Source organism: Tatumella ptyseos ATCC 33301, assembly GCF_000735525.1.
In the GTDB taxonomy this organism is placed as follows: Bacteria; Pseudomonadota; Gammaproteobacteria; order Enterobacterales; family Enterobacteriaceae; genus Tatumella; species Tatumella ptyseos.
The window spans coordinates 1-57671 of sequence record NZ_JMPR01000037.1 but is presented as its reverse complement, the minus strand read 5'-3'; the positions used below and the strand labels follow the sequence as shown (position 1 = coordinate 57671).

The following is a 57671-nucleotide window of genomic DNA, read 5'->3' as shown; positions in this document are numbered from 1 at the left end:
TGTCTGATGCCCTGTGGCTGGATAATGTGTTAAAAACCCGTCAGGGAACGGCGGTTTCTCTCGGTGCTTTATTACTGTTCATTGCCGGAGAACTTTCATTACCCCTGTTACCGGTTATTTTCCCGACCCAGCTGATTGCGCGGGCCGACTGGGTCGACGGAGAGATGTGGCTGATCAATCCCTTTAACGGCGAGACGCTGGACGAACATACGCTCGACGTCTGGGTTAAGGGCACTCTGGGGCCGACCTCCGGGTTATACGATGAAGACCTGGAGGAGGCAGATAATGCCACGGTGGTCCGCAAGATGCTGGATACGCTGAAAGCCTCTCTGATGGCAGAGCAGCAGCTGGAACTGGCCTTACAGGTCAGTGAAGTGCTGTTAAACATGGACCCGGAAGATCCCTACGAAATCCGTGACCGGGGCCTGATTTACGCACAACTGGAATGTGAACATATTGCGTTAAATGATTTAACGTATTTTATAGAGCAGTGTCCTGAAGATCCGGTCAGTGAGATGATTAAAGTTCAAATCCACGCGATTGAGAATAAACAAGTGACGTTGCACTGAGCAGCGCATCAGTAACTATAGGAACAACAGTATGACAGAGAAAGTCGTCGCCATCGGTGACATCAAGGTAGCTAATGATCTGCCGTTTGTGCTGTTCGGCGGTATGAACGTGCTGGAGTCCCGCGACCTGGCCATGCGTATCTGCGAACACTACGTCAAAGTGACAGATAAGCTGGGGATCCCTTATGTGTTTAAGGCCTCGTTTGATAAGGCAAACCGTTCTTCAATCCATTCTTACCGTGGCCCGGGCCTGGAAGAAGGGATGAAGATTTTTGCTGAACTGAAAGCCGCTTTTGGCGTAAAAATTATTACTGATGTGCATGAAGCAGCACAGGCGCAGCCGGTTGCCGAAGTGGTTGATGTGATCCAGTTACCGGCCTTTTTAGCCCGCCAGACTGATCTGGTTGAAGCGATGGCAAAAACCGGTGCGGTTATCAACGTTAAAAAACCGCAGTTTATCAGCCCGGGTCAGATGGGCAATATCGTCGATAAGTTTGCTGAAGGTGGTAACGATAAAGTTATCCTGTGTGATCGTGGCAGTAACTTTGGCTATGACAATCTGGTCGTGGATATGCTGGGCTTTAATGTAATGAAAAAAGTCTCCAGCAATTCCCCGGTGATTTTTGACGTGACTCACGCGCTGCAAACCCGTGACCCCTTCGGTGCGGCATCCGGCGGGCGTCGTGCACAGGTTGCTGAACTGGCTCGCGCCGGAATGGCGGTGGGGATTGCCGGTCTGTTTATTGAAGCGCATCCGGACCCGGTGAACGCGAAATGTGACGGTCCTTCGGCATTACCGCTGGATAAACTGGAGCCTCTCCTGGTCCAGATGAAAGCTATTGATGATGTGGTGAAATCTTTCCCGGCGCTGGATACCAGCAAATAAGCGGGTCAGAGGCCATAAAAAACGCTGTCAGATGACAGCGTTTTTTTTGCGTTATTCCGGAGGAGTACCGGACGCGATAGCGGACTACAGCATGACGGTAATCAGATAACCGACAAACAGAGCCAGGTGGGCAGCACCGTTAAGAACATTGGTCCGGCCGGTAGAAAAGGAAATCTGACTCAGTAGCAACACACTGCACATGATAATCATCTGCGGGGCTTCCAGCCCGAAAATCAGCGACTGACCGGTGATCACCGATATCAGCGTCACAACCGGCACGGTCAGCGAGATGGTGGCCAGTACCGACCCGAAGAAAAGGTTCATCGCCCGCTGAACCTGGTTGGCCAGGACGGCTTTTATCGCGCCTAACCCTTCAGGAGAGAGGATCAGCAAGGCAATCAGGAACCCGGTAAACTGCTGCGGTGCGTGTAAATCGCCCAGCAGTTGTTCAAGGACCGGCGCATTCATTTTAGTCACGCTGATCACCGCCAGCAGGTGGATGACCAGCCACAGACCATGCCATCCGCTGCTATGGGCAGAGGGCTTGCCGTGATGCGGGTCACCGTCGTCGCTGTCATCTTCATGCTCATAGATAAACAGGCTCTGATGCGTTTTCGTCTGGATCAGCAGGAAAACGCCATACATCGCAGCAGAGACCAGCGCAATAAGCAGTGCCTGTCCGGTGCTGAAGTTACCGCCCGGTAAGGCATTCGGAAACACCAGCACCAGAATGGCCAGCGGGAAAATCGCAATCAGGTACTGCTTTACGCCCGCGAGGTTGACATATTGGGTGGCAAACTTACGGCCACCGAGCAGCAGAGCAAAACCGACCAGCCCGCCGGTCACAATCATAATGATTGAATACAGCGTATCGCGCATCAGGCCCGGAGTCGCGCCACCGGTCGCCATTAATGCCGAAATCAGACTCACTTCCAGGATAACCACCGACAGCGTCAGGATCAGCGAGCCGAAAGGCTCACCCAGCCGGTGTGCCAGTACGTCGGCATGACGTACCACGCTGAAAGCGCTGCACAGGATAGCGACAAGTGTCAGCAGGTTGATAGCGATCACAATAGGTAATGAAGTCTGATGACTAAAAAACCAAAGTACGATCAATGCCACTATCGGGAAAATAAGAGAATATTCCGTGTGTCGGGTTTTTTCATGCGCTGGCATTCTGTTTCCTCACGCGTTAAAAATGAACTATCTTCTTAGGGGGTAAGGCTGTCGGATAAAACGTATGCGGCATAGTAACTGTCAATAATAGTATCATTTATCTGTAGTATTGATAGGTTTTTTTACGGTATTTTACCTTATTACAGTGTTGTCTTCTTTTTCAGGAGATATTCTTCTGAGGTGACTGTTTATTCTTAATTTTTATAAATCATTAACCCATAATATTTTATGGTTTGTTTACCTTTCATTGGTGTTTTGCTGTGTTTTATAGGATTAACCTCTCTGTTCCGGGTTGAGGTTTTCATTTAAGGCTTCTTTTCGGGGAGAACCCGGGGAAAGACGTTCAATGAATCTGATTTGTTGTCAGGATAAAGAGTTATTATTTGTGAAGCACTTCACATAACTGGCTGTTTGCTGTAATGATAACACCGGGTTTCACTGAAAAAGCAGAACGAGAAGGGAGGGAATGTGCTGACCCGGGATTTTTTGATTAATGCTGATTGCCAGTCGTCGTTTGGCAGTATTGAGCCGCATCTGGTACTGAGTACGGAACAGCGGAAAGCCTCTCTGAGCCGTTTTCTGGCAGAACTCCCTCCCCGCGAGCCGATTTGGGTCTTCGGTTACGGTTCACTGATGTGGAATCCGGTACTTGACTACCGTGAAGTTCAACCGGCGCAGCTGGACGGCTGGCAGCGTGCCTTTTGTATTCGTTTGATTGCCGGGCGGGGTACCGGTTGTACCCCTGGCCGTATGCTGGCCTTAAAGGCCGGAGGACAAACCCGCGGGTTGGTGTTCCGCCTGAATGAGACGACCCGGGCCACAGAACTGGAATTACTCTGGAAGCGGGAGATGATCACCGGTTGTTACTGCCCGCGCTGGCAGAAAGTGACACTGGACAATGGCCGTGAGATCACGGCACTGGTATTTACCATTAATACTGAACATCCTTTGTATGAACCGGATGACTCGCCTGCCATTATCGCACCGCTGATCGCTGCAGCCCGGGGGCCACTCGGCACCAATGCCCGCTACCTTTATGAACTGGTCAACAGTCTGGCCGCGCTCGGTGCACCGGATGAGAAACTGAACATGCTTGCCTCGCAGGTCAGAGCCTGTTGTCCGGAACAGGACGCGTACTGACCTGCCGCCGATGGCCTCATTGTGCGGGAATTGCGCTGAACGTTATACCTTCCGGCAGGCTATGATATACTGTGCGTTCACACTGATCAGAGTATTCAGGTTGTTCATCGTCAGAGAATCTTTCTACCGGAAGCTGTTAATATTATTTATGCCCTTAAACAGATCCCGTCTCCTTTGCTGTTTCGTCACACTGCTTCTTTCAGCACAATTCACTGCCAGGGCTGACAGTGACCCGACCCTCTCAGAAACACCGTTTGATGATTCTGCAGCCCGCTTTGCCAAAGAAGCCGATCAGCTTCCTGATTTAGGCAGCAGTGCGGTAAGCAACGATTTTTCACGCCAGCTGGCTGAAATTGCTCAGGCTATTGCTGCCGCGAATAATAGTGATACTGATACCAGTCTCGGACATAGCGCCGGACTCTGGGCGTTTGATCATTTCCGCGACCAATTGGGGAAGCGGCTGAACCAGGAAAGCCAGTCTCTGCTCTCGCCTTACGGTCATGCCAGTGTGGATCTGAATGTGGATATCGACGGGAATTTTGACGGAACTTCAGCCTCACTGCTTAGCCCGCTGGCAGAAAATGATCGCTACCTGACATTCAGTGAAGTGGTACTCAGCGACAGCTCACCCGGGACGACAGGCAGTGTCGGACTGGGACAGCGCTGGGGAGCCGGTGACTGGCTGTTTGGTTATAATGCCTTCCTCGATCACCTGTTTAATAAGGCGCTGAACCGGGCCTCAGTCGGTTCGGAAGCCTGGGGAAGTTTTCTCCGTTTTTCTGCAAACTACTATCAGCCACTGTCCGGCTGGCGTGATGTCAATGCCACACAGATGGCCCGAATGGCACGCGGTTATGATATTAACAGTCAGGGATATCTGCCCTTTTACCGGCAACTCGGCGTCACGGTAAGCTGGCAGCAATATCTGGGGGATAATATCGATGCCTTCGATAGTGGTAACTATTACCATAATCCTTCCGCGCTTTCGCTGGGGGTCACCTATACGCCGGTACCGCTGGTAACGTTTTCGGCCAGCCATAAAACGGGAACCGGTGGCGAGAGCCAGGATCTGTTTGGTCTGAAGTTTAATTACCATTTTGGCGAGTCGCTACGTGAGCAACTGTCACCGGATGCGGTGGCGGCGGCCCGTTCACTTCGGGGCAGCCGGTTTGATGTTGTCAGTCGTAATAACAGCCCGGTACTGAGTTATCGTAAACGCAGTTCACTGAGTGTGTTCCTCGCAACCCCTCCCTGGCAGTTATCCGCAGGGGAGAGCCTGATGCTGAAATTGCAGGTGACACCGGATAAAAACATCACATCGATCCACTGGGAAGGCGATACCCGTGCGCTCAGCCTGACACCACCAGCGGATGCCACAGGGACCCGGGGCTGGAGCATTATTATGCCGGCCTGGAATAATGACCCGCAGGCGACGAATGAATATCACCTCGCTGTTACGGTAACGAATAATCATAATACGGTGACGTCTAATACCATTACGCTGAAGCTGACCCCGCCTATGCAACTGGATGATACGGTCAATCCTGAACAGTATGATCTGATGGCACCTTGAGCCGTAGTGAGCGGATCGCTACCGGCCGGTGGCCCGATCTCAATCCGCTATCTGTACTGCAAATCTGTCCGTTTTCGTTCCCGCTGCCAGCCAGCGGCGGGGGGCCTGTGTGTTTATAGTGTGGGCGGTCGCACTGTTTTGGTTCACTGTTTGCCGGGGAAGGCAGCCACCTGCACCTGAAAGGTGCGCTGTCCGGTATTTTTTATTCCTGAAAGTGATAAAAATCAGCAAATAAATAATTTTTCCTTTTTTTGCATAAATCTGCTCTTCTCCGCTCGGCCTGTCTTATCCCGTCATCGTACTATTCATTTTTTATTCATAAAAAGTGAATACAGTAATAACGTAACCCATTGATTTATTTTAATGTTGATAATTTTATGCATTTTATGACGCTCTGGCACGTTAACTGCAATCTGTACTGAATCCAGCCTGTCTGAGGCTGACATGTAAATAATCGTTTTTGATATTCAGTCCGGAGACGCTCATGAGACCACACCCTATCCGCAACGAAGAAACCTCCGCCAGATATCCGGACGGTGACGGTATTGCCTTGCCGGGCCAGGCCGGTAAGCGTCTGCCCGCAATCGACGGTTCCGTTCTGTCAGGGAGGAATGACTGATGATGGTGATCCGTCCGGTATGCCATGCAGACCTGGCTGGCCTGATGAGGCTTGCTAAGAAAACCGGTGGGGGGCTGACGTCCCTGCCTCAGGATGAGAAGACCCTGGCAGAGCGTATTGAGCGCTCAGTGGAGACATGGCAGGGAGAGCGATGCCGGGCGCAGCAGGGATACGTGTTTGTTCTGGAGGATACCGAAAACGGCGTGATTGCCGGGATCAGTGCGATAGAAGTCGCGGTCGGCCTGGAAGAGCCCTGGTACAACTACCGCGTAGGGTCGCTGGTTCATGCCTCACGCCAGCTGGATATTTATAATCCGCTGGCGACATTATCACTGAGTAATGACCACACCGGAGCGACCGAACTCTGTTCATTATTTCTGGACCCGGACTACCGGATCCGTAAGAACGGCCAATTGCTGTCGAAATCACGCTTTTTGTTTATGGCCTGCTTTCCGGAGGCGTTCTCTCCGCAGGTCGTCGCGGAGATGCGCGGGGTACTCGATGACGCCGGTAATTCACCGTTCTGGGACAGTGTCGGCAGCCATTTTTTTTCGATGGATTTCAGCCGGGCAGATTTTCTCAGCGGTACCGGGCATAAAGCGTTTATTGCAGAGCTGATGCCAAAACACCCGCTATATATCCACTACCTGAGCGCAGAGGCTCAGGCGGTCATAGGTAAGGTTCATGAGCAGACGGCACCGGCCAGGGCGTTACTGGAAGCTGAAGGGTTCCGCTATCAGAACTATGTGGATATTTTTGATGGCGGCCCGACGCTGGAATGTGAGTTACCGGCAATCCGTGCGGTTAATCAGAGCAGGGTGATGTCTGCCGTCACAGGGACACCCGGCGAACAGCATCCGCTTTGTCTGGTCGCCGGTATGGACTACCACCATTTCCGGGCCATGCTGCTGCCCGTCGACCCGCAGGCTGAAACGCTGTTGATCCCGCCTGCCTGCGCTGCCCGGTTACAGATAGCTGCCGGTGACCCGGTACGCGTAGTCTCTCTTAACCCGCAAGGAGCCCGTTTATGACATTACTGATCAATGGCCAATGGCTGACCGGCCGGGGTAGCACTCTGACAAAATATGACCCGGTCAGCGGTGAGGTTATCTGGCAGGGACACTGTGCGGCACAAGAAGACGTTGCCGCGGCCTGTCAGGCCGCCGCTGAGGTATTCGACGACTGGGCCGCACGGGAATTCAGTGAGCGGCTGGCGGTGGTTAACCGTTTCGGAAAAGAACTCGAAAAACATCAGGAATCGCTGGCCGCCTGCATAGGCAGGGAAACCGGAAAACCCCGCCGTGAGGCCGCCAGTGAAGTGACCTCCATGATCAACAAGATCGACATCTCGGTACGGTCATGGCATCAGCGGACCGGCGACATCGAAACGCAGGACAGCAGTTTGCATCACCGTCCCCATGGCGTGATGGCGGTGTTCGGCCCCTATAACTTTCCGGGCCATCTGCCGAACGGACATATTATTCCTGCCCTGCTGGCCGGGAATACCGTGGTATTCAAACCCAGTGAACTGACGCCTGCGACGGCTCAACTGACGCTGGAGTGCTGGCTGAAAGCCGGACTCCCCGCCGGGGTCATTAACCTGATCCAGGGAGGTAAAGAAACGGGGCAGGCACTACTGGCGCAGCCTTCGCTGGCCGGGGTACTTTTTACCGGCAGTGCCGCCACCGGCTATCAGATCCATCGCCAGTTTGCGGGACGACCGGAGGTGATTCTGGCGCTGGAGATGGGGGGGAATAATGCACTGATCGTCGAAGATCCTGCGGATATTGATGCCGCGGTCAACATTACCCTGCAATCTGCTTTTATCAGCGCCGGTCAGCGATGCACCTGTGCCCGCCGCCTGCTGGTCAGGCGGGGTCCGCAGGGGGACCGTTTTCTCGCCAGGCTCACAGAGGTCGCCGGAAAAATTGTCCCGGCCGCCTGGGATGCCCTGCCTGAACCCTTTATGGGCAGCGTGATCTCACCCGCCGCGGCCGCTCATATCTGGCAGCACTGGCAGCAGACCGAACAGGCCGGAGGGGAGGTCTTGCTCAGGATGCGCTGGCCGGACCCGGACTCTGCGTTGATTTATCCGGGGATCATCGATATCACGGGTCTGCCAGCGGCGGAGGATGAGGAAGTCTTCGGGCCGTTACTGAACGTTATCCGTTATGACGACTTTGAACAAGCGATCACCCTGGCTAACCGCAGCCGCTATGGCCTTTCCTGCGGGCTGATCTCAGCGGATCGCCGGCAGTTTTTATTGCTGCAAAAACGGGCGCGGGCAGGGATCGTTAACTGGAATAAACCGCTGACCGGGGCTGCAAGTAATGCACCTTTCGGCGGGGTAGGCGCGTCCGGTAATCACCGTCCCGGCGCTTTTTATGCGGCAGACTATTGCGCCTGGCCGATGGCCTCACTGGAAAGCCCGCAGTTAACATTACCGGAAACACTGCCGCCGGGTCTCGATTTTTCACGTTAAGGATACGCAATGAACAGAGATATGCAGGTGACAGAAGCCAATTTTGACGGCCTGGTGGGGCCGACACACCATTATGCCGGATTATCCTTCGGGAATGAGGCTTCTGCCCGTCATCAGTATCAGCCGTCCAATCCGCTGAAAGCCGTGCTGCAGGGGCTGGAGAAAATGAAAGCCCTCGCGGACCAGGGGTTTGTGCAGGGCGTGATCCCGCCAGTGGCTCGTCCGGATCTGCGCCTGCTGAGGCAGATAGGTTTTACCGGCAATGATGTACAGATACTGCAAAAAGCCCGTAAACAGGCCCCGGAGCTTTTATCCGCCGCCTGTTCTGCCTCCTCCATGTGGGTGGCAAATGCCGCCACCGTATCGCCTTCAGCAGATACTGCCGATAACCGAGTACATTTCACGGTCGCGAACCTGAATAATAAACTGCACCGGATGTCTGAAGCCCCGGGAACGACAGCAATACTGCGTGCGCTATTCGCCGATGAACGGCGGTTTATTGTTCATGACGCTTTACCCCAGACCCCGGCCTTCGGCGATGAAGGGGCGGCAAATCATAACCGTCTGTATCACCGCGCAGGCGATCCGGGGCTGGAGCTGTTTGTGTACGGTTATGATGCCGGAAAGCCATCCGACGGGCCGGTACGCTATCCTGCCCGACAGACCCGTCAGGCCAGTGAAGCGGTAGCGAGGCTGCACCAGTTGGATCCGCAAAGAACCCTTTATGCACAACAGAACCCCGCGGTGATCGATCAGGGAGTGTTTCATAATGATGTGATTGCCGTCAGTCACCGCGAAGTGCTTTTTTGTCATGAACATGCCTTTACCGGACAACAGGCACTTTTTGATACCCTCCGGGAACGCCTGCCTGAGTTTCATCCGCTGGTGGTGCCGGATGAGGCCGTGACGGTCAGTGATGCAGTAAAAACCTATCTCTTTAACAGCCAGTTACTGAGCCGGAAAGATGGCAGTATGTCGCTGGTGCTGCCGCAGGAAGCCCGTGAACATCCGGCAGTATGGCAATATCTGCAACAGCTGCTGGCCGATGACAATCCGGTCACCGATTTACAGGTCTTCGATCTGCGCGAAAGCATGCGTAATGGCGGCGGGCCTGCGTGTCTGCGTTTGCGGGTTACTCTGACAGAAGAAGAACGTCAGGCCGTCAACCCGGCTGTCATGATGAATGATGCACTCTATGCCCGGCTGACGGCCTGGGCACGGAAATTTTACCGTGACCGGCTGACGGCGGATGACCTGGCGGACCCGCAACTACTGACGGAAAATTATCAGGCTCTGGATGAACTGACGGGCATACTGAACCTCGGGGCGGTGTATGACTTCCGGCAATCACAGTAAGGATAAAAACGAATGACCGATTATCTTCAGGGCATGTTATCCGGGCAGCCGGCTCTGCCGGGAGAGGGAGAAAATGCCACACTTTACTGGCGTGAAACAGGGGAGGGGATACTGGAGTTTACCCCCCGCACACCCCGTGAGCCGGGATCGCTGATTATTTCTGCCGGGATCCACGGTAACGAAACCGCGCCAATAGAGATCCTGAATCAGCTGGTGACGGAATTACTGGCCGGCGAATGTCCGGTTGCGCAGCGATTGCTGGTGATCTTCGGGAATCCGCAGGCAATACGTCAGGGTGTGCGCTATATCGATTATGATCTGAATCGCCTGTTTTCAGGTTACCGGGACACATTACCCTCCTGCGATGAATCGCAGCGTGCAGCGCAGTTAGAGCAGGCGGTCTGTGACTTCCGTCGCGGGGATGAAGCACAGTCAGTCTGCTGGCATCTCGATTTGCATACGGCTATTCGCGGATCACTCTACCCGCAATTCGGATTGTTGCCGGCAAGCCCCCGACCACGGAATGCGCCCTTTATCGACTGGCTGGGCCGTGCCGGTCTGGAAGCGCTGGTTTTCCATCAGGCCCCGGGCGGGACCTTCAGCCACTATACCTGCCATATGACGGAAGCGGAGAGCTGTACCCTGGAGCTTGGGAAGGCACTGCCGTTTGGTTGTAATCAGCTGTCGGAATTTGATCGTGCCCGGAGGGCACTGCGGGCCAGGATCTGTGGTGATACCGGAACTCCGGAGGCGCCGGAAAGCCCGCCACGCTGTTTCCGGGTGATCAGGCAGTTAACCCGTACCGGCGAACATTTTCATCTGCATATGACAGACACGACGCCGAACTTTACATGGTTTCCTGCAGGGACGGTACTGACTGAAGACGGCGATCACACTGAGGTAGTGCAGCATCCGCAAGGCGAGCGGGTACTGTTTCCTAACCCCCGGGTGGCATTTGGCCTGCGGGCAGGGCTGATGCTGGAAGAAGAGCCATAAACCCGGAAAATCTCAGCCCGGAGGCGGTTTTGCCGGGCTGTTCCCCTTTCTGCCATACACTTTCTTATCACTCTGCTGCGGCTTCCTCATTTTTTCTCCACGATTGCGGATTTTTTCACATTTATGTTTTCAGTGTTTTACGCAGCCTCTGAATAATTGACGTTGGCAGGCGTAAAGTGGGTTCTGACGACGACAGTGTCAACAGACATCGTCAGACAACTAAAAACATTAAGGATATGACTCTATGCGTAAACTCACTTCACTGATCCTGGCAACATCACTGGCCTTTGGTGCTGCCAGTGTGGTACACGCGCAGGCCGAAAATCTGACGCCTCCTCCGGCTTCCCAGCACCGTCCGATGCATCCTCACGGACCTGACTTCTTCCATGGCATTAAGCTGACGGATGCCCAGAAACAGCAGGTGCGTGAGATCATGAAGCAGAGCCATCAGCAGATGAAACGTCCGTCAGTTGAGCAGCGCCGTGCGGCTCATCAGATAGTCGCATCAGACAGTTTCGATCAGGCAAAAGCAGAAGCTGAAGCGGCCAGCCAGGCCGCGGGTGCTAAAGATCGTGCATTCCAGCGGCTGCAGACAGAAAACAAACTGTACAACGTCCTGACTCCGGAACAGAAGAAACAGTACAACGAAGACTTTGAGCGTCATCTGACCGAAAAACATGACCATAAAGGACATGCGCCACAGAATTCCGCTGGCTAATTGCGGCACAACATAGATCCCCTGAGACCGCCCTGAGGGCTGACGGACAGGAAACGCCGTCAGCCATTATGGCGGTTTTATTATCATGAGGGGGCGTTGTTATCAGGCCACTCTGAGCGTACCGGCAGGAGACGGAATCAATACTATCAGGCCGATCCCGGTGGGCGACCGGAAAGTGACAGAGACCCCGCGCCGGAAGCATAAAAAAACCACCTTCTCAGAAGGTGGTTTTTGACGTTGTCCGCAAGGTGACTATTTTTTCCAGAAGTCGTCGAAGACCGTGATGGGTGGCTGACGTTTGTGTTCTGTTTTCAGGTACCAGCCTTCGATGATTTTCGCCGCTTCAGGCGCTATCGTTTTACCTTCCAGATAGGCATCGATCAGGGCATAAGTCACTCCCAGAGCTACCTCATCCTGCAGGCCCGGACGTCCGTCTTCCAGATCCGCTGTCGGATGTTTCAGGTAGAGGTGCTCAGGACAGCCAAGCTGCTTCAGCAGCTGTTTGCCCTGACCTTTGTTCAGGCGGAAGATAGGGTTGATATCGGTACCGCCGTCACCGTATTTGGTAAAAAAGCCGGTCACAGCTTCGGCGGCATGGTCGGTTCCCACAACCACACCGTGGGTCATCCCGGCAATACTGTATTGTGCTTTCATTCGTTCGCGGGCTTTTTCATTCCCCTTCACAAAATCAGATAACACAATTCCGGCCTCTTTCAGCGCGCGCTCGCTGGCCAGCACGGCTTCTTTAATGTTGACGGTCAGTGTTTTGTCCGGCTGGATAAAATGCAGCGCATCCTGACAATCCTGCTCGTCGGCCTGGTCGCCGTAAGGCAGACGCACAGCAATAAAACAGTAATCCTGATCACCGGTTTCAGCACGCAGTTCTGAAATTGCCGTCTGGCAAAGTTTACCGGTCAGGGTTGAATCCTGACCGCCGCTGATCCCTAATACCAGACTTTTTAGCCCGGGGTAGGTTTTCAGATAGGACTTGAGGAAATCCACACTGGTGCGTATTTCCTGTTGAACATCAATCACCGGTTTTACACCCAGTGCACGGATAATTTCTTGTTGTAATGTCATACAGGACTCCTCGGTTCAGGGGCGGTGCGGGACCGCCGTGTTACAACATTCCTTCTGTGCGGTCTGTTTATTTTACCGCGGCCACAGGTTTTTTTGCCACAAAGGTAAACATCAGTATCGCCAGCATAAAACAGCCAAAAATCGTCGATGTCATACTGATAACCGATGTTCCGCCCAGTCCTGTGACAGGAATACTCAGGGAACCCAGCGTGAACATCGTGACTCCGATCACCGCAGAGGCACTGCCGGCGCGTTTACCCTGACTCTGCATCGCCAGAGAAGATGCCGTGGTGGAAATGACGGCATTGCTGGCAATGCTGAAGAACAAGGTAAACAGTATCACCGGTAACGGCGCGTGCATAATGCCGGCAATCAACAGACTAAGAGACGCGACAAACGCCAGTGTCAGTCCGCCTTTCAGCACCCGGTATTCTCCCAGTCGCGGACTGAGACGGGCGCTGGTTTGTGAGGCAATCACCAGGCCCAGCCCGTTCAGTGCAAAGCAGTGGCTGAAGGTTTGCGGTGACATTCCGTAAATCTGTTGCAGGACAAACGGTGATGCGCCGATATAGGCAAACATACCCGCCATCATAAACCCCTGCGTCAGGCAAAAGCCCATAAACGGGCGGTGGGTGATCACCTTCCCCAGTGCACCCCAGGCAGAAAGCAGAGAACCCTGGCTACGTTTTTCCGGGTGCAGCGTTTCATGAATATGTAAACGACTGAGGGTCACCAGCAGAATGGCAATACCGGACAGAACCAGGAAAATTCCGCGCCAGTTCATAATGTTCATCAGTGCGCCGCCAATCACCGGAGCCGCAATCGGGGCCAGACCATTCACCAGCATCAGCATAGCAAAGAAGCGAGTCAGTTCATGACCACTGTACATATCCCGGGCGATGGCACGGGATAATACCGCCCCTCCGGCGCCACCCACCCCCTGGAACAGGCGGGCAATCAGTAGCTGATCCAGGCTATGAGCCATTGAACAGGCGATGGAGGCTAACAGCAGTAGCAGTAATGACAATGCCAGCGGCAACGTTCGCCCGTACTTATCACTCATCGGGCCAAAAAGCAGTTGCCCGAGCCCGAGGCCCAGCAGACCTGCGGTCAGGCTAAGCTGTGCGCTGGCCGTCGCAATATGCAGACTATCGGCCAGTTGTGGCAGCGCGGGGAGGTATAAATCAATACATAAAGGGCCGAGTCCGGCCATCAGGCCAAGGATCAGCACAAAAGAGAAACGGTGCGGGGGGGCTTTGTACATTTTTCCTCTGAATCTATGGTGTTTCCGTTGAGTAACATAAGTATGAAAATTAACAGATTATCTCTGTCAGAGGCCAGAGGCACGCTGGTTTCCCGCGATGGACTCTGCAAGAGAATATCGATTTAAGGCGCGTCAGTCCATGCTAACCATTTGTTTTATCGTTATTACCTATTACACTTTAAGGACGTCAGTTGAACAGCTCATCTGATCTCTTATTGTGTATTACGATTACAGTGAGGTAAATAATGCATAAATTCACCGGACTTATCGCAGCCGGCGCTGTCATGGCTATTCTTTCCGGCTGTACGACGTATCATCAGGCAGAAAGCTATGTCACCAAACCCGTGGTAAAAGACGTCAAAAAAGGAATGACACGTGACCAGGTTCGCCATATCGGCGGGCAACCGGCCTCCGTGATCACCATGATCCATGCCCGTGGAACCTGCGATACTTACATTATTGGTCAGAGCGAAGGTAAACCGCTGACCTATTTTGTCAGCTATAACGAGACCGGACATGTGATGAATTACGGCTTCCAGAGCTGCAGCGAATACGACACAGATCCCCAGGCACCGCAAGCGAACTGATCCTTCGCTAATACGACAAAAGGCCAGCATTATGACTGGCCTTTTGTCTGTTCAGGATGCTCTGTGGCTACAAACCATCAGGTCGCGGGACCTCGATATAATCACCGTCGATATTACGCTGATAATAATGGCCTGCCTGCACATAATAACGTTTACCGTTAAAGTCCAGCACCTGCAGATGTTGCGGTGTACTCTGTGGAGGCGGGTTGACCACGACATAGTCATTCCCCTGACGCTGATAATAAATACCGTTGAGAAGATAGTAGGTCAGGCCGCCTATCAGAACTCCGGTCGCTAAGTCAGGCAGAAAGCCGCCGCCAGGGCCGGGACCACCATGCCAGCCTGGCCCGCCACCGGGGCCAGGGCCGCCGAAACCAGGGCCGGGACCATGCGGGTAAGCCAGCGCTATACCTGGCATAGTCAGGGTTAACGCCAGCAGAGATGGGATAACTTTTTTCATATTCTATCTCCGACAATAATTGAGCAAATGATCGGCGCGCATACCCGAAAACTCAAGGGTTATAGCTCGGATTTTTCCTTCCATTACACTAATTAACGCTTTCTTAACGGGCTTCCCCGTTACGCCTGGCACTTCTTTACTCAACATTCACTATGCCGCCGTACAGCGGTTAATGCAGGGACTGCGTCAGCTGTTTTTGCCAATCGATAGCGGTTGAATAAATTTGTTTGCCGGTCGTGCTGACGACCTGTTTCGTCAGAGGACCTGGCAGTAATACCGCACAGGCAACCAAGGTGATACAGAACCATCGTTCCAGCAGATTACTTTTTTGCGGCTGTAACACCGGAAAACGAAACCGCCAGCGACAGGGCCATAGCAGAGGCACACCCGCGGGTGTCAGCATATCGGCGACAATATGGCTCAGATAACCCAGGACCATTCCCTGCATCACGTCAGCGGGCAGCCACAGAGCCTCCGGCAGTTTCAAATGCAACAACCACAATCCGGCGACGATGGCTATCAGGCTATGGGTAAATCCCCGGTGACCGAATGCACGGGAGACCGGGACAGAAATCCAGCGTAAACGTCTGCCGAGCAGGGACGAAGGGTGATCAATATCCGGCAGCAGACATGTCAGTAATGTTGCCGGGAGTAAATGCCACCAGTCTGCGTGGGCAATAACGGGGGTCAGATCGCTGCGTTTAGCAATAATGGCGCTGGCAACAGCGAAGAGAATATGGCCTTCGGCCGTCATGAGATATCCTGCAACTTCCTGATTAACTGTCAATGTATACAGTATAGGGATTTATACAGCGAAAAGGTATATGTGACGCTGTAACAAATAATAAATGACATTGACACAAGCAGAGAAAACTCCGCTCCTGCGGGGGCGATGAAGCGCAGGGAAAGGCCACGGAAATTTCTGCACAGGCGGCGCAGATAACAGAAAAGGATACCAACACTGCTGAGTCAGTGATGCTGGTTACGTCGGGAGCCGGGCGGAGAGTCGGAATTCCCCCCGGAAGTCATGATCCTCACGTGTGATCGTTCGTGCCCGGGAGAAGACCTTTAACGCGGCGTACAGAAGTCTGTCGTCTGACCGCAGGGAGCCTTGGCTCCCTGCACCGGCTCAGCGGATAGCCGGTAAGTAGCCCAACAGATCCGGTGTCAGATCATTAAGGGAGTCTACGCGGGCGTGTGCCAGACTCCAGACGGGCAAATGGGCTTCTGCAGCGGCAGGCACGACCAGCGTACGCATTCTTGCGGCTTTCGCCGCAACCATACCGTTAAGTGAGTCTTCCAGAGCCACGCAATGTAACGGGTCTGTCGCCAGTGCTGCTGCGGCATTCAGATACACCTGAGGATGAGGTTTGCTGTAAGGAAGTTCGCCTGCGGAAGCGACCGCGTCGAAATAAGGCTGCAGAGAAAATAGTTCGAGGACGCTCTGAATTAAACTCAGCGGAGAGGCGGAAGCGAGGCCGATTTTAAAACCACATTCGCGACACATCTCCAGAGCTTCACGGACACCCGGCATCAGCGGGCGCTGTTGGCGAATTTTCTCTGCCACCTCAGCGATAATCTGCTGTGTGATCTCTTCAGCATTCAGATGGCGGATATTGCCCGCATCAAACCAAAGTCTGACCACCTGGTCGATACGTAATCCTGTGGTTTCCGGTAAGGAGTCACGCAGGCTGATATCGATGCCAGCACGTGAGAATACGTCCAGTTCAGCCTGATGCCAGAACGGTTCCGAGTTGATCAGCAATCCGTCCATATCAAATATTGCTGCTTTGACCGGGCGATGATAGGCCATAAAACCCTCCGTGAATGGTTAAAACATTGCAAAAAACTAACAGGGTAACGAAAATTATGCGTCCGGTTGTATGAAATATCTCAGGAATTATTATTTTAGCGGTATAAAACAGGAAAAATAACCGGGGCGCAGGTAGACTTGTATCACAAAAACCGCTGCAGGAGAGAGCATGAATTATCAACAAACAGGCAGGATCGCCATCGGCAAAAAAGTTGCCGGCTGGTTGTTATTTATTCCTGCTGTGATATCGACCCTGATATCACTCATGAACTATTTGTACATCCACAGTGATAACCAACCCGGTATCGATGCGGTATTAACAGATTTCATTCATGTCATGATCAATATGGTGAAATTTAACACGCCGTTTCTGAGCTTTTTATGGCAGAACTCACCGGTCCCGGACTTCGGGACACAGGCCGATGTTTTGTTCTGGGTGATTTACTTCATGATTTTTGTCGGGCTGGCCTTACAGGCTTCGGGTGACCGCATGTGGCGCCAGTCCTGTTTTATTAAAGAAAGCATTGATGATCAGCTCATCCTTGAACAGGTTAAAGAAGGCGGTGGTCTGACCCGTAAGCAACTGACCGAAAAACTGCAGACACAAAATCACTCTATTTTCAGGCAGTATTTTCATTTGTACATTCTGCCGGTGATTGTGATTGTCATCGGGTACTTTGCCCTGCGACTCACCGGCTTCCTCTGAATTACCGCGATCAACGATAATCGCGCAACAGGTTATCAATCACCTGTTGCGCTTCTTCCTGCCAGGAGCCTCCGAAAGCACAGGCACGGTTCAGTAAATAGTATAACCGGTAGGCCGGTTGCCGGTCTGTATAGTCCTCAGGCAACGGGCTGATTTGCTGATAAGCATTGAGCAGCGGGGCAGTTAACACATTGTCCGTTTGCCACAAAGCGAGATCACACTCCCTGTCTCCCCAGTAACATGAGGGATTGAACAGCCAGGGCGCATTATGTGCTTCAGCGCAATGTCCCGGCCAGAGATCCCCATGCAATAAGGAGGGAGAGGGATGGTGATTTGCCAGACATCGCGACACACTGGCAATGATTTGTTCCGTATCGCCAAAGAATAACTTTTTCCCGGCAGCTATCTCCAGTTGCCAGCCGATGCGTTGTTGCGCGAAGAAAGAGGACCAGCGCTTCTGCCAGTGATTGGGCTGAGGTGACAGTGTCACTGAATTATCAAAATCAAGACCAAACTTGGGCTGTTCACCCCACTGATGGAGCCTGGCAAGTTGTTCACCGAGCAGGGACGCGGAAACTTTACTCAATGGCGCCGGAGGAAGATATTCCAGAATAAGAAAACTATGATGTCGCGAGGTACCGCTGCCGTAAACTTCGGGGACCCTGACGCACCCGGTCCGGGCCAGCAAAGCAAGCTGGTCTGCCTCTTCGATAAAGCGGGGAAGCATCTCGCGATGGTTGGATTTAATAAAATAGTGCGTATTGCCGCTTACCAGCTGCCAGGACTGGTTAACTTCACCTCCGTCGCATTGATGGTAATGAGATATTCCTGCAAAGTCGCGTTGTTGCTCTTCTAACAGTCGATGAATGGCTGACCACATAGTGTTGTCCTCACTTTTCGCTGTGTGGTCGAATTGTAACCTGCATTGAACCAGAGATTCCAGCAGCCGGATCTCACCGGTGTGAATTTTTTATTGCCGGCGGGGCGGATCGGTACATCAGCGGCTTAAGCATTAAATCTGTTTGCTAAAATTAATTTGTATTTAATTAACGTTATACTTAGCAACATTCCGGCCAGTATTTTCTATAAATATGCTTTCTATTTTTGTATTCGCGTCTATCATACCTGCTACTATTCAGATCACTCTGAATCACGCTAAGGCCTGTCACTTTTTTTTGACAAGTAAAGTGGATACATGCTTTTTTACAAACTCGGGTAAATAGCATGCCACGCTATTTAAAAGTGTTCAGACTTAGCTTTTAACAACGTCGTCAGTACAGGTTTTTCAATGAAAGCATTCAATAAAATCTCAGCAGCGCTGCTGCTTACCGCCGGAGTGTTCGCCCAGCAGGCATATGCTGATAACTCAGTATTTACGTCGATGGATGATCCTTCTACCGCAAAAACACCTTTTGATGGCTCAGCGTCTGCAGGCTATCTGGCCCAGAGCGGTAACACCAGAAGTTCCTCTCTGACGGCTCAGACCAATATGACCTGGTATCAGCAGGCGATGGCATACAGCCTGTGGGGTAATGCGTCGAATACCTCATCCAACGATCAACGTTCTTCTGAAACCTACTCTGTGGGTGGCCGTTCACGTTATAACCTGAACAGCAGCGATTACCTGTTCGGTCAGGCAACCTGGTTAAGTGATCGTTTTAACGGTTACGATAGCCGCGATACGCTGACTGCCGGTTACGGTCGTCAGATCCTTAACGGCCCTGTACATTCACTGCGTGCTGAATTGGGTCCGGGTGTACGTTATGATGACTATCATGATGGTGGTCACCAGACTAAAGCGCTGGCTTACGGTGCACTGAGCTACCAGTGGCAGCTGACAGATACGACCAAGTTTATTCAGGGTGTATCCGTACTGAGTACTCTGGGAAATGATACTACTCTGAACTCCGAAACCGGTTTACAGGTAGCGATTAACTCTCACTTCTCACTGAAAGTGGCCTATGATGTGACCTGGAACAACAATCCGCCATCTTCTGCGCCGGATCGTACCGACAGTAAAACGTCTGTCCTGCTGTCTTACGCGATGTAAGCCAACAGATGAGACAAAAAGGCCCGCATAGCGGGCCTTTTTACTTTCAGCGTTACCGGAGCCTGACCAGGGACAGGCCATCCCGGCGGATGCAGTGCGCTCAGTCTTTTCAGGGAATTCAGAGCAGTGCGCTGTCGATTTTTGCGACAATCTTCCGCAAGGCGGCCGGTGTGGTACAGGTACTCATCGGACGGTGAAGTTCCTGCGGGAAAATAATTGCCAGTTCACCGGCCTGTAGATGGATCAAAGTCTCTCCCGGGATGGCTGCACAGAACCCAAGGTCGTGTGCATCATTAAAAGGTTCACTCAGATCCAGTGGCAGTCCGCGAACGCCGGCACCAATCACTTCATTACCGTCCAGCACAATATGAATATCCAGATACTGGCGATGAAACTCAGGTTTCTGGTTTTCCAGTGGACGGGTTTCCCCTTCAGCGACATTAAAGAACATTTGTTTGCCCTGAACCTGATAATGGCCGGCAGGCAGGCTGTACGGGTCACTTTCGATAATGGTTGCCAGCATCTTACGAATGGCGGCAGGATAAAGCGGATTTCCAGCTGCGGCGGCTAAGGTATCAATGATCATAATATTCGTCTCTGAGTTCAGGCGGTGTGTTACCGCAAACAGGTCATATACTGGCTGACGATATTGTCCACCGGTGGCATGATACTTACTGCCATGACATCCGGCTCATCGTTCCCGGGGGCTTCCAGGTTGGAAAACTGGCTGCGAAGCAGCGTCTCCGGCATAAAATGACCTCTGCGCTGACGCATACGGGTCATTACCTGCTCGAAATCGCCTTGCAGCCATAAAAAACGCACATGCGGACTGCCCGCCCGTAGCTGATCCCGGTAAGACTTTTTAAGTGCAGAACAGACCAGCACGCCGGTTTCATTTTTCTGTTCCAGGCTGTAGATCACATCGGCCAGCCGGCAAAGCCAGGGCTGCCTGTCGGCATCATCCAGCGCCTGACCGGCCGCCATTTTGTCGATATTCTGTCGGGGATGAAGGTCATCCCCGTCAATAAATTTGGCGTTCAGGGCCCGCGAAAGCGCCTGGCCTACCGTAGATTTTCCGGTACCGGACACGCCCATCACGATAATGCACTGACCTGTCATAGTCATATTCCTCCAGGTTATCAACGGTATGCTGTTCTTCACTCAACGGCGGATTGTGGCTTTTGCCGGCCTGTCCAGGCCATGCTACAAGCGTCGTCACCGCAGTCTGGCTTCGGGAGAGTGTTCCGTCGCCGGCGCCTTGCTGAGGCTGAATGGGCCGCCCGGCCAGTGACTGACTTCTGTGCTGTGGGTTACAGAGCCTATCTCACGTTTTTCACGACGTTTAAACTGTGATGCTGATCACTAAAAAGTGATGTTACAAAACAACGTTACAAGTGCTGTGATCGATGACATAAAATCAGTGGGAGATCCCGACATTTACGGCCCGAAGCGAAGATTTTCATTTCGGATTCGGACAGGCATAATGACATTACCGCTTTCCGGTACTGACTGGCAGAATGAATGAAATTGCAACGCATCACACTGAATGATATTGCGACTCTCGCAGGCGTAACAAAAATGACCGTCAGCCGGTATTTACGTACGCCCGAAAAAGTGAAACCGGAAACGGCACGGCGTATTGCCAGCGTTATCGAAGAGGTGGGCTTTCAGACTGATCCTGATAATGCCGCCATGAACAGCAATGCGATTGCGCGCATTGGGGTGCTGGTACCTTCATTTCATAACCAGATTTTTGCTGATGTGCTGGCCGGGGTAGAAACCGCCGCGGCGGCCAGAGGCTACCAGACACTGGTGGTGAACTACGACTACAACAGCCAGAAAGAAGAAGAACAGATTGCGACTGTACTGGCGTTTAATGTTAAAGCTTTGTTGCTTACAGAAAGCGTGCACAGCATACGTGCAGAGAAGTATTTACGCTCGGCAAAAATCCCCGTGGCCGAAGTCATGGGGCTGACAGAAAACAGCGAACGGATTAATGTCGGTTTTGATAACCAGCGTGCCGGGCTGGACATGACACGTATGCTGCTGGCCAGTGGAAAAAAGCGAATTATCTATTTTGGTTCCATGGCTGATCTCCGGGATGAACAACGCTATGCCGGTTACTGTCAGGCGATGGCGGAGGCAGGTCTGCATCCCGGGCGTATTACCCCTGGCAAGGTCTCATCCGTCACCATCGGTGCGGGCATGATGACCCTCGCACGTCAGATGTATCCTGAGATGGACGGTATTTTGTGCACCAATGATGATCTCGCCGTAGGTGTACTGCGCGAATGCACCGCCTGCGGTATCCGTGTGCCGGAGCAGCTGGCCGTTGCCGGGTTCCACGGCCTGGAAATCGGTCAGGTGACGACCCCGAAACTTGCCAGCGTACTGACGCCGCGTTTTGAAATGGGCAAGGTTGCCACAGAGATCCTGATTAAAAAAATTCAGGGACTGCCCACCATCGAACGGGTCGATTTGCATTACCGGTTGTCGATGGGAGAAACCATTTAACCGACTGATTGACTCTTTTCTCTACTCTCCTGAGCCCATATCCCCCCGATACCCCTGTTACATGTCAGTAAAATGTCTGTCAGATCACGCCAGAAGTAACACAAATTTTTAACATTATCTGGCGTGACGGAGATCGCAACAATCAGCGGCAAAAACACGTTTGATACATAACACACGTTACAGGCTTATCAGACAGGACCGTTGCTATGCATACAAATACTCAACCCGTTATTTTGCTCATCGCACCGGTGATGGACGTCTTACAAACTTCTCTGGACGCCAGCTACCGGGTATTCCGTCTTTATGAGCAAACCGATACTACAGAATTTCTCAACCGTCACGGGGGAGAAGTTCAGGCCGTCGTCACCCGGGGCGATACAGGCGTCAGCCGTGACATCCTGGAGCAGTTGCCGCAGGCCGGTATGATCGCCGTGTTCGGCGTTGGCACCGATGCTATCGACCTCAGTTATACCCGGGAGCGGGGCATCCATGTCGGGATCACTGCCGGCGTACTGACCGATGATGTTGCTGACCTGGCGATGGGATTACTGCTGGCTGCCAGCCGCCGGCTGTGTCAGGGAGACCATTTCGTGCGTACCGGGCAGTGGGAAAAGACAGCACCGCCACTGGCGACCAAAGTCAGCACTAAGCGTCTCGGTATTCTGGGTATGGGGAACATTGGCCAGGCCATCGCCCGCCGGGCCAAAGGTTTTGATATGACCATTCTTTATCACAGCCGTCAGCGTAATGATGCGCTCGATGACCAGTGGTGTGAGGATTTGCACAGTCTGGCGAGTCAGAGTGATTTCCTGGTGATTGCCGCCTCGGGGAGCGCCGAAAACAGCGGCATCATTAATGCCGCTGTCTTTGAGGCGATGCCTGAACACGCCTGGCTGATTAATGTTGCCCGCGGCAGTCTGATTGATGAACCGGCACTGTTGCGGGCATTACAGGAAAAAGTGATTGCCGGGGCAGCGCTGGATGTGTTTGAGCACGAACCGCATGTGCCGGAGGCTTTCTTCGCACTCGATAATGTATTGCTGCAACCCCATGTGGCCAGTGCCACAGTGGAGACCCGCCAGGCAATGAGCCAGTCGGTGTCCGACAATCTGGCGGCTTACTTCTCAGGCCGGGCGATCCCGGGCTTAATTCAATAACAAAAGAGTACCGGTATTACGAGGGAACATGCCTTTTTCATTGATGATCAGCCTCTGCCAGACAGTCTCCGGGGGTGGCTGATGTAACCAGGACATTATTATGAACGATAAAATACCAGGAACCCGCTGGGTGCGGGTTATCGCACCGATCCTCATTGCCTGTATTATGTCATTTATGGACCGGGTCAATATCAGTTTTGCATTGCCTGGCGGAATGGAAAAAGATTTAGGGATCACCAGCCAGATGGCCGGTGTCGCCAGCGGAATATTTTTTATCGGTTATCTGTTTCTGCAAATTCCCGGTGGGCGTATTGCCGTGTACGGTAGTGGTAAACGCTTTATCGCCTGGTCTCTGTCGGCCTGGGCAATTGTCTCGATTGCAACCGGATTTGTCACCCATGAATATCAGTTACTGGCGCTGCGTTTTTTTCTCGGCGTCGCGGAAGGGGGGATGTTACCGGTCGTCCTGACCATGGTCAGCAACTGGTTTCCGGAAAAAGAACTGGGCCGGGCCAACGCATTTGTGATGATGTTTGCTCCCCTGGGAGGGATGCTTACCGCCCCGGTGTCCGGAGCTATTATCGCCGCGCTCGACTGGCGCTGGTTATTTTTTATCGAGGGCTTGCTGTCTGTGGTTGTTCTGGCGGTCTGGTGGCTTGTGATCAGTGACCGTCCGGAGGAAGCCCGCTGGCTGCCTGAAAAAGAACGGGAATATCTGCTGACCGTCCTGGGGCGCGAGCGTAAAGCACGTGAAGAACTGGCCCCGGTCGCTAAAGCGCCGTTAAAAGCGGTACTGAGGAATAAGGGGCTGATGCAGCTGGTGGCACTGAACTTCTTTTATCAGACCGGGGATTACGGTTATACCCTGTGGTTACCGAGCATTCTGAAAAACCTGACCGGCGGCAATATGGCCAGTGTCGGATTACTGGCGGTTCTGCCGTTCCTGGCGACTCTGGCGGGGATTTATGTGATTTCTATGCTCAGCGACCGCACAGGTAAACGCCGCTTATGGGTACGGGTTTCGCTTTACTGCTTTGCGGCAGCGCTGGTGGCATCAGTGATCCTGCGGGACCATGTGGTGGCAGCCTATATCGCGCTGGTTATCTGTGGTTTCTTCCTGAAAGCGGCGACCAGTCCTTTCTGGTCTATTCCCGGCCGTATTGCCTCTCCGGAAGTGGCTGGCAGCGCCCGTGGGGTGATCAACGGACTCGGTAATCTGGGCGGATTCTGCGGACCTTATCTGGTGGGGATCATGATTTATCTGTACGGACATAACGTCGCGGTATGTGCGCTGGCAGTATCGCTGTTAGTGGCCGGGACGATTACCTTCGTGTTGCCGAAAGAGTGTGACTTGTCCTCAGGAAAAAAGCCGGATGACCGCTCTGCGGACAAATCAGCGAAGGCACCGCTGCGCTCAGCTTCGCTGAAACGGGTCTGATCGCTTTGCATAAAGGGATATCACCTTACGGCCGGGAACATAGCAACTATGACTGTGTTCCCGGCAGAACATATTCGTTCTATGGTCAGACATTAGGGTCACAAGGCTGGCGACGGGATGAGCGCGACAGTATCGGCCCGTTTTACTGACCGACATGTAATGCCGACGAAATATAATTGTTTAGCGATAGAGAATACCTTTACGGAATTGACGGGTGCAGGCAGACGCGGAGGAATAAGATCCGTTGTGAATATCAGACACCGGTAAAGGTCACAATGAAGGGCAGAAAATCACGCAGGTGATACGGATGCCTGCAAGGAGTTTGCCGCAGAGGTGCAGGGGAACGCGAAGAACGGGCAATAAAAACAGCTCCCTGGATCCGGGAGCTGTAAACGCATGATTACTGATTGGCCTGCTGTGCTTCCTGCCGTTTTTCAGCAGCTGCGCGCTGGGCTGATTTTTTAGCCATGTGATGGCCCACAAAACAACCGGCCACTGCACCCGCAACCGCGTGATGATGAGCCAGATGACCCGCAACACCCCCGGCAACCGCGCCTTTGATGCAGCCTGCTGCCATCGCTGTCTGGGACAGCAGTAACGTACCGGCCAGTGCCAGTGCGGAAATACTTTTCTTCATAATAAAACTCTCCTGTTATTGCCGCATAAGAATAACATCCGCTGACAGAACCACGATGGACTAATTTATTAATTTAATTGTTAAATTGTTTCAGAACAGTAAGTTTGTAAAAGCAGACATAACGCTAAGCCGTGACGTGCCCGGTCAAGGCGACAGTGAAGCAGTACTTTTGCTGCTGAGCGATCCCTCCTGCAACGTCCTATAGCTTTGAAAAGAGCGTTGCACTAAAAAACGGAGTTTCCCCCGTGACAAAGTATCCTGCGGTTTTTTTGTACAGATCATGAGGCGGGTACTGATAAAATCCCTTTGATGTTAATCCCATTCTTTTCGTCAGGCGGATTAGCATGTACCATTACCAGACTGCAGCACATCAAAGAAAACATAGAGTTACTTTTGTGTACCTATGAGTGTACCAGACAGATAATTTTGTGTTGTGATGGTAGTGTAACTTACTGAATTTAAATAAAAATCAATATTTGCATGTAGCCTTTCGTGTGGGTTACCACTGCAATTAAGGATATGAAATGCCTGTTATTACTCTTCCTGATGGAAGTCAGCGTTCTTTTGACCATGCGGTCAGTGTCATGGATATTGCTCAGGATATCGGTCCGGGGCTTGCTAAAGCCTGTATCGCGGGTCGGGTAAACGGTGAGCTGGTGGATGCGGTTGATCCTATTACCGAAGATTCTGAGGTTGCGATCATTACCGCGAAAGATGAAGCCGGTCTGGAAATCCTTCGCCACTCCTGTGCTCACCTGTTGGGGCATGCTATCAAGCAACTGTGGCCGGATACCAAAATGGCTATCGGTCCGGTGATTGATAATGGTTTCTACTATGATGTGGATATGGATCACACCCTGACCCAGGAAGACATCGAGCGGCTCGAAAAACGTATGCACGAGCTGGCTGAAACTAATTATAACGTCATTAAAAAGAACGTTAGCTGGCAGGAAGCGCGGGATACCTTTGAGTCACGTGGCGAAAGCTACAAGATGGCGATTCTGGATGAGAACATCAGCCATGATGACCGTCCCGGCCTGTACCATCATGAAGAATATATCGATATGTGCCGCGGTCCGCACGTACCGAATATGCGTTTCTGTCATCACTTCAAATTACAGAAAATTTCCGGTGCTTATTGGCGCGGTGACAGCAATAACAAAATGCTGCAGCGTATCTACGGTACGGCCTGGGCCGATAAAAAACAGCTGGCTGCCTACCTGAAACGTCTGGAAGAAGCGGCGAAGCGTGACCACCGTAAAATCGGTAAACAGCTTGACCTGTATCATATGCAGGAAGAAGCGCCGGGTATGGTGTTCTGGCATAATGACGGCTGGACTATTTTCCGCGAACTGGAAGTCTTTGTCCGTACCAAGCTGAAAGAGTACCAGTATCAGGAAGTGAAAGGTCCGTTTATGATGGACCGGGTGTTATGGGAAAAAACAGGTCACTGGGAAAACTATAAAGAGGCGATGTTCACCACCTCTTCAGAGAACCGTGAATACTGTATTAAGCCAATGAACTGCCCGGGCCACGTGCAAATTTTCAATCAGGGTCTAAAATCTTACCGTGACCTGCCATTACGTATGGCGGAATTTGGTAGCTGCCACCGTAACGAACCGTCAGGGGCATTACATGGTCTGATGCGTGTCCGTGGGTTTACCCAGGACGATGCGCATATTTTCTGTACCGAAGACCAGATTCTGGATGAAGTGAATAGCTGTATCCGGATGATTTATGACATGTACGGCACCTTCGGCTTTGAAAAAATTGTCGTTAAGCTGTCTACCCGTCCTGAAAAACGTATCGGCAGCGACGAATTGTGGGACCGTGCGGAGCAGAATCTGGCCGAAGCACTGAAAGAAAACGACATTGAATTCGAGTACCAGCCGGGTGAAGGGGCGTTTTATGGCCCTAAAATTGAATTTACTTTGTATGATTGTCTGGATCGTGCGTGGCAGTGTGGTACAGTACAGCTCGATTTCTCATTACCGGGACGACTGGACGCTACCTATGTCGGCGAAAACAACGAACGCCAGACCCCGGTAATGATCCACCGTGCTATTCTTGGCTCTATGGAGCGCTTTATCGGTATTCTTACCGAAGAATATGCAGGTTTCTTCCCAAGCTGGCTGGCACCGTTACAGGTTGTCGTGATGAATATCACCGATAATCAGGCGGATTATGTCAACGAATTGACCCGTAAATTACAAAAAGCGGGTATTCGTGTAAAAGCAGACTTGAGAAACGAGAAGATTGGCTTTAAAATTCGTGAACACACATTACGTCGTGTCCCTTATATGCTTGTCTGCGGTGAAAAAGAAGTGGAGGCCGGTAAAGTTGCCGTGCGTACCCGCCGTGGAAAAGATTTAGGATCTATTGATGTCGACGTATTTATAGATAATCTGCAGCAGGAAATTCGCAGCAGAAATCTTAATCAATTGGAGGAGTAAGGTATTAAAGGCGGAAAAAGAGTACAACCAACACGTCCGAACCGTATCAATGGTGAAATCCGTGCAACAGAGGTACGTCTGACGGGTGTTGACGGTGAGCCGCTAGGCATTGTTAGCCTGCGCGAAGCTTTAGAAAAATCTGAAGAAGCAGGCGTGGATTTAGTTGAAATCAGCCCTAACGCCGAGCCGCCGGTTTGCCGAATTATGGATTACGGCAAATTCCTCTATGAAAAAAGCAAATCTTCTAAGGAACAGAAGAAAAAGCAAAAAATTGTCCAGGTTAAGGAAATTAAATTCCGTCCTGGTACAGATGAAGGCGACTATCAGGTCAAACTACGCAACCTGATTCGTTTTCTGGAAGAAGGCGATAAAGCCAAAATCACGCTGCGTTTCCGTGGTCGTGAGATGGCGCACCAGCAGATTGGTATGGAAGTGCTTAACCGCGTGAAAGAAGATCTGTCTGAACTGGCTGTTGTTGAATCCTTCCCATCAAGGATTGAAGGACGCCAGATGATTATGGTGCTCGCACCCAAGAAGAAGTAGCAGGCATTCAAGTAATACTGCCGCTCTGTCCGTTTACGGCTGAGCGGTTTTATTCGCCTGCTGGTTCATTTTATTAACAATGCGAAGTGGATATTTTTTAAAATGCCAAAGATTAAAACTGTACGTGGAGCGGCCAAGCGCTTCAAGAAGACCGCTTCTGGCGGCTTCAAGCGTAAACACGCTAACCTGCGCCATATTCTGACTAAAAAGTCTACTAAGCGTAAACGTCACCTGCGCCCTAAAGGCATGGTTTCTAAAGGCGATCTGGGTCTGGTTATTGCCTGCCTGCCATACGCATAAGTTAACTTTTTTTTTCACAGAATATAAAACAGGAGAGCTAATATGGCTCGTGTAAAACGTGGTGTAATTGCCCGCGCTCGTCACAAAAAAATCTTAAAACAAGCTAAAGGCTACTACGGTGCACGTTCACGTGTTTACCGCGTTGCCTTCCAGGCTGTCATCAAAGCTGGCCAGTACGCATACCGCGACCGTCGTCAACGTAAGCGTCAGTTCCGTCAGCTGTGGATTGCTCGTATCAACGCAGCAGCCCGTCAGAATGGCATGTCTTACAGCCGTTTCATTAATGGCCTGAAAAAAGCCTCTATTGAAATCGATCGTAAGATCCTGGCTGACATCGCAGTTTTCGACAAAGTAGCATTTACTGCTCTGGTCGAAAAAGCGAAATCAGTTCTGGCATAAGTCAGTTAGAAAAGGGAGCTTGCTCCCTTTTTTATTTCTGCTAAGAAAAGCTAACTCTCTGACTTTAATCTGTTATTATAGTAGTCCGTTTTCTTTCTCAGCAACTAAGGTAACGCAAGCATGAATGCTGCTATTTTCCGTTTCTTTTTTTACTTTAGCACCTGATGTCAGGGGCTTTTGCGCAGCAGAAAAGAAACGAAAAATCGCGCTAAAAGCCTCCCTGGTGGAGGCTTTTTTCGTTTTGGCGAAACAGCCCCGGGAGTCATCCCGGAGTGGAACAAATACCAGACTAACCGGAAGAAGAGGAAAACATGTCCCAACTCGCAGAATTAGTTGCCCGCGCCCGGGCTGCTATAGACGAGGCGACGGATATCGCCACCCTGGATGCAGTTCGCGTCGAATACCTGGGTAAAAAAGGCCATCTGACTCTGCAGATGATGACATTGCGCGAATTACCGGCCGAAGAACGTCCGGCAGCCGGTGCGGTGATCAATGAAGCTAAGCAGCAGGTTCAGGAACACTTAAATGAACGCAAACAGACGCTGGAGTCTGCTGCACTGAACGCGCGACTGGCGGAAGAGACCCTTGATGTTTCGCTGCCCGGACGTCGTATCGAAAACGGCGGTCTGCACCCGGTCACCCGGACCATCAACCGTATCGAAAGTTTCTTCGGTGAGCTGGGCTTCCGTGTGGCTAATGGCCCGGAAATTGAAGATGCATACTATAACTTTGATGCACTGAACATTCCGGGACACCATCCGGCTCGTGCGGATCACGATACTTTCTGGTTTGATGCAAAACGCTTACTGCGTACCCAGACCTCAGGGGTACAGATCCGTACCATGGAAAACAGCGCACCGCCTATCCGCGTTATCGTTCCGGGACGTGTGTATCGTAATGACTACGACCAGACTCACACACCGATGTTCCATCAGATGGAAGGCCTGATTGTTGATAAAGACATCAGCTTTACCAATCTGAAAGGGACGCTGCATGATTTCCTGAATAACTTCTTCGAAGAAGATCTGCAGGTACGCTTCCGCCCGTCTTATTTCCCGTTCACCGAGCCTTCTGCTGAAGTGGATGTGATGGGTAAAAACGGTAAGTGGCTGGAGGTTCTGGGCTGCGGTATGGTCCACCCGAACGTATTACGCAATGTCGGCATCGACCCGGAAGTTTACTCCGGTTTCGCCTTCGGCATGGGTATGGAGCGTCTGACCATGTTGCGTTATGGCGTGACCGACCTTCGTGCATTTTTTGAAAATGATCTTCGTTTCCTGAAACAGTTTAAATAAGGGCAGGTTATCCAATGAAATTCAGTGAACTCTGGTTACGTGAATGGGTAAATCCGGCCCTGAACAGTGAAGAACTTTCCGGACAAATCACCATGGCCGGTCTGGAAGTGGACGATGTTACCGCGGTTGCCGGGGCATTCCATGGCGTTGTGGTCGGTGAAGTGGTTGAATGCGGGCAGCACCCGAATGCCGATAAGTTACGTGTCACTAAAGTCAATGTCGGTGGTTCCCGTCTGCTGGATATCGTCTGTGGTGCGCCTAACTGCCGGCAGGGACTGAAAGTTGCTGTTGCGACCGTCGGTGCTGTATTGCCGGGTGATTTTAAAATTAAAGCCGCAAAACTGCGTGGTGAGCCGTCTGAAGGGATGTTGTGCTCGTACTCTGAACTGGGTATCAATGTAGAATCTGACGGTATTATGGAATTACCGGCAGATGCGGTGCCGGGCACTGACTTCCGTCAGTTTCTGAAACTGGATGACAACACCATTGAAATCAGCGTCACGCCTAACCGTGCTGACTGCCTGAGCATTATGGGGGTTGCCCGTGATGTTGCCGTTCTGAATGGTCTGCCACTGACGGAGCCGGAAATTGCGGCGGTCACACCTTCCACCGATAAAACATTCCCGGTTGAGGTTCAGGCTACCGATGCCTGTCCGCGCTACCTGGGTCGTGTTATTACCGGTATCGACGTCAGCGTGGAAAGTCCGCTGTGGATGAAAGAAAAATTACGTCGTTGCGGGATCCGTTCAGTCGATGCCGTGGTGGACATTACTAACTACGTCCTGATGGAACTGGGCCAGCCAATGCATGCCTTCGATCTCGACCGTGTGCAGGGCGGCATTGTTGTCCGTCAGGCCGTGGAAGGTGAAAAGCTGACACTGCTGGACGGTAACGAAGTCACGCTGACCTCAGATACTCTGGTGATCGCTGACCAGCAAAAAGCACTGGCGATGGCCGGTATCTTTGGCGGGGCAGACTCCGGGGTGAATGAAAGCACCACCAATATCCTGTTTGAAAGTGCGTACTTTGACCCGTTAGCGATCACCGGTCGTGCCCGTCGTTATGGTCTGCATACCGATGCTTCACACCGTTACGAGCGCGGTGTTGATTCTGCACTGCAGTACCGTGCTATCGAGCGTGCAACGGCGCTGTTGCTGGAAATCTGCGGCGGTGCAGCCGGTCCTGTGATTGACCGTAGCCATCAGGAAACACTGCCGGTACCGGCGACTATTACCCTGCGTCGTGAAAAACTGGACCGTCTGATCGGCCATCATATTGCAGATGAGCAGGTGACCGATATCCTGCAACGTCTGGGCTGCCATGTAGTCACCGCAGAAGGACAGTGGACGGCAACGGCACCGGCCTGGCGTTTCGATATGGCTATCGAAGAAGATCTGGTCGAAGAAGTCGCGCGTATTTACGGATATAACAATATCCCCGATGTCCCGGTCCGGGCTGATCTGGTGATGCCTCCGCACCGTGAAGCTAACCTGCCGCTGTCACGCGTGAAAGCCATGCTGGTTGATAAAGGTTACCAGGAAGCCATTACCTACAGTTTTGTGGATCCTAAACTGCAAAACCTGGTTCACCCGGGTGAAGAAGCCTTACTGCTGCCTAACCCGATCTCTGTCGATATGTCTGCGATGCGTCTGTCACTGCTGACCGGCTTACTGGGTGCGGTGGTGTATAACCAGAACCGCCAGCAGAGCCGTGTTCGTCTGTTCGAAAGCGGCTTACGTTTTGTTCCGGATACCGATGCTGAACTGGGGATCCGTCAGGAACTGATGCTGGCAGGGGTGATCACCGGGCCGCGTTTTGAAGAGCATTGGGATCAGGAACGTGCGACTGTCGATTATTTCGATCTGAAAGGTGACCTGGAGTCGGTACTGGACCTGACCGGAAAAGCTGCATCGATTGAGTTCCGTGCGGCACAGCATTCTGCGTTACATCCTGGCCAGAGCGCAGGGATTTATTTGCAGGATCAATACATTGGTTTTATTGGTGTTGTGCATCCGGAACTTGAACGTAAACTTGACCTGAACGGCCGGACAGTGGTATTTGAATTGCTGTGGGACAAGGTTGCAGACCGCTTGCTGCCTGCTGCGAAGGAGGTTTCCCGCTTCCCGGCAAACCGTCGTGATATTGCTGTGGTGGTTGCCGAAAACGTCCCTTCAGCGGATATCATCGCAGAGTGTAAGAAAGTTGGCGTAAATCAGATAGTTGGCGTAAACTTATTCGATGTGTACCGTGGTAAGGGTGTGAGTGAGGGTTATAAGAGCCTTGCGATCAGCCTGATTTTGCAGGATACCAGCCGGACACTCGAAGAAGAGGACATTGCCGCGACTGTAGCTAACTGTGTTGCGGCATTAAAAGAGCGATTCCAGGCAACCTTGAGGGATTGAACCTATGGCGCTTACAAAAGCTGAAATGTCAGAGTATCTGTTTGAAAAACTGGGTCTTAGCAAACGTGACGCGAAGGATCTTGTTGAACTGTTTTTTGAAGAAGTCCGTAGGGCGCTGGAAAATGGTGAGCAGGTAAAACTGTCAGGCTTTGGCAATTTTGACCTACGCGATAAGAATCAACGGCCGGGACGTAACCCGAAAACCGGGGAAGACATCCCGATTACAGCTCGCCGTGTTGTGACTTTCCGCCCGGGACAGAAATTGAAAAGTCGTGTCGAGAATGCTGCTCCGAAGCAAAGCTAAGCATTGTGACAGAGCATAGTGAAAAAGGTCGCGTTTGCGGCCTTTTTTTTATCCGCTGACCGGGGTGGGGAGCATGTCAGCGTCGTCTGTCGCCGGGGTAGTGAAGGGCCACACCCGGGGCTAATTAAAGTTACAGGTGGCCAGACTTGCTGATGTAGGGTAACCATTCTTTTCCTGATATTATCACCCTGAAGTTATCCTCCCCGACGCAGATAACCTCTGATGTCAGTTGCGCTGTAACCCTGAAAGTCATGACAGATAGCAGTTTACGGAGCTTGCTTATGGTACGGATAGTAATCGTCTTTCTGATAATGTTACTGGCGGGATGCAGCTCACATGCGCCTGCACCGAATGCAAATCTTTCTGATCCTGCTGTGGTCAGGGCCGTGCTTAATGAGCAGTTATCTCAGTGGCGGGGTACCCCGTACCGCTTTGGTGGTCTGAGCCGCCGGGGGGTTGATTGTTCCGGTTTCGTTTATCTGACATTCCGTGACCGTTTTGATATCCGTTTACCCCGAACGACCCGTGGCCAGAGTGACATCGGTACCCGGATCCGTAAAAGTGACCTGATGCCCGGTGACCTGGTGTTCTTTAAAACCGGCTGGGGAGGTGACGGCTTGCATGTGGGTATTTACGACAAAAATAATCAGTTCATTCATGCATCCACCAGCCGGGGGGTTATGCGCTCTTCACTGAATAATGTCTACTGGCGAAAAGTGTTCTGGCAGGCCCGACGCATTTAGCCGTTATCTGTTCGTGCGTTTCCGTTATTCTCCTTACGCATCCTGCCCGCAAGGCCGCGCGATGGCTGTTATCCTCGCTTCAGTCAGGTTACACTGCCGTCTTATCCTCTTATAAGATACTTGTCTGACACAGTACCCACCTGCGGAGTCCTTATGCAGTTTACGAATACCTGGTTCGACGAGCTACCTGATTTTTATCGTCGGGTGACTCCAACCCCGCTAAAACAGGGGCGTCTGCTCTACCACAACCAGCCTTTACGTCGGGAGTTACAGCTCGACGAACAACTCTTTGCCGGAACAGGGCACCCGGTGTTTTATGGGGGGGATGTGCTGTCCGGGATGTCACCGCTCGCTCAGGTCTACAGTGGTCATCAGTTTGGCGTATGGGCCGGTCAGTTGGGCGATGGGCGGGGTTTGTTACTGGGTGAGCAGCAACTGCCGGATGGCCGGAAATATGACTGGCATCTGAAAGGGGCCGGACTGACCCCTTATTCGCGTATGGGCGACGGGCGGGCGGTGGTGCGTTCGACGGTCAGAGAGTTTCTGGCCTCAGAGGCATTACATGGTCTGGGGATCCCGACAACCCGCGCACTGAGCCTGGCGGTGAGTGAAGAGCCGGTGCAGCGCGAGCAGACCGAGCAGGGCGCAATGCTGGTCCGTATTGCCGAAAGTCATCTGCGTTTTGGTCACTTTGAACACTTCTTTTACCGCAATCAACCGGATCAGGTCAGAGCGCTGGCCGATTATGCCATTCGCCATCACTGGCCTGAGCTGACAGATGCACCGGACCGTTATCTGCTGTGGTTCACCGATGTGGTGAAACGCACGGCCAGGCTGATAGCGCTCTGGCAGAGTGTTGGTTTTTCTCACGGAGTGATGAATACCGATAATATGTCGCTGCTGGGTCTGACCCTGGATTACGGTCCGTACGGGTTTATGGACGATTACAACCCCGGCTTTATCTGCAATCATAGTGACTATCAGGGGCGATACAGCTTCGAAAATCAGCCTTCCGCAGGGTTATGGAACCTTAACCGGCTGGCCCATGCGTTATCTCCCCTGTTATCTCTGCCGCAACTCAAGCAAGCACTCGGGGTTTATGAAGATGAGCTGATGAGTGTCTGGGGGCAACAGATGCGGCGAAAACTGGGGCTGTTTACGGCACAGCAGGATGACAATGACCTGCTCAGCGGGCTGCTGGCGCTGATGGCAGCCGAAGGCAGTGATTATACGCGCACATTCCGCTTGCTCAGTGAGACAGAACAACAACAGAGCCAGTCACCGCTCAGGGATGAATTCATTGATCGTGCGGCCTTCGATCACTGGTTCAGTCAGTACCGTAAGCGCCTGCTGGACGAACAGTACAGCGATGCGCAGCGCAGAGAGATGATGCAGGCAGCCAATCCGGCGCTGGTGCTAAGAAATTACCTGGCACAACAGGTGATAGACGAGACAGAAAAAGGCGGCACGGAGCAACTGGCGGGCCTGCATAACGCATTGCAAAACCCGTATCAGTTGTTGCCTGAACAACAGGCGCTGTTTAACCGGCCGCCGGAATGGGGGAAATCACTGGAGATCAGCTGTTCGAGCTGACCTCCGGTTACTGTCAGAGGGCGGAGACAGCTTCCGCCAGGTTTTCCAGGACTTTCTCAGTGTCCCCCCAACTGAGGCATGGGTCGGTGATGGACTGACCATAAACCAGAGGCTGCCCCGGGGTCATGTCCTGGCGGCCCTCTTCAAGGAAACTTTCAATCATCACCCCGGCGATAGCGGTTTCGCCATTACGCAGTTGCCGGGCCACATCCTGTGCCACCTGTAATTGCCGCTGATGCTGTTTCAGGCAGTTGCCATGACTGAAATCGATCACCAGCCGGGCGGGTAACCGGGATGCTTCCAGTAAGTTGCGGCTTTCGGCCACATGCTCAGCGGAATAATTCGGCGTCCGGCCACCCCGCAAAATGATGTGTCCGTCCGGATTACCCCGCGTCTGATAAATGGTCATTTGTCCCTGTTTATCGGGGGAGAGAAACCTGTGACTCGCCCGTGCGGCACGGATCGCATCGATAGCAATACGAATATTGCCGTCGGTGCCGTTCTTAAAGCCGACAGGACAGGAAAGCGCCGAAGCCATTTCCCGGTGGACCTGACTTTCTGTGGTTCGTGCGCCGATAGCCCCCCAGCTGATTAAATCGGCAATAAACTGCCCGGTCACTCTGTCCAGAAACTCTGTCGCCGTCGGCATCCCTAATGCGTTGATATCCAGCAGTAATTTACGGGCGATCGCCAGCCCTTCGTTAATATGATAACTGCCATCCAGCCAGGGGTCATTGATCAGGCCTTTCCAGCCGGTAACAGTACGGGGTTTTTCGAAATAGGTCCGCATAACAATTTCCAGCGGGCCCTGGTAGCGCTCACGGAGCAGATTCAGGCGCTGAGCATAGTCGAACGCAGATTGCGGGTCATGCAGCGAACAGGGGCCGATCACCACCAGTAAACGAGGGGTAGGGTGCTGCAGTATCTGGCTGATACGTTGCCGGGTGGCCAGAATATTGGCACTGATATCCTCTGAAACCGGATATTGTCGTGCCAGTTGTTCCGGAGTGACCAGGCGTGCCACCGGCGATGTTCGTAATTCATCGGTTTTATTCATGATAGTCTCGAAGTCATGCTGCTTACCGGAAAATGCCGGCAAGATATGGCCTCAACAATAGACGAATAGTGTGTGATTACAATCAACGGCAATGTAAAACAGGAGAGAAAGCGCGGAATTCAGAATAAAAAAATGCCCGTCCGGAGAAGGGCAAAGACTACACACAGCAATAGAGGGGTGGCATTCAGATGCCGCAACAAAATCCTAAGGGTTATCGTAAAGTTAAATTTGTATTGAATCTGTAAGAATCTTCCCATTCGGGATGGCGGGGCAGTAGGGAGGGAAAGCTCCCCTGACGTCGCCAGGGGAGAATGATCAGTGATGATTATTTTACAGGAGCCTGTGCCTGACGGGCATTACGCTCTTCTTCTGCCGTTTTACGGGCATCTTCCAGTAATTCTTCCACCACCAAATCCGGATTATCGTGCGGCTCCGGCGCTTCATGCATCCAGACCGACAACAGACGGTATGAGACCGCGAGTACTACCGGACCAATAAACAGGCCGATCATGCCGAAGGCTACCAGTCCGCCGATGACCCCGGAAAGGATGATCAGCATCGGTAAATCGGCTCCCAGCCGGATCAGCATCGGGCGAACAAAACTGTCCATGGTACCGACAACACAGCTCCAGACCAGCAGTACCGTCCCCCAGGTTGTGTCTCCGCTCCAGTACAGCCAGATAATCGCAGGGATCAGCACCAGCAATGGGCCGAGCTGGATCAGGCAACAGAGGATCATGACTACGGTCAGGATAGTCGCATAAGGAATACCGCAGAGTGCTAAGCCAATGCCCCCGATGACGCCCTGCAGTAATGCGGTCACGACGACGCCCAGAGCAACGGCACGAATAGCCTGACCTGCCAGTAATACCACTGCGTCACCCCGGCGTGAAGCCAGCCGGTAAGCGAAATGCCGTATTCCCTGGCCCACGCGCTCACCCCGCCAGTAGAGCAGAATACTGAACAGTAACATCAGCGTCAGATGCACCATCAGCCGGCCAAAATGGCCTGCCTGGGCAACAAAAAAGCTGGTGGTACGACCGATATAGGGCTGGACGCTGGTGATTAATGCGCTGCCACCGCCGGCGATCATTTTCTGATAGTACAGCGCCAGTTTGTTGCCGATATACGGAACATTGCTGAGCCACTCGAGTTTCGGTATCTGAATATGGCCGGAGGATAACCAGGCAATCACCGGCCCGCTGTTATCCAGCACACTGCTGATCAGCAGGGCGATCGGAATAATAAACACCAGTAATAAAATCAGTGTCATTGCCAGAACAGCCAGCGAACGGCGGCCCCAGAGAATTTTTTGTATACGCAGCATCAGTCCCCAGGTCGCGATAACGACCATGCCGGCCCAGGCAAAGCCAAGGATAAATGGCTGAACCACCCAGAAACAGGCGACCATCATTAATACAAAAAACATCAGTGTAAATAGCTTCTGAGGGAGATCCCTGTTTTCTGACCGTGCTTTCATAACACCTCTTTACCTCTTTGAATTCACCCAATGAGAGGGTTCCCGATAATGATGCGGTATTTCGGGCAATTACGACAGTAAATAAAAGCAAACTTTTTCATGCAGTAACAAAAGCGACATCTCATAAAATGTGGTAAAACAAAATATTCCTGAAAATTAAAATGACACGACATCCTGGTTTTTATCACATGATCCCAAAGATTCAGCAGGCCCCGGGACTCAGCCCGCAGGTGCTTTCCTATATTGAAACATTGACGATACAAGGTTTTACCGGTGATATCGCCACCGATTATGGCTCACGGCTCAGTATGTCGATAGATAACAGTATCTATCAGTGTCTGCCCGATGCCATCCTTTTTCCCCGTTCGGTTGCTGACGTTGCGCTGTTAAGTCGTATCGCTGATAGTGAGGCGTTCGCCGGCCTGACCTTTACTGCGCGAGGGGGCGGCACCGGTACCAATGGCCAGTCACTTAACCGCGGTGTGATTGTCGATATGTCCCGTTATATGAACCGGATCCTGGAAATCAATAGTGAGGAAGGCTGGGTCAGGGTAGAAGCGGGAGTGGTGAAAGATCAGCTGAACCAGTGGCTGAAACCTTATGGTTTTTTCTTTGCGCCGGAATTATCCACCAGTAACCGTGCCACACTGGGGGGAATGATTAATACCGATGCTTCCGGCCAGGGGTCGCTGGTGTATGGTAAAACGTCAGATCATGTGCTGGGATTGCGGGCGGTGCTGGTCAACGGGGACATTATTGATACCCGTGCGATGCCGATCAGTCTGGCAGAGCAGATTGCCGGCGAAAAGACGACGGAAGGGCATATCTATCAGCAGGTGCTCAGTAGCTGTCGGGATAACCGGCAGCTTGTGACAGATAATTTCCCGAAACTTAACCGTTTTCTGACCGGTTATGACATGCGTCATGTGCTCAGTGACGATCTGCAAACGTTCGACCTGACCCGTATCCTGTGCGGCTCTGAAGGAACACTGGCCTTTATTACTGAGGCCCGGCTGAATATTACGCCTATCCCGAAAGTCCGTCAGCTGGTCAACATTAAGTATGACAGCTTTGACTCGGCTCTGCGGAATGCCCCGTTTCTGGTTCAGGCCAGAGCACTGTCCGTGGAAACCGTAGACTCGACGGTACTGAACCTGGCCCGTGAAGATATTGTCTGGCATTCGGTCAGCGAACTGATCACCGACATCCCGGGCGAAGCGATGCTGGGGCTGAATCTGGTGGAATTTGCGGGGAACGACCGCGAACTGGCGGAAAAACAGGTGAGTGACCTGTGCCGCCGGCTGGATGAACTGATGGCCGCCAGAGAAGGCGGTATCATCGGCTATCAGCGATGCACGCAGCTTGATGAAGTTGAGCGGATCTATGCGATGCGTAAAAAAGCGGTAGGTTTGCTGGGAAATGCGAAAGGGCATGCTAAGCCGATCCCGTTTGTGGAAGATACCGCGGTTCCGCCGGAGCATCTGGCTGACTATATCGCTGATTTTCGCACCTTACTGGACAGTCATGGTCTGAAATACGGGATGTTCGGTCACGTGGATGCGGGGGTGTTACATGTGCGTCCGGCACTGGATATGTGTGACCCTCAGCAGGAAATGCTGATGAAGCAGATCTCCGACCAGGTCGTGGCGTTAACGGCCAGCTATGGCGGATTACTGTGGGGAGAACATGGAAAAGGCTATCGGGGCGCTTACACCGAAAACTTCTTCGGCCCGGCGTTATTCGGCGAATTGCGGCGCATTAAAGGGGCTTTCGACCCGGAGAACCGCCTTAACCCCGGTAAAATTTGTACCCCCGCGGGGAGCGATGCGCAACTTCTGCCGATAGAAAGCCCGACCCGGGGCAGTTTTGACCGTCAAATCCCGGTCTCGGTCAGAGAGGAATGGCGCGGCGCTATGGAGTGTAATGGCAACGGGTTATGCTTTAACTTTGATGTTAACAGCCCGATGTGCCCGTCGATGAAAATTACCCGTAACCGGCTGCACTCACCCAAAGGGCGGGCAACGCTGACCCGTGAATGGTTACGCTTACTGGCAGAGCAGGGGGTGGATCCACAACAACTGGAACGTGCGCTGCCACAGAACTCCCTCAGCCTGCGCGGTTTTATCAGTAAGCTGAAAAATACCCGCCAGGCCGCCCGGGGTGAATATGATTTTTCTCACGAAGTGAAAGAAGCCATGTCGGGGTGCCTGGCCTGTAAGGCCTGTTCGACACAGTGCCCGATTAAAATCGATGTCCCGTCGTTTCGTTCGCGTTTTCTGCAACTGTATCATAGCCGCTATCTGCGCCCGCTTAGCGATCATCTGGTTGCCTCTGTGGAAAGCTATACTCCCCTGATGGCAAAAGCCCCGCAGTTTTTTAACTTTTTTCTGACGCATCCCCGCATTCAGGCGTTAAGTAAAAAACATATCGGTATGGCTGACCTTCCGGCGCTGTCGTCGCCGGGCCTCAGACATCAGCTGGCCGGACACCGGGCACTGACGACGACGGTGGATGACCTACGCGGCATGACAGAAGCCGAACGCCGCGAGTATGTGCTGGTGGTGCAGGATCCTTTTACCAGCTATTACGAAGCCAGCCTGATCACTGACTTTATCCGGCTTATCGGTAAACTGGGTTATAAACCGGTATTGCTGCCATTCACACCCAACGGTAAGGCTCAGCATGTAAAAGGCTTCCTGCAACGGTTTGCCAGAACCGCACAGAAAAGCGCGGATATTCTGAATGATATAGCGACACTGGGTATTCCGATGGTCGGTACAGACCCCGCACTGGTGCTCTGCTACCGGGACGAATACCGTCAGATCCTCGGGGAGAAACGCGGTAACTTTAACGTGCTGCTTGCCCACGAATGGCTCGATAGTGTGACTTCTGACAGGGCAGAGCAGCAAACCCACGGAGAGGCCTGGTATCTGTTCCCGCACTGTACGGAAAGTACCGCATTGCCGCAGTCCCCGGCTCGCTGGAAAACCCTATTCGGTCGTTTCGGTGCTGAACTGCAGACAGTTAACGCCGGTTGTTGCGGTATGGCCGGGACTTATGGCCATGAAACCAAAAACCTGGATAACTCGCTGGGGATCTATGCACTGTCCTGGCAACCGCATCTGCAAAAACGGTCTCCTCAGCGTTGTCTGGCCACCGGTTATTCCTGCCGCAGCCAGGTGAAACGTGTCGAAGGGCAGGCGGTACGTCATCCGTTACAGGCATTGCTGGATATCATCAGCTGATAACGGCAACGGCAGAGGAACACTGGCTTCCTCTGCCTCCGGTCAGGGCAATTGTTCTGCATAACTGAAAAACTGCTCCTGAAGGCCACAAAACTGTTCCCATTCACCTTCCTGCATCAGGACATGACTCAGCCGGCCCAGAGACTCGCGTGCCAGTTGCAGCGCCTGTAAACGAAACATTGCCTCGCGTTGTTCATTGGCCATTTCGCTGATCAGCTGCTGGTGGAGTTCCAGTAACAAAGCAATATACCGTTCATCATCTCCCTGCTGATGACATCTGTCGGCCATACTCAGGCAGAGATCATTAAATTCCCGCAATTTTGTCAGTGAGCTGTCTGGATGTTTCAGTGCGGATTTACTGAGGTGAAACTCTGTGCACATGGCATTCAGTGCCTGGTAATATTCCTCAAGGTGCAATTCCAGCCATCCTGAAAATGAGATCATATCCGGCTCCTTTGTTAGTAATGATAATCATTATCATGCTTATAGCCGTGTAAAGGCAAGGGGGATCGTATTTATTAACGAAAATGATGAGAAGAAAGTGCCGTTTCCGGGATCGCTTAACCACGAATGTGAGCGGGTGAGAGTTTAGCGGGGGTATGAAATCCGGGCGTTATTATGAAGAGAAGTAAAAAGAGCCGTGCAGGACAGGGCTTGAGGAAAAGACAAAAAAAATGGTGCCCTTGGGGCACCATTTTCGTTACCAGAACGCTTACTTGCGGTATGCGTGAGCCTGGTTATCCAGACGCTGGTTAGCGCGAGCTGCGTCGTCTTTAGCAGCCTGAACGTCAGAACGCACTGCGTTCACGTCGTTGCTCAGCTGGTCAACTTTGGTGTTCAGAGTCTGAACATCGCTTGACAGTTGGTCGATTTTAGCGTTGCTAGAACAACCAGCCAGCAGAGTTGAACCCAGAATTACCGCGCCCAGTACCAGTTTAGTACGATTCATTATTTTACCCTCTAGATTGAGTTAATCTCCATGTAGCCCGGTAAGTATTACACAAAGTTTTTTGTGTTGAGAATATATTTTTTATGAGAAGATGCTTAAATTAACCTATTCGCTCAAAGAAACAGCGATTAATATTCGTTGATAAAGTTTTTAACAGAAATACAGGAATTTAATCGGATTTACCTTAATTTAAGATAGGGTCTTTAGTCGATTTTTATTTTTTTGGTTATCATTTAAAATAAAAAGGAATAAAAAAAGGCACCGGTGAAGGTGCCTTTTTAACGTTATTGATTAAATAACATGAACTGATGCAGTGTTTGTGGTTCCGCTCGGGACTAAAGCCCCGGAAACCATTACCACCACATCACCGGTTTGGGCATAACCGGCGCTTAATGCAAGCTCTTTACCGATACGATAGAAGTCATCCGTTGAACTAATTTTCTCAACCAGATGTGTTTCCACGCCTTTAGTTGCCAGCAACTGGCGTGCGGTCGTTTCATTGTTGGTTAATGCCAGAATGGTCGCGCCCGGGAAGTATTTACGGATAGATTTCGCTGATTTACCCCCCTGGGTTGCGACGATGATCACCGATGATTGCAGTTTTTCTGCCGTATCGACTGCGCCACGGCACACCGCTTCGGTAATACGTAATTTGTGACTTTCTTTCAGTTCATCAATACGGCTTCCCATGACGCGGTCAGTACGTTCGCAGATGGTGGCCATAATGGTGACGGCTTCCAGAGGATATTTCCCTTTCGCACTCTCACCTGACAGCATTACCGCATCGGTACCGTCAATGATGGCGTTGGCGACATCACCGGCTTCTGCACGGGTAGGGCGCGGGTTCTTGATCATTGAGTCCAGCATCTGGGTCGCGGTGATCACCAGTTTACGGGCCTTGTTACATTTTTTGATCATCATCTTCTGAGCGAAGATAACTTCTTCTACGGGGATTTCAACGCCGAGGTCACCACGGGCAACCATGATACCGTCGGATGCTTCCAGAATTTCGTCGAAATTATTCAGGCCTTCCTGATTTTCAATTTTGGAAATAATCTGGATGTTTTCGCCGCCGTGCTGTTTCAGGTGCTCGCGGATTTCAAGAACATCCGAACGCTTACGGATAAAAGAGGCTGCGACAAAATCGACGCCCTGTTCGCAACCAAAGATCAGGTCACGTTTATCTTTTTCCGCCAATGCCGGTAACTGGATGGAAACGCCTGGCAGGTTAACCCCTTTGTTCTCGCCAAGGTCGCCGTTGTTCAGAACTTTGCAGACAACGGTGTTTTCCGTCACTTCAACCACTTCCATTCCCAGAAGACCGTCATCAACCAGCACGGTATTACCGATAGCCAGATCAGCGGCAAACCCCTGGTAAGTCACAGCGACCTGCTGATTGTTACCGATAACTGACTGGTCAGTCGTAAAGGTGAACGTCTGTCCCGCCTGCAGTGAAACATCGTTTCCGCCTTCAAGCTTCATCGTACGGATTTCAGGGCCTTTGGTATCCAGCAGAATAGCGGCGTTATGACGGGTTTTACCCACCACTGAGCGCAGATTCGCAATACGCTGGCCATGCTCGGCATAATCACCATGAGAAAAATTGAGACGCATAACATTCATACCTGCATCAAGCAGGCTTTTCAGCATCTCTTCGGATTCAGTTTTTGGACCGATAGTACAGACGATTTTGGTTTTTTTCATGACGGGTTATCTACAAGTTGTAATGAATTTAGGAAACACGAACCACCGGAAGTATCTGCCGATGGCGGAAATTTGTGATTCAGATAATTTTGTAACTTAGATAATAATGCGTTACCGGAGCGATAACGAAGATAAGAAAGGCAAGGGCCATCTTGGACGTCGAAAGCCTGACGACGCGTATAAAGGCCGGATAGGTATGTTGCGCAAACTCTGTCAGTCAGGATTCTTATCACGTTATTCGCGGAAACCGTTCAAGTGGACAACAGGGTCAGTATAGTCACTAAGTGAACGGAAACCAAACATAATTCGGTTTACGGTCATGACGTACCGGCAAAATAATGATATTGCGCAACAGATAATCGTGTTTGCACAACTTCTGACCTGACTGCCTGCATTTTCCTGACAGGAGCCGAAAACGACAGTAAACCGCCGGATGACACCGGCTTTCAGCGGCGAAAGCCGGTCTCTTTTCTGCCGCCCGGCTCCTCACCGGGCAGAGGCTACCACCAGATTTCCATCTGTGCTCCGACACTGATTTCGTCGTTGCTGCCGCGACTGAATTTATGAGCATCGCTATCGCTGTAGGCGAGGCCGCTGACAAATCCGGGCAGGGTAGTGGATGCATATCCCCATTTTTCACGCCAGTTGGCATAGGTCGCATAAAACCGGAGTGCCGGGCGTGACCAGATGCTGCTTCCTGCCTGCCACTGCTGAGCCAGGGTAAGTTTCACCTGATGATTTTGCTGCCCGGTACGCTGGGATTTAACCTGATCATAGCCGGCCTCAAACAGGGTGCTCATTACCGGAGTCCACTGATACATCGGGCGAATACCGGCGGTAAACCAGCGTGATCCATTACCGTTATCCCGCCGGACATCCTGCAGCATAGCGACATACATCATGCGCCATGCCCCCTGCAGATCATAAGCCCCGTGGTCGATTATCCGTACCATCCGGCCATTATTCTCTGCCGAAGCACCTTCTCCACGGCCATTTCTTAATGACGTCATTGCATCGGTTGCGTATTGCAACACCAGCTTATTGTAGCCTTCCCCGGTTTCCAGAGTGTGTTCAACGGTCGCCATCCATCCCTGTTTACTGGCGGTCGGGGACAAGTGATACCCGTCACTGGCGCTGGCGCGCCCGTAATCCACACCCAGTTCCAGTGTGCCCGCCTTGCCAAGAGTGATACCGGCTAAACGAAGGTCAAAGGTATCCGTAATAGCCTCTTTGACCTTATGTTCATTATCGATATACCCCTGAGCACCACCGGCTTCACTGTTACGGGTGGCGGCGAGAGAGACTTTCCCCCAGTCTGTAGTAATATTTTCAAGCCCGGCACCGGGGCCTGAAATATCCCAATAGTAGAAATCGATCATATGCACATCATGGCGCTGATAAAATCGTTTCCCGGCCCAGAGTTTTGCCCCCGGTAATGCAGCGATAAGATTATCCCCCTGAATATTTACTTCGCGTAACGCCGGAGAAACCGCTTCAAAATCAGCCTGCTGAGAGACGGCATATGCCAGATTAGTATCAAAATAGAAGCCGGATGCTCCTTGTTGCCATACCTGCTGGCCCAGTTTCAGTTCGGCGTAGGTTTCACATTCATTGCCCAGACGGTATTTGCTTCCGCCGCCGGTCACAGCAGAGCACTGCTGCTCCCCGCCGCGGGTGCTCCAGCCAATACCGGAACGGGCATATCCGTGGAAGTCGAGTGCATAGGCGGAGGGTGCAGAGACGACAGCCAGCAACGTCAGTGTTGCTGCGACTCTTCCTTGAGTAGTCATAATGGATCTCCTGTTGATGTACAGCATCATGCCGTAGTATCGCGGGCCTGATCCCGCTCAGCCCGCGGGGGTGGTTATCCTCTCAGGGGGCGGGAGACGGGGCCGGGGTAAACAGCCACCAGGCCGCCTGGTAGGGGCTTAACTGACCGGGGCGGGGCACCCGGGGGGTATCCGGCATATTACTGATAATCAGAGTGTAAGTGCCTTCCTGTTCAACGCCGGGAGGCTGCCAGTCGCACGGATTGTCAGTGAGGTTCGCCACCACCAGCAGCATTTGCCCTTGCCAGCAACGGCGATAGCACCAGATGTCCGGACGATCCGGAGAAAGGTCATGGTAGTCCCCGTACTGCAGGAGGGTAAGTTGTTTACGTAAACGGATAAGTGAACGATAACAATACAGTACGGAGTGCGGGTCTCTCAGTGCAGACATAACATTGATCTGCCGGTGATTCACGTTACAGTCCAGCCATGGGGTACCCGTCGTAAAACCGGCATGTTTAGTGTCATCCCATTGCATTGGCGTGCGGCTATTATCGCGGGACTTCGCGCCAAGGATGGCGAGGATATCGGCCATGCTATGTCCCTGGCGATTGAGTATCCTGGCGATATTAAGGCTCTCCACATCCCGGTATTGCCCAAGATCGGTGAACCCGGCATTGGTCATGCCAATCTCTTCCCCCTGATAAAGGTAAGGGGTTCCCTGCATACCATAAAGCACCATCGCCAGCATTTTCGCAGAAATTTCACGATGTTTCCCCTCACATCCCAACCTTGACACCACGCGGGGTTGATCATGATTACACCAGAAAAGGGCCCCGTTGGCGCGCTGATGCATCCCCGATTGCCAAAGGGCGAAAATCTTTTTGAGCGCAATAACATCAGGAGCCATACGCGTCCATTTATCGCCGTCAGCATAATCGATTTTGAGGTGGTGGAAATTAAATACCATCGAAAGCTCAGTATTGTCACAGGAAGCATATTGCTGGCAGTGCTGCAGGCTGGTGGATGACATTTCACCGACAGTGATCAGGTTTAACGGGCGGAAAACATCACGGTTCATTTCCTGTAAAAATTCATGGACCCGCGGCCCGTCAGTATAAAAACGTCGTCCGTCACCGTCCGGGTCATCCCTGAACTGTTCCGGTTTGGAGATTAAGTTAACGACATCCAGCCGCAGGGCATCCACCCCTCTGGCTGCCCAGAACCGGCAGACATCTTTCAGGGCTTCACGGACCGGCGGGTGTTCCCAGTTAAGATCAGCCTGTTCCTTACTGAATAAATGCAGATAGTGTTGCCCGCATTCCGGTTGCCATTGCCAGGCCGGGCCGCCGAATTTCGACTGCCAGTTTGTCGGAGGAATATCCGGCGGGGAATCCCGCCAGATATAGTAAGGATGATAGGGGCTGTGCGGGTCACAGGCCTGGATAAACCACGGATGTTGTGTGGAAGTATGGTTAAACACCATATCCATCATTATCTTCAGGTTACGCTGATGTGCTTCAGCGACCAGTTGGTCAAAGTCATCCAGAGTGCCGTAGCGCGGATCAATGGCACAGTAATCAGCCACATCATAGCCATTGTCTACCTGCGGGGAAGGGTAAACTGGCGTCAGCCACAGGATATCTACGCCCAGAAAATGCAAATAATCCAGATGGGAAATAATGCCCTGCAGATCACCGGTACCTTTACCGGTGGTATCCTGAAAACTCTTCGGGTAAATCTGATAAACAACCTTGTCCTGCGTCCATGTCTTTTCCATTCTGGCAACCTTCGGTAGTCAATTTCATTCAGTCACTGATGTCGCGACAGCAGTGCGGGCAGCGAGTTCTTTACGGGCAAAATAGCGGGCCAGCATCAGGGTCAGTACCAGGGGTACGATGATGGCTATCAGGATGGCCACGGAATACACCGGCCAGAACTCAGGTTTTACAGAGAGGATGCCTGGCAGCCCGCCCACACCAATACCATTAGCCAGTACATGATTAAGGCCGCACAGCAGGCTGGCGAGGGCCGAGCCGATCATGGCGCAGAGCATCGGATAACGGTATTTGATATTTACCCCGTACATCGCCGGTTCAGTCACTCCGAGATAAGCGGCAACCGCGGCAGGGATGGCAATACCCCGTTCTTTCGGTGTCCGGCGGATCAGAATGATGGCCAGTACCGCAGAAGCCTGAGCAATGTTAGATAATGCGATCAGTGGCCAGACCGGGGTGCCGCCCAGTTTCTGGATCATCTGCATATCAATGGCCAGAGTGGTCTGATGGATCCCTGTGATCACCAGCGGGGCATACAGGAAGCCGAAAATGGCCGAGCCAATCGGCGCAAAGCTGCCGGTCATCACCAGGCTCACGATCCAGGCAACGCCATCTCCCAGCATACGGCCGAAGGGACCGATAAGACCGTGGGCCAGAGGAATGGCGATCAGCAGAGAAACGACCGGAATGATCACCATATTCAGGGCTGCCGGGACGATTTTCCGCAACTGACGCTCTATCAGTGCCAGCGCCATACCGGCAAGTACGGAGGGAATGACCTGCGCCTGATAACCGATTTTTTGTACTGAAAACCAGCCGAAATCCCAGATTTCAGGCAATTGTTGCCCCAGCTGATAAGCATTCATTAGTTGCGGTGACACCAGAGTAATTCCCAGTACGATACCGAGCACCGGTGTTCCGCCCATTTTGACGACGGCAGACCAGCAGACGGCGACCGGCAAGAACATAAAAATGGCCTCCCCGGGTAACCAAAGCAGGTCATACAGCGTCTGCCAGACAACAGAAGTCTGCGCCAGTGTTTTGCCGTCACCGAAAGGAATATCACCAATGACATTCCGAAACCCGAGGATCAGCCCGCCGCTTATCAGCGCGGGTAACAGCGGGAAAAAAATATCGGCGATATGAGAAAGGGCTTTTTCGCCGAAAGACATATTATTACGCGCGGCTTCACGCTGGCTTTCCCGGTCGTCACCCTGCCGTCCGAGGGTGGTAATCAATGCCTGGTAGTAATCGCCGACGTCCGGGCCAATAACGACCTGGAACTGTCCCGCATTGGTGAAGCAGCCTTTGACCATCGGCAGGTTTTCCAGGCCGGTAACACTGGCCAGCCCGGTATCACCCAACACCAGCCTCAGGCGGGTAATACAGTGCGTTACGCTAACGATATTCTCTCTGCCGCCGAGATATTTAATAAGATTATCAATAACCTGCTTATCTTTTTTTTTCATGGGAAGTCCTTGGGGTTGTCCCTGAAAGTCACACGTGAGGGGGTATAACTCATCCCGGAACAGAGCATAATCAATTTGCCAGTGACTGTGTCGGGAACGTTCCCGGAAATGGAGGTATGATCACAAAATAAATTGCCGTTAACCGGCAATCTCAGTATTCAGTTGACCGTTCAGCAGGTAAGTGCGGGCAGGGGCAGAATGTGCGAGGTGCGCAAGCAGTTGTCTGGCAGCCAGTTCACCGGCATTGGCATAGCCAAACTCCAGTGTGATCACCGCGGGAAAAAGGAACCCTAATAAGGGCGTATTACCGATAGCGGCGACGGTGATCTGTTGTGCCGGGTGTTCACCAAGATATTTATAAACCCCCAACGCCAGGGAGTCTGTTGCACAGATAACGGCGGTGATACCTTCGCCGCAGACCTCTCCGGCAAGGGTGTAACCACTGTGATATTCCAGTGTTCCCAGAGAGGCGTGCGGGGTTAACGAAAGTCTTTTACACGCCGTAAGATAAGCAAGATAGCGGTCTTCGCCGGTGGTTTTGTCGCTCTGATTAACCCCCAGATAACTTATCCGGCGATGGCCTTGCTGAAAAAGGTGATCAGCGAGCATCTGAACGGCCCCGGCATCGTCATAGCAGACAGATGAAAATCCGTCGCACGGATGCACCATCAGTACCATATGGGGTTCCCAGCCAGCGATCATTCCGGCTGTCAGTCCCGTAAAACTGAACAGGATGGCACCATCGACTTCACGCTGTTTCAGCACCGTTAAATGCTCAGTGACTTTATCGGTACTGAAGCGACTTTCCAGGATAAGAACATCATAGCCATGACGATAGAGCAGGGGCAACATGGCGCTGACCGCCTGATTCTCCGCGGCAGAGTCCAGCCTTGCCATAATGATCCCAATCACCCGGCTCTCTTTCACCCGCATGGAGCGTGCCGGGCGTGACGGAGTAAACTGGTATTCATTAATGACCGCTTCGATACGCTTGCGCGTTTCCGGGTGGACATCTCCCTGCTGGTTTAACACCCGGGAAACCGTGGATTTTCCGGTACCACTCAGGCGGGCGATATCTTTTATGGTCAGACGTTTCGGCATACAGAGGCTTCCATAAGCTTTCCGGGTAAACAGTAAGAGAATAATGCAGGAAAACGCAGAGTAAAAGAAACGTGAAGCCGTCGGGGAGAATATCGGGGGTATAGTGATGTAAATCAGAAACAGAAGAGATAATTCATGGTGCGTCCGAGTGGACTCGAACCACCGACCCCCACCATGTCAAGGTGGTGCTCTAACCAACTGAGCTACGGACGCAAATATGAATGCAGAATAAAGAATGGTGCGTCCGAGTGGACTCGAACCACCGACCCCCACCATGTCAAGGTGGTGCTCTAACCAACTGAGCTACGGACGCACTGGTGCGTTCTAGTGGACTCGAACCACCGACCCCCACCATGTCAAGGTGGTGCTCTAACCAACTGAGCTAAGAACGCTTTTGCTATCAATCTGCCTGACAGCGGGGACGAATATTAGCGGCACTCGTGGTCGCTGGCAAGAGGAAAAACTTATTTTTAATACTGACTGTGCAGCAACTGTGCTATACGGGCTATTTTTAAGCATCCGGGGCGTAAGAAATAGCCCCGGAGGTAATTATTTAGCCGAGCGATGCAGGATAACCGAGGCCGGTAAACGCTGTACCCGGATTATCCGCCAGATCATCATGATGGCCGCCGCGGTCAGACCGATAATAAAGCCACACCAGAAACCTGCCGGCCCCATCCGGGGGACGAACACATCCGTCAGTGCGAGCAGGTACCCGCCAGGCAAGCCCAGAACCCAGTAGGCCACCAGCGTAATAAAAAAGATGGAGCGGGTATCTTTGTAGCCCCGCAGGATACCGCTACCGATCACCTGTACACTGTCGGAAAACTGATAGATCCCTGCCAGTAACATCAGATGTGCGGCGAGCAACACCACCTGCGGGTCATCATTATATAACAGCGCAATTTTGTGGCGGAAAACGATGGTAAAAAACGCGGTGATACAGGCCAGACCTATTCCTACTCCCTGAGCCGTCCAGGCGGCAACCTTTGCTTGCGCCGCATCTCCCTGGCCCAGCCGGTAACCGACACGGATAGTCGCCGCGACGCCCATTGACATCGGCAAGACAAACATCAGTGAGCTGAAGTTGAGCGCTATCTGGTGACCCGCCACATCAACGATCCCCAGCGGGGAGACCAGTAAAGCCACCACGGCAAATAGTGTCACTTCAAAGAACAGTGCCAGCGCGACGGGTAATCCTAACCAGAACAGACGCATCAGAATTTTGCGGTCCGGAACGGAACGAACGTCAAGATGATTAACATCTTTCAGGGCAGGCATGCGTTTTACCCAGAATCGCATGACCAGAAACATTACCCAGTAGACTGACGCCGTCGCGACTCCGCATCCCACGCCTCCCAGTGCCGGCATACCGAAGTGACCGTAAATAAAGATATAGTTCAGCGGAATATTAAACAGCAGCCCGATGAAACCGAGCACCATACCGGGTTTAGTTCGGGAAAGTCCTTCACACTGATTGCGTAAGACCTGAAATAACAGATACCCCGGGGCTCCCCACATTAATGCATGCAGATAGCGGGCCGCTTTATCGGCCAGGAGTGGATCCATATCGGACATATGACGAAGCAGTAAACCGGCATTCCACAGAATAATCATGGTCAGTATTGACAGGAAAATGGCCAGCCAGATAGCCTGATGTACCTGAAAGATAATTTTATTGCGTCGTCCGGACCCGTTGAGATGAGCAACCGTCGGTGTCAGTGCCAGCAGTAATCCCTGTCCGAAGAGGATGACCGGTAGCCAGATGGAGGTACCGATGGCGACGGCTGCCATATCGGTGGCACTGACCGAACCGGCCATAATAGTATCCACAAACCCCATTGAGGTTTGTGCGACCTGAGCCAGGATCACGGGGATCGCGAGCCCCAGCAACTGGCGCGCTTCTGTAAAATACTTCTGCACGAATACACCTGTTTAAGAATTGAAGCAATGGAGGAGAACATCCTTTTCGTTGCTTAGTGTAACGGTGTCTGGAAACTTAGCAACCGGAGAAACAGAGACGCGGATAACGCTAACGCCGCATTTACGAATAAACAGCAGGAAACCTCTGTGGTACTCTGAACAAAATTGTAAGGGAGAGTTCATATGTTTACCGGTATTGTTCAGGGGATGGCAGAAGTCGTTGCCGTGGAAGAGAAACCTCTGTTCCGCACCCATACACTCAGATTTCCGCCGCAATGGTTAGAGGGTCTGGAAACGGGAGCGTCGGTGGCGCATAACGGATGCTGTCTGACAGTGACAGCGATTGACGGAGACCGGGTCAGTTTTGACCTGATCAAAGAGACGTTGCGTGTCACTAACCTTAATGACGTGACAGTCGGCAGCCTGGTCAATATTGAACGGGCCGCAAAGTTTTCAGATGAGATTGGCGGACATCTGATGTCCGGTCATATCATGACGACCGCAGAGATCGTTAAAATCATCAGTTCGGAAAACAATAAAGAAGTCTGGTTTAAACTGCAGGATCCTTCCCTCAGCAAATACGTTTTGCATAAAGGTTTTATCGGTATTGATGGTTGCAGTCTGACTATCGGGGATGTCCGCGCAAATAAGTTTTGTGTGCACCTGATCCCGGAGACACTGCAGCGCACCCTGCTGGGGGTTAAAAAAATCGGCAGTTGCGTAAACATTGAAATTGACCCGAATACCCAGGCCATTGTGGATACCGTCGAACGTGTTCTGGCAGCCAAAGCCTCACCATTAAGCTAAAAAAATGCAGCCACATGGGCTGCATTTTTCTTTGCCTCACACGCAGATCACCGTGCGACGCGTAAACCGCCATCAATACCGCGGCTGAACACTACCTGCCATAACTGAATATCACGTGAGCGGAAAGCCCCCGCACAGGCGTTCAGATAATAGGTGAACATCCGTTTGAAACGCTCGTCATAATTACTTTCCAGCTGTGGCCAGCTTTCCAGAAAACGCTCGTACCAGGCCATCAGAGTGGTGTCATAATCCACTCCGAAGTTATGCCAGTCTTCCATCACGAAATGAGGTTCGCTGGTCTGTGCAATATGCATCACCGAAGGCAGACAACCATTCGGGAAGATATATTTATCAATCCACGGGTCAACGTTCAGGTCAGTATGGTTTGAGCCAATGGTATGCAGTAAGAACAGTCCGTCCGGTTTCAGGTTACGGGCTACGACATCAAAATAGGTGGCATAGTTTTTCGGACCCACGTGCTCAAACATACCGACCGAAACAATACGATCAAAAGAAAGGTTCAGGTCGCGATAATCCTGAAGCAGGATAGTGACATCCAGGTCTTTACAGCGTTCCTGGGCCATTTTCTGCTGTTCTGCTGAAATAGTGACACCGTGGACACTGACGCCGTAATGACGGGCTGCAAACTCAGATAATCCTCCCCAGCCACACCCGATATCCAGCAAGGTCATTCCGGGTTTAAGTTCCAGTTTACGGCAGATCATATCCAGCTTCGCTTCCTGCGCAGCCTCCAGGGTGGTTGCGTCTTTCCAGTAACCACAGGAATATTGCATATACGGGTCGAGCATCAGACTGAATAAATCATTACCCAGATCGTAGTGTTCTTTACCGACGATCCAGGCACGTTTTTTAGACTGAAGGTTTTTAAGACGGGCAGTAGCGATGCGCAGGGTGTCTTTAAAATGATGGGGTAATTGTTTATCGAGTTTGTTTTTTAATACCCGGTAAAAGAACTGGTCCAGTCTTTCACACTCCCACCAGCCATCCATATAGCTTTCGCCTAACCCTAGCGAACCTTCCTGTAAAACCCGCTTAAAAAAGTCAGAGTTTTTTACCCGGATATCCCAGGGCCGGTCACCGTTGATACTGATATCTGCCATCGCCAGCATTTCAGTAGCGATACGATACCAATGACTTTCCTTGAGGCCCACTTCTGCTACACATGATGAACTCATACGCTTATTATCACCTGTTCTGTTTGAACCTGAAGAAAGAATAGACAACTTTCACTGGTCCGTGAGTAAACTCACAAAAACGTGTATTTATAATTAAAGACTAAGCAGAGGATAGTGTAACTATCGAAAAATGCGCATATGCCATTTAAGCACATTAAATTTTATTATAAATATAGTGACTTATTTTTATATTTTGTCACCCGGGTGATTATATGCCTTGCAAGCGCAATGTTCAATGATCGGCCATTAGTCTGCTAAGGATGAAATAAATTTTATCCTTAGCAGCGGGAGAACGGGGTGAAAAGGGCGGAGTCAGGCGTGTTTTTGCTGGCGGTAGCCCGCCAGTGCCAGCAGGACGGTCACTCCCATGGCGGTGACTGTGGTGATCAGCGGTTGCTCAGGATGGCCGGAGACCACCAGACTGAACAAAAAGCAAAGGCCCAGTTGTAAGGTATTCTGCAGCGCCGCGGCCTTACCGCTGGCGGAAGGGAATTGCTGCAGAGCCGCCGAGACCACAACCGGATAAATAGCACCGTTCGCCATTGCCATGCCGCAGAAGGGTAAAAGCAATGAAAGTAACGAAGCCTGGCCGGAGTATGCGGCGAGCATGGTGCCAATAATGCTGACGGTATACAGCGCCAGTAGCCAGGGAAGCAGGCGTGATGCGCTGAAATGGTTCATCAGTAACCGGCAGCCGAACCCGCCAATCAGAAATGTCACGGTCTGCGGGATATAACTCAGCCCGATATCCGCCGGTGTTAAGCCCAGTCCGGACAAAATAAAAGGAGAGCCAGTCAGCCAGGCGAAAAAACTGGCAGAGCAGGCCGAGTAAATCAGCACATTGCCGCGATAGACGCGATCAGCCAGCAGCCCGGTAAACCTGACTTTATCCGTCGTTTTGCCCGGGGGGGGGACGGAGGTACGTGAGGCTGCCGGCACAAACAGGGTTGAAGCCATTAAAGCGACGGTGATCAACGTTAGCACCAGAAAAACCGAACGCCAGTGATAATGTGCCAGCAGCCAGGAGCCCAGCAACGGGGCCAGTGCCGGTGACAGTGCGACCAGGGGCATGATGGTGGCAAAAATCTTCTGACTACGTGAAGCCGGATAATGGTCCAGCACCAGTGACTGCCAACTGACGGCGGCGGCACAGACACCGATGGCCTGGATAAAACGCAGGGCCAGTAACATCACCGGAGATGTCACCCATAGCATGGCCAGGCAACTGGCCGCGAAAATTCCCAGCCCGCACAGTAATACCGGTTTCCGTCCTGTCACATCAGACAGGGGGCCCCACAGCAACTGACCGCAGGCAAAACCGGCCAGAAACAGGCTCAGGCTGGCGCTGATCACCCCGGCGCTGGTGCCCAGGTCCTGTTTCATTGCACCAAAGGCAGGTAAATACATATCCGTAGCCAGAAAGCCCAGCATACTGAGTAAGGCCAGATAAATTAAAAACAACACCGGATGCCTCATGACATCTCCTCTGATAAAAATTTCGCGCAAAGTGTAAAAGGGTGCATTGCTTGTTGTGAATCGGTAATATTTGAGATTAACGTTTAAAAAATTTGAAAGGTCATTATGTGGTCTGAATATGCACTCGAAGTCGTCGATGCGGTATCAAGGAATGGCAGCTTCAGTGCAGCGGCCAGAGAGCTTCATCGCGTGCCTTCGGCGATCAGTTATACGGTCAGGCAGCTTGAGGAGTGGCTGGCGGTGCCTTTATTTGAGCGTCAGCACCGGGACGTCGTTCTCACTCCGGCAGGTGAACATTTTGTCCGTGAAAGCCGCGGGGTTATCAAAAAAATGCAATCCACCCGTCGGCAATGTCAGCAACTGGCGAATGGCTGGCGGGGGCAGGTAAGCATTGCCGTGGACAGGATTGTTAAACGACAACGTATGCAGCAACTGGTGACCGATTTTTATCGTCATTTCTCTGATATCGAACTGCACATCAGCGAAGAAGTCTTCAACGGGGTATGGGATGCGCTGGCTGATGGCAGGGTGGACATGGCTATCGGTGCAACCCGGGCCGTACCGGTGACCGGGCGTTTTGATTTCCGTGATATGGGCCACCTGAACTGGCGGTGCATTGTCAGTGCCGACCACCCCCTGGCTAACGGCGGCCCGCCGGGAGAGGAGAGGTTACGTGCCTGGCCCTCACTGATGCTGGAAGATACCTCCCGGGCATTGCCACGACGTATCACCTGGTCGCTGGATAACCAGCGGCGTATGCCGGTGCCGGACTGGCAGACCGGGCTCGACTGCGTGAGGGCCGGGTTATGTGTAGCCATGGTACCTGGCCACCTGGCCAGGCCACTGCTATCCCGGGGGGAAGTCAGGGAATTACAGTTACCTGCACCGTTTCCGGAAAGCCCCTGTTGTGTCAGTTGGGCCGGGGAGCGGAGTTCACCGGCCCTGCGGTGGATTCTGGACTACCTCGGGGATACCGACACACTGAACCAGGAATGGCTGAGGGAATAAAAGGTGTGCTTAACGACGATAATCGACAAAAGGACCATCAATCACCGAGCGACGTTCAATCAGTCGCGGGTTCACCTCAATGGTTTGGGGTTCATCGCGTTTATTGACGATACGATCCAGCAACATTTCCAGGGCTTTTTCACCCAGTTCACGTTTAGGCTGGTGAATAGTGGTCAGCGCCGGGCTGAAGTAACGTGAATTACGTACGTTGTCATAGCCGATCACTGATATATCCTGCGGTACGCGTAATCCCTGTTCGTCAGCCGCACAAATGGCACCCATCGCCATAATATCGCCACCGCAGAACACGGCGGTAGGCAGTTGCGGTTGCGAAAGCAACTGCTGCATCGCCTGATAGCCGGACTCCGGTTCGAAATCACCCTGTACCAGCCATTCATCACGCAGGGTGATACCGGCTTCCTGTAACGCTTTCAAAAAGCCTGACAGGCGTCCGCCGCCGGTGTTGCGTTCCATCTGGCCCGGGATACAGCCGATATCACGATGGCCACGTTCTATCAGGTAGCGTCCGGCCATATATCCGCCCCGGAAGGCATTATCCAGGATGGTGTCGGTAAAGTCCCCACGGGAAACTCCCCAGTCCATAACGACCATCGGAATATTACGGTTCTGTTCCAGCATATCCAGCAGATCCTGTGGGTATTCTGCACACATAACCAGCAGACCATCGACACGCTTTTGTGCCATCATCGACAGATAGGCACGCTGTTTTTTCAGATCATTATCGGCATTGCCGAGGATCAGGGTATAACCGTGCTCAAAGCATTTCTTTTCGATAACTTCGATGATCTCTGCAAAATAAGGAGCTTCCAGAGAGGTCGACAGCAATCCTATGGTCCGGGTGTTATTCACTTTCAGACTTCTGGCGACGGCACTCGGGGAATAATGCAATTCATTAATTGCCTCCCGGACGGCCTTACAGGTGTCTTCCGCAACAAAGCGGGTCTGATTAATGACATGTGAAACAGTGGTGGTGGAAACCCCTGCTCGCTTCGCCACGTCTTTAATAGTTGCCATTCAATTCTTACTCCGGGTTTATCATTATTCTGTGCTGGCTGAGTTAATCGTTTGCGTTTACCCTGACTCCGGCAATCGTTCGTAGTGTAGGGGGGACGATTTACCTGTGACGGGACGATAATAGCGCTTGAAATTTCAGCACGCATCATCGTTGCGCAACGAAGGGCGGCAATTCTAGCAAGGTCAGGACAATAAAACGAGATTTTTGCGCAACAGTGTGGTAATTATAATAATATCCATACAGTTATTGTGCTTATGAGAAGGGGGACGCATGGATACTGATCTTAAACTGGCACTGACCACCACGATTGTTGCTTTACTGATGATTTCTGCATTCAGTTTTACAGCAATTCTGCATTAACCGGGGTCTCCCGGCTTGCGGGACTGCAGTGCTGTCCCGCAACAGATAATAAAAAAAGCT

53 protein-coding genes, 3 tRNA genes and 1 other annotated feature (1 of these 57 running past the window's edge) are annotated in these 57671 nt (G+C 52.1%); of the genes, 30 read left to right on the top strand and 26 right to left on the bottom strand.

Annotated features, from left to right (window positions below):
- Together sirB1 and kdsA are read left to right on the top strand one after the other, a co-directional pair.
- On the top strand, nt 1-569 hold the 3' portion of the coding sequence (gene sirB1 / locus GTPT_RS11740; protein ID WP_025901884.1) for an invasion regulator SirB1. 241 nt of this gene lie to the left of the window's left edge; only the last 569 of its 810 coding nucleotides appear in the window; its start codon lies off the left edge, out of view; the stop codon is at nt 567-569.
- A 31-nt stretch (nt 570-600) separates the two neighbouring features.
- The gene (gene kdsA, locus GTPT_RS11735; protein WP_029989755.1) at nt 601-1455 is read left to right on the top strand and encodes a 3-deoxy-8-phosphooctulonate synthase; all 855 of its coding nucleotides are present in this window, start codon (nt 601-603) and stop codon (nt 1453-1455) included.
- Between the two features lie 84 nt (nt 1456-1539).
- Here the strand turns inward: kdsA and chaA are convergent, their stop codons facing one another.
- Nucleotides 1540-2631: a sodium-potassium/proton antiporter ChaA gene (chaA, locus tag GTPT_RS11730; RefSeq protein WP_029989757.1), complete on the bottom strand. Its 1092-nt coding sequence runs from the start codon at nt 2629-2631 to the stop codon at nt 1540-1542.
- Between the two features lie 468 nt (nt 2632-3099).
- Between chaA and GTPT_RS11725 the strand changes: the two genes are divergently transcribed.
- The 8 genes from GTPT_RS11725 to spy all read left to right on the top strand — a co-directional run bounded on the left by GTPT_RS11725 (nt 3100) and on the right by spy (nt 11515).
- Entirely contained in the window at nt 3100-3771 is a 672-nt protein-coding gene (locus tag GTPT_RS11725) for a gamma-glutamylcyclotransferase (protein WP_025901887.1), read from the top strand.
- 148 nt (nt 3772-3919) lie between these two features.
- Nucleotides 3920-5344 (top strand): YchO/YchP family invasin, encoded by a 1425-nt coding sequence (locus tag GTPT_RS11720; RefSeq protein WP_038011468.1) that lies wholly within the window; start codon nt 3920-3922, stop codon nt 5342-5344.
- Between the two features lie 484 nt (nt 5345-5828).
- A complete protein-coding gene (locus tag GTPT_RS17935; protein WP_256360143.1) occupies nt 5829-5963 on the top strand; it encodes a hypothetical protein in 135 nt (44 codons plus the stop codon).
- Entirely contained in the window at nt 5963-6994 is a 1032-nt protein-coding gene (astA, locus tag GTPT_RS11710) for an arginine N-succinyltransferase (protein WP_025901890.1), read from the top strand. Before GTPT_RS17935 ends, astA begins: the two co-directional genes overlap by 1 nt.
- Complete coding sequence (gene astD, locus GTPT_RS11705) at nt 6991-8445, top strand: succinylglutamate-semialdehyde dehydrogenase (RefSeq protein ID WP_025901891.1); 1455 nt, start codon at nt 6991-6993, stop codon at nt 8443-8445. The genes astA and astD overlap by 4 nt, the downstream gene beginning before the upstream one ends.
- Before the next feature lie 21 nt (nt 8446-8466).
- A complete protein-coding gene (gene astB / locus GTPT_RS11700; protein ID WP_025901892.1) occupies nt 8467-9801 on the top strand; it encodes an N-succinylarginine dihydrolase in 1335 nt (444 codons plus the stop codon).
- Nucleotides 9802-9813: 12 nt separating this feature from the next.
- Nucleotides 9814-10797 (top strand): succinylglutamate desuccinylase, encoded by a 984-nt coding sequence (gene astE / locus GTPT_RS11695; RefSeq protein ID WP_029989763.1) that lies wholly within the window; start codon nt 9814-9816, stop codon nt 10795-10797.
- Between the two features lie 244 nt (nt 10798-11041).
- Nucleotides 11042-11515: an ATP-independent periplasmic protein-refolding chaperone Spy gene (gene spy, locus GTPT_RS11690; protein WP_025901894.1), complete on the top strand. Its 474-nt coding sequence runs from the start codon at nt 11042-11044 to the stop codon at nt 11513-11515.
- Between the two features lie 252 nt (nt 11516-11767).
- On the opposite strand, the gene nadE is transcribed toward spy, so the two are convergent.
- Nucleotides 11768-12595, bottom strand: coding sequence for an ammonia-dependent NAD(+) synthetase (gene nadE, locus GTPT_RS11685; RefSeq protein WP_029989765.1), 828 nt, complete (start codon nt 12593-12595; stop codon nt 11768-11770).
- A 67-nt stretch (nt 12596-12662) separates the two neighbouring features.
- Entirely contained in the window at nt 12663-13859 is a 1197-nt protein-coding gene (locus GTPT_RS11680) for a multidrug effflux MFS transporter (protein ID WP_025901896.1), read from the bottom strand.
- A 245-nt stretch (nt 13860-14104) separates the two neighbouring features.
- On the opposite strand from GTPT_RS11680, the gene osmE reads away from it, so the two are divergent.
- A complete protein-coding gene (gene osmE / locus GTPT_RS11675; RefSeq protein ID WP_025901897.1) occupies nt 14105-14446 on the top strand; it encodes an osmotically-inducible lipoprotein OsmE in 342 nt (113 codons plus the stop codon).
- Between the two features lie 67 nt (nt 14447-14513).
- On the opposite strand, the gene GTPT_RS11670 is transcribed toward osmE, so the two are convergent.
- The 3 genes from GTPT_RS11670 to hxpB all read right to left on the bottom strand — a co-directional run bounded on the left by GTPT_RS11670 (nt 14514) and on the right by hxpB (nt 16719).
- On the bottom strand, nt 14514-14906 hold the full coding sequence (locus tag GTPT_RS11670; protein ID WP_029989767.1) for a DUF6515 family protein: 393 nt from the start codon (nt 14904-14906) through the stop codon (nt 14514-14516).
- A gap of 169 nt (nt 14907-15075) precedes the next feature.
- Complete coding sequence (locus tag GTPT_RS11665) at nt 15076-15660, bottom strand: metal-dependent hydrolase (RefSeq protein ID WP_025901899.1); 585 nt, start codon at nt 15658-15660, stop codon at nt 15076-15078.
- Nucleotides 15661-16035: 375 nt separating this feature from the next.
- Nucleotides 16036-16719 (bottom strand): hexitol phosphatase HxpB, encoded by a 684-nt coding sequence (hxpB, locus tag GTPT_RS11660; protein ID WP_025901900.1) that lies wholly within the window; start codon nt 16717-16719, stop codon nt 16036-16038.
- Between the two features lie 169 nt (nt 16720-16888).
- Between hxpB and GTPT_RS11655 the strand changes: the two genes are divergently transcribed.
- On the top strand, nt 16889-17425 hold the full coding sequence (locus GTPT_RS11655; RefSeq protein ID WP_025901901.1) for a YniB family protein: 537 nt from the start codon (nt 16889-16891) through the stop codon (nt 17423-17425).
- 10 nt (nt 17426-17435) lie between these two features.
- Here the strand turns inward: GTPT_RS11655 and GTPT_RS11650 are convergent, their stop codons facing one another.
- Entirely contained in the window at nt 17436-18305 is an 870-nt protein-coding gene (locus GTPT_RS11650; protein WP_029989769.1) for a fructosamine kinase family protein, read from the bottom strand.
- Between the two features lie 408 nt (nt 18306-18713).
- On the opposite strand from GTPT_RS11650, the gene GTPT_RS11645 reads away from it, so the two are divergent.
- Nucleotides 18714-19475, top strand: a complete 762-nt coding sequence (locus tag GTPT_RS11645) for a DUF481 domain-containing protein (RefSeq protein WP_025901903.1) — start codon at nt 18714-18716, stop codon at nt 19473-19475.
- A 118-nt stretch (nt 19476-19593) separates the two neighbouring features.
- Here GTPT_RS11645 and GTPT_RS11640 read toward each other — a convergent pair whose 3' ends face one another.
- Nucleotides 19594-20061 (bottom strand): NanQ anomerase/TabA/YiaL family protein, encoded by a 468-nt coding sequence (locus GTPT_RS11640; protein ID WP_025901904.1) that lies wholly within the window; start codon nt 20059-20061, stop codon nt 19594-19596.
- A 29-nt stretch (nt 20062-20090) separates the two neighbouring features.
- Nucleotides 20091-20594 carry a gluconokinase gene (locus GTPT_RS11635; RefSeq protein ID WP_025901905.1) on the bottom strand — a complete coding sequence of 168 codons (504 nt, stop codon included), beginning with the start codon at nt 20592-20594 and terminating at the stop codon, nt 20091-20093.
- A 402-nt stretch (nt 20595-20996) separates the two neighbouring features.
- Here GTPT_RS11635 and GTPT_RS11630 point away from each other — a divergent pair, with 402 nt between their 5' ends.
- The 3 genes from GTPT_RS11630 to GTPT_RS11620 all read left to right on the top strand — a co-directional run bounded on the left by GTPT_RS11630 (nt 20997) and on the right by GTPT_RS11620 (nt 24584).
- Nucleotides 20997-21989: a LacI family DNA-binding transcriptional regulator gene (locus tag GTPT_RS11630; protein ID WP_029989771.1), complete on the top strand. Its 993-nt coding sequence runs from the start codon at nt 20997-20999 to the stop codon at nt 21987-21989.
- Nucleotides 21990-22195: 206 nt separating this feature from the next.
- Nucleotides 22196-23146 (top strand): 2-hydroxyacid dehydrogenase, encoded by a 951-nt coding sequence (locus tag GTPT_RS11625; RefSeq protein WP_025901907.1) that lies wholly within the window; start codon nt 22196-22198, stop codon nt 23144-23146.
- 100 nt (nt 23147-23246) lie between these two features.
- Nucleotides 23247-24584: an MFS transporter gene (locus tag GTPT_RS11620; RefSeq protein WP_025901908.1), complete on the top strand. Its 1338-nt coding sequence runs from the start codon at nt 23247-23249 to the stop codon at nt 24582-24584.
- A gap of 400 nt (nt 24585-24984) precedes the next feature.
- Here GTPT_RS11620 and GTPT_RS11615 read toward each other — a convergent pair whose 3' ends face one another.
- Nucleotides 24985-25221, bottom strand: a complete 237-nt coding sequence (locus tag GTPT_RS11615) for a hypothetical protein (protein ID WP_029989773.1) — start codon at nt 25219-25221, stop codon at nt 24985-24987.
- A gap of 524 nt (nt 25222-25745) precedes the next feature.
- Here GTPT_RS11615 and thrS point away from each other — a divergent pair.
- The 10 genes from thrS to GTPT_RS11575 all read left to right on the top strand — a co-directional run bounded on the left by thrS (nt 25746) and on the right by GTPT_RS11575 (nt 35253).
- A complete protein-coding gene (gene thrS, locus GTPT_RS11610; RefSeq protein ID WP_025901910.1) occupies nt 25746-27674 on the top strand; it encodes a threonine--tRNA ligase in 1929 nt (642 codons plus the stop codon).
- A 3-nt stretch (nt 27675-27677) separates the two neighbouring features.
- The gene (gene infC / locus GTPT_RS11605) at nt 27678-28217 is read left to right on the top strand and encodes a translation initiation factor IF-3 (RefSeq protein ID WP_025901911.1); all 540 of its coding nucleotides are present in this window, start codon (nt 27678-27680) and stop codon (nt 28215-28217) included.
- Nucleotides 28218-28319: 102 nt separating this feature from the next.
- A complete protein-coding gene (gene rpmI / locus GTPT_RS17100; RefSeq protein WP_004157374.1) occupies nt 28320-28517 on the top strand; it encodes a 50S ribosomal protein L35 in 198 nt (65 codons plus the stop codon).
- A gap of 42 nt (nt 28518-28559) precedes the next feature.
- Nucleotides 28560-28916: a 50S ribosomal protein L20 gene (gene rplT / locus GTPT_RS11600; RefSeq protein ID WP_025901912.1), complete on the top strand. Its 357-nt coding sequence runs from the start codon at nt 28560-28562 to the stop codon at nt 28914-28916.
- A gap of 115 nt (nt 28917-29031) precedes the next feature.
- Nucleotides 29032-29156: a sequence feature (Phe leader region), on the top strand.
- The gene (gene pheM / locus GTPT_RS17550; RefSeq protein WP_001386830.1) at nt 29037-29081 is read left to right on the top strand and encodes a pheST operon leader peptide PheM; all 45 of its coding nucleotides are present in this window, start codon (nt 29037-29039) and stop codon (nt 29079-29081) included. It overlaps the preceding feature by 45 nt.
- Nucleotides 29157-29227: 71 nt before the next feature.
- Complete coding sequence (gene pheS / locus GTPT_RS11595; RefSeq protein WP_029989550.1) at nt 29228-30211, top strand: phenylalanine--tRNA ligase subunit alpha; 984 nt, start codon at nt 29228-29230, stop codon at nt 30209-30211.
- 14 nt (nt 30212-30225) lie between these two features.
- A complete protein-coding gene (gene pheT / locus GTPT_RS11590) occupies nt 30226-32613 on the top strand; it encodes a phenylalanine--tRNA ligase subunit beta (protein WP_025901914.1) in 2388 nt (795 codons plus the stop codon).
- A 4-nt stretch (nt 32614-32617) separates the two neighbouring features.
- Entirely contained in the window at nt 32618-32917 is a 300-nt protein-coding gene (gene ihfA / locus GTPT_RS11585; RefSeq protein WP_025901915.1) for an integration host factor subunit alpha, read from the top strand.
- 281 nt (nt 32918-33198) lie between these two features.
- Nucleotides 33199-33660 (top strand): NlpC/P60 family protein, encoded by a 462-nt coding sequence (locus GTPT_RS11580; protein WP_029989551.1) that lies wholly within the window; start codon nt 33199-33201, stop codon nt 33658-33660.
- 153 nt (nt 33661-33813) lie between these two features.
- Nucleotides 33814-35253 carry a protein adenylyltransferase SelO gene (locus tag GTPT_RS11575; RefSeq protein WP_025901917.1) on the top strand — a complete coding sequence of 480 codons (1440 nt, stop codon included), beginning with the start codon at nt 33814-33816 and terminating at the stop codon, nt 35251-35253.
- 13 nt (nt 35254-35266) lie between these two features.
- Here GTPT_RS11575 and GTPT_RS11570 read toward each other — a convergent pair whose 3' ends face one another.
- Entirely contained in the window at nt 35267-36310 is a 1044-nt protein-coding gene (locus GTPT_RS11570) for a 3-deoxy-7-phosphoheptulonate synthase (protein ID WP_025901918.1), read from the bottom strand.
- 325 nt (nt 36311-36635) lie between these two features.
- Nucleotides 36636-37790, bottom strand: a complete 1155-nt coding sequence (ydiK, locus tag GTPT_RS11565) for an AI-2E family transporter YdiK (RefSeq protein ID WP_025901919.1) — start codon at nt 37788-37790, stop codon at nt 36636-36638.
- 188 nt (nt 37791-37978) lie between these two features.
- On the opposite strand from ydiK, the gene ydiJ reads away from it, so the two are divergent.
- Nucleotides 37979-41035 (top strand): D-2-hydroxyglutarate dehydrogenase YdiJ, encoded by a 3057-nt coding sequence (gene ydiJ, locus GTPT_RS11560; protein WP_029989552.1) that lies wholly within the window; start codon nt 37979-37981, stop codon nt 41033-41035.
- A 42-nt stretch (nt 41036-41077) separates the two neighbouring features.
- Here ydiJ and GTPT_RS11555 read toward each other — a convergent pair whose 3' ends face one another.
- The 11 genes from GTPT_RS11555 to GTPT_RS11505 all read right to left on the bottom strand — a co-directional run bounded on the left by GTPT_RS11555 (nt 41078) and on the right by GTPT_RS11505 (nt 51728).
- Complete coding sequence (locus GTPT_RS11555) at nt 41078-41479, bottom strand: hypothetical protein (RefSeq protein WP_025901921.1); 402 nt, start codon at nt 41477-41479, stop codon at nt 41078-41080.
- Nucleotides 41480-41747: 268 nt separating this feature from the next.
- Entirely contained in the window at nt 41748-41984 is a 237-nt protein-coding gene (locus tag GTPT_RS11550; protein ID WP_025901922.1) for a major outer membrane lipoprotein, read from the bottom strand.
- Between the two features lie 291 nt (nt 41985-42275).
- On the bottom strand, nt 42276-43688 hold the full coding sequence (pykF, locus tag GTPT_RS11545; protein WP_029989553.1) for a pyruvate kinase PykF: 1413 nt from the start codon (nt 43686-43688) through the stop codon (nt 42276-42278).
- Between the two features lie 500 nt (nt 43689-44188).
- Nucleotides 44189-45478: a maltoporin gene (locus GTPT_RS11540; RefSeq protein WP_029989555.1), complete on the bottom strand. Its 1290-nt coding sequence runs from the start codon at nt 45476-45478 to the stop codon at nt 44189-44191.
- Nucleotides 45479-45560: 82 nt separating this feature from the next.
- On the bottom strand, nt 45561-47237 hold the full coding sequence (locus GTPT_RS11535) for an alpha,alpha-phosphotrehalase (RefSeq protein ID WP_025901925.1): 1677 nt from the start codon (nt 47235-47237) through the stop codon (nt 45561-45563).
- A gap of 24 nt (nt 47238-47261) precedes the next feature.
- Nucleotides 47262-48704, bottom strand: coding sequence for a PTS trehalose transporter subunit IIBC (gene treB, locus GTPT_RS11530; protein WP_051170698.1), 1443 nt, complete (start codon nt 48702-48704; stop codon nt 47262-47264).
- 138 nt (nt 48705-48842) lie between these two features.
- Entirely contained in the window at nt 48843-49805 is a 963-nt protein-coding gene (treR, locus tag GTPT_RS11525) for a trehalose operon repressor TreR (protein WP_029989559.1), read from the bottom strand.
- A 136-nt stretch (nt 49806-49941) separates the two neighbouring features.
- Nucleotides 49942-50018 (bottom strand) — tRNA-Val (locus GTPT_RS11520).
- Between the two features lie 23 nt (nt 50019-50041).
- Nucleotides 50042-50118, bottom strand: a tRNA-Val gene (locus tag GTPT_RS11515).
- Nucleotides 50119-50120: 2 nt separating this feature from the next.
- A tRNA-Val gene (locus GTPT_RS11510) sits at nt 50121-50197 on the bottom strand.
- A 157-nt stretch (nt 50198-50354) separates the two neighbouring features.
- On the bottom strand, nt 50355-51728 hold the full coding sequence (locus GTPT_RS11505; protein WP_029989561.1) for an MATE family efflux transporter: 1374 nt from the start codon (nt 51726-51728) through the stop codon (nt 50355-50357).
- Between the two features lie 183 nt (nt 51729-51911).
- Between GTPT_RS11505 and GTPT_RS11500 the strand changes: the two genes are divergently transcribed.
- Complete coding sequence (locus tag GTPT_RS11500) at nt 51912-52535, top strand: riboflavin synthase (RefSeq protein ID WP_029989563.1); 624 nt, start codon at nt 51912-51914, stop codon at nt 52533-52535.
- Between the two features lie 47 nt (nt 52536-52582).
- On the opposite strand, the gene cfa is transcribed toward GTPT_RS11500, so the two are convergent.
- Complete coding sequence (cfa, locus tag GTPT_RS11495) at nt 52583-53731, bottom strand: cyclopropane fatty acyl phospholipid synthase (RefSeq protein WP_029989564.1); 1149 nt, start codon at nt 53729-53731, stop codon at nt 52583-52585.
- Between the two features lie 312 nt (nt 53732-54043).
- Complete coding sequence (punC, locus tag GTPT_RS11490; RefSeq protein WP_029989566.1) at nt 54044-55207, bottom strand: purine nucleoside transporter PunC; 1164 nt, start codon at nt 55205-55207, stop codon at nt 54044-54046.
- 105 nt (nt 55208-55312) lie between these two features.
- Here punC and punR point away from each other — a divergent pair, with 105 nt between their 5' ends.
- Nucleotides 55313-56215, top strand: coding sequence for a DNA-binding transcriptional activator PunR (gene punR / locus GTPT_RS11485; protein ID WP_025901931.1), 903 nt, complete (start codon nt 55313-55315; stop codon nt 56213-56215).
- 9 nt (nt 56216-56224) lie between these two features.
- Here the strand turns inward: punR and purR are convergent, their stop codons facing one another.
- Entirely contained in the window at nt 56225-57250 is a 1026-nt protein-coding gene (purR, locus tag GTPT_RS11480) for an HTH-type transcriptional repressor PurR (protein WP_025901932.1), read from the bottom strand.
- Nucleotides 57251-57521: 271 nt separating this feature from the next.
- Between purR and cydH the strand changes: the two genes are divergently transcribed.
- On the top strand, nt 57522-57611 hold the full coding sequence (cydH, locus tag GTPT_RS17545) for a cytochrome bd-I oxidase subunit CydH (protein WP_111678530.1): 90 nt from the start codon (nt 57522-57524) through the stop codon (nt 57609-57611).
- Nucleotides 57612-57671: the final 60 nt, after the last annotated feature.

Coding starts and splice junctions, on each gene's coding strand:
- GTPT_RS11630 (WP_029989771.1), top strand. CDS start 20,997: ATGAAATTGCAACGCATCACACTGAATGATATTGCGACTCTCGCAGGC.
- punR (WP_025901931.1), top strand. CDS start 55,313: ATGTGGTCTGAATATGCACTCGAAGTCGTCGATGCGGTATCAAGGAAT.
- GTPT_RS11640 (WP_025901904.1), bottom strand. CDS start 20,061: ATGATCATTGATACCTTAGCCGCCGCAGCTGGAAATCCGCTTTATCCT.
- astB (WP_025901892.1), top strand. CDS start 8,467: ATGCAGGTGACAGAAGCCAATTTTGACGGCCTGGTGGGGCCGACACAC.
- pheT (WP_025901914.1), top strand. CDS start 30,226: ATGAAATTCAGTGAACTCTGGTTACGTGAATGGGTAAATCCGGCCCTG.
- spy (WP_025901894.1), top strand. CDS start 11,042: ATGCGTAAACTCACTTCACTGATCCTGGCAACATCACTGGCCTTTGGT.
- osmE (WP_025901897.1), top strand. CDS start 14,105: ATGCATAAATTCACCGGACTTATCGCAGCCGGCGCTGTCATGGCTATT.
- GTPT_RS11635 (WP_025901905.1), bottom strand. CDS start 20,594: ATGACAGGTCAGTGCATTATCGTGATGGGCGTGTCCGGTACCGGAAAA.
- GTPT_RS11500 (WP_029989563.1), top strand. CDS start 51,912: ATGTTTACCGGTATTGTTCAGGGGATGGCAGAAGTCGTTGCCGTGGAA.
- GTPT_RS11680 (WP_025901896.1), bottom strand. CDS start 13,859: ATGTACAAAGCCCCCCCGCACCGTTTCTCTTTTGTGCTGATCCTTGGC.
- ydiK (WP_025901919.1), bottom strand. CDS start 37,790: ATGAAAGCACGGTCAGAAAACAGGGATCTCCCTCAGAAGCTATTTACA.
- kdsA (WP_029989755.1), top strand. CDS start 601: ATGACAGAGAAAGTCGTCGCCATCGGTGACATCAAGGTAGCTAATGAT.
- hxpB (WP_025901900.1), bottom strand. CDS start 16,719: ATGGCCTATCATCGCCCGGTCAAAGCAGCAATATTTGATATGGACGGA.
- ihfA (WP_025901915.1), top strand. CDS start 32,618: ATGGCGCTTACAAAAGCTGAAATGTCAGAGTATCTGTTTGAAAAACTG.
- thrS (WP_025901910.1), top strand. CDS start 25,746: ATGCCTGTTATTACTCTTCCTGATGGAAGTCAGCGTTCTTTTGACCAT.
- GTPT_RS11650 (WP_029989769.1), bottom strand. CDS start 18,305: ATGTGGTCAGCCATTCATCGACTGTTAGAAGAGCAACAACGCGACTTT.
- punC (WP_029989566.1), bottom strand. CDS start 55,207: ATGAGGCATCCGGTGTTGTTTTTAATTTATCTGGCCTTACTCAGTATG.
- GTPT_RS11665 (WP_025901899.1), bottom strand. CDS start 15,660: ATGACGGCCGAAGGCCATATTCTCTTCGCTGTTGCCAGCGCCATTATT.
- GTPT_RS11720 (WP_038011468.1), top strand. CDS start 3,920: ATGCCCTTAAACAGATCCCGTCTCCTTTGCTGTTTCGTCACACTGCTT.
- treR (WP_029989559.1), bottom strand. CDS start 49,805: ATGCCGAAACGTCTGACCATAAAAGATATCGCCCGCCTGAGTGGTACC.
- GTPT_RS11540 (WP_029989555.1), bottom strand. CDS start 45,478: ATGACTACTCAAGGAAGAGTCGCAGCAACACTGACGTTGCTGGCTGTC.
- purR (WP_025901932.1), bottom strand. CDS start 57,250: ATGGCAACTATTAAAGACGTGGCGAAGCGAGCAGGGGTTTCCACCACC.
- astD (WP_025901891.1), top strand. CDS start 6,991: ATGACATTACTGATCAATGGCCAATGGCTGACCGGCCGGGGTAGCACT.
- rpmI (WP_004157374.1), top strand. CDS start 28,320: ATGCCAAAGATTAAAACTGTACGTGGAGCGGCCAAGCGCTTCAAGAAG.
- GTPT_RS11575 (WP_025901917.1), top strand. CDS start 33,814: ATGCAGTTTACGAATACCTGGTTCGACGAGCTACCTGATTTTTATCGT.
- GTPT_RS11555 (WP_025901921.1), bottom strand. CDS start 41,479: ATGATCTCATTTTCAGGATGGCTGGAATTGCACCTTGAGGAATATTAC.
- cydH (WP_111678530.1), top strand. CDS start 57,522: ATGGATACTGATCTTAAACTGGCACTGACCACCACGATTGTTGCTTTA.
- cfa (WP_029989564.1), bottom strand. CDS start 53,731: ATGAGTTCATCATGTGTAGCAGAAGTGGGCCTCAAGGAAAGTCATTGG.
- chaA (WP_029989757.1), bottom strand. CDS start 2,631: ATGCCAGCGCATGAAAAAACCCGACACACGGAATATTCTCTTATTTTC.
- ydiJ (WP_029989552.1), top strand. CDS start 37,979: ATGATCCCAAAGATTCAGCAGGCCCCGGGACTCAGCCCGCAGGTGCTT.
- pykF (WP_029989553.1), bottom strand. CDS start 43,688: ATGAAAAAAACCAAAATCGTCTGTACTATCGGTCCAAAAACTGAATCC.
- GTPT_RS11550 (WP_025901922.1), bottom strand. CDS start 41,984: ATGAATCGTACTAAACTGGTACTGGGCGCGGTAATTCTGGGTTCAACT.
- GTPT_RS11620 (WP_025901908.1), top strand. CDS start 23,247: ATGAACGATAAAATACCAGGAACCCGCTGGGTGCGGGTTATCGCACCG.
- GTPT_RS11535 (WP_025901925.1), bottom strand. CDS start 47,237: ATGGAAAAGACATGGACGCAGGACAAGGTTGTTTATCAGATTTACCCG.
- GTPT_RS11625 (WP_025901907.1), top strand. CDS start 22,196: ATGCATACAAATACTCAACCCGTTATTTTGCTCATCGCACCGGTGATG.
- GTPT_RS11580 (WP_029989551.1), top strand. CDS start 33,199: ATGGTACGGATAGTAATCGTCTTTCTGATAATGTTACTGGCGGGATGC.
- GTPT_RS11670 (WP_029989767.1), bottom strand. CDS start 14,906: ATGAAAAAAGTTATCCCATCTCTGCTGGCGTTAACCCTGACTATGCCA.
- pheS (WP_029989550.1), top strand. CDS start 29,228: ATGTCCCAACTCGCAGAATTAGTTGCCCGCGCCCGGGCTGCTATAGAC.
- GTPT_RS11655 (WP_025901901.1), top strand. CDS start 16,889: ATGAATTATCAACAAACAGGCAGGATCGCCATCGGCAAAAAAGTTGCC.
- astE (WP_029989763.1), top strand. CDS start 9,814: ATGACCGATTATCTTCAGGGCATGTTATCCGGGCAGCCGGCTCTGCCG.
- rplT (WP_025901912.1), top strand. CDS start 28,560: ATGGCTCGTGTAAAACGTGGTGTAATTGCCCGCGCTCGTCACAAAAAA.
- nadE (WP_029989765.1), bottom strand. CDS start 12,595: ATGACATTACAACAAGAAATTATCCGTGCACTGGGTGTAAAACCGGTG.
- GTPT_RS11615 (WP_029989773.1), bottom strand. CDS start 25,221: ATGAAGAAAAGTATTTCCGCACTGGCACTGGCCGGTACGTTACTGCTG.
- GTPT_RS11645 (WP_025901903.1), top strand. CDS start 18,714: ATGAAAGCATTCAATAAAATCTCAGCAGCGCTGCTGCTTACCGCCGGA.
- GTPT_RS11570 (WP_025901918.1), bottom strand. CDS start 36,310: ATGAATAAAACCGATGAATTACGAACATCGCCGGTGGCACGCCTGGTC.
- GTPT_RS17935 (WP_256360143.1), top strand. CDS start 5,829: ATGAGACCACACCCTATCCGCAACGAAGAAACCTCCGCCAGATATCCG.
- astA (WP_025901890.1), top strand. CDS start 5,963: ATGATGGTGATCCGTCCGGTATGCCATGCAGACCTGGCTGGCCTGATG.
- treB (WP_051170698.1), bottom strand. CDS start 48,704: ATGAAAAAAAAAGATAAGCAGGTTATTGATAATCTTATTAAATATCTC.